Source organism: Streptomyces sp. NPDC053474 (assembly GCF_044544845.1).
Lineage (GTDB): Bacteria > Actinomycetota > Actinomycetes > Streptomycetales > Streptomycetaceae > Streptomyces.
Genome location: NZ_JBITXV010000005.1, coordinates 227,771 through 283,067, shown reverse-complemented (window position 1 = coordinate 283,067; position 55,297 = coordinate 227,771). Strand labels below are relative to the sequence as shown.

The window sequence follows — 55,297 nt, the reverse complement described above, 5'->3', positions numbered from 1 at the left end:
AGTTCGGGGAGGTGGCCGTCCGGGCGGTGGACCTGGCGGGACTCGCCCGCGTCGCCGCGCAGCTGCCGTACCGCCTCCACGAGCAGGAACAGGCCCCGCATGCCGGGGTGCTGGGCGGAGAGGCCGCCGCCGTCGGTGTTGGTCGGCAGCTCGCCGTCCCGCAGCAGTCGGCCCTTCTCCACGAAGGCGCCGCCCTCGCCCTTGGCGCAGAACCCCAGGTCCTCCAGGGTCACCAGGGTCATGTAGGTGAAGGCGTCGTAGATCTGCGCCACGTCGATGTCCGCGGGCCGCACCCCGGCCCGCTCGAACGCGAGGCGCCCGCTCACGGCCGCGGGGGAGACGGTGAAGTCCCGCCACTCGGACATGGTGGTGTGCGACACGTGCTCGCCGGTGCCGAGGACCCAGACGGGCCGGGGCGCGCAGTCGCGCACGAGGTCCTCGGCCGCGAGCAGGACCGCGCAGCCGCCGTCGGAGCGCAGACAGCAGTGCAGCTTGGTGAACGGGTCGGCGATCACGGGCCCGCCGAGCACGTCGTCGACCGTGATCGGCTCCCGGAACATCGCCTCCGGGTTCGTCGCCGCGTTGGCCCGCGCCTGCACCGCCACGGACGCCAGCTGTTCGAGCGTGGTGCCGTACTCGTGCAGGTGGCGCCGGGCCGCCATCGCGTACTTGGCGATCAGCGAGTGCCCGTACGGGACCTCGAACTGGAGCGGGCCGCGCGCGCCGAAGGACAGGTTGCCGGTGCGGCGGCCCGCTCGGACGTCCGCGCGTGCCGTGGAGCCGTACACGAGCAGGACCGCGTTCGCGTGCCCCGCGGCGATCGCGTCCGCCGCGTGCGCGGCCATGACCTCCCAGGTGGCGCCGCCCACGGCGGTGGAGTCCACCCAGCGCGGGCGCAGACCCAGGTACTCCGCGACCTCGACGGGCGCGAGCGTGCCGAGGCCCGCGGAGGCGAGCCCGTCCACGGCGTCCCGGCCGAGCCCGGCGTCGGCGAGCGCCCGGCGCGCGGCCTGGGCGTGCAGGGCGTAGGGCGTGACGTCGTCCAGGCGGCCGCAGTCGGCGAGGGCGACCCCTACGACGGCGACCTTCCTGGTTCCTGTGCGCGAGGGGCTCGACATGAATCTGACGGTATATCAGGTGAGGGGTGGGCGGGAGGGGTCTCCTTGGGGCTTGCGGCTTCGCGGGCCTGGGCATCTGCCCCGCGCGGTCCTAGCATGTCGGCCCGTCGCCGTACATGACGGTTCGTCAGATACGGGTGTGCCGCCCGGGGAGGAGCCCGCCGATGGACGCCACCTGCACCGTGGAGCAGGACGAGATCCGCCGCGCCGTGCGCGAGGTGCTCACCAAGCGCCGGGCCGCCGAGGGCCTCCGCGCCGCCGTGCGCACCCCCGCCGGGTACGACGCCGCGCTCTGGGAGGCCCTCGCCGGGCGGCTCGGGCTTCCCGGGCTCGCGCTGCCCGAGGAGTACGGCGGCGTGGGGTGCGGGCCCGTCGAACTCGCCCTCGCCGGGGAGGAGCTGGGCCGGGCCCTGGTGCCCTCCCCGCTGTTCGCCACGGCCGCGCTCGCCGTGCCGCTGCTGCTGCGCCTCGGCACCGCGCGGCAGCGCACGGCGCTCCTGCCGCGCATCGCCTCGGGCGGGCTGACGGCCACCCTCGCGGTGCCCGGGGCGGTGCTCGGCGCCGCGCTCGGCCTCACCGGGGGCAACGGCGGCGACTGGGCGGGCGGCGGCCGCGCGGGCGGCGTCCAGGCCACCGCCGCCACCGGTACCTGGCGCCTCTACGGCCAGGCCGACCAGGTCCTGGACGGGCACAGCGCCGGGCTGCTGCTCGTCGCCGCGCACACGGGCGGCTTCGCGCGCTCGCGGACCCTGCTGTTCCTCGTACGGGGCGACGCCCCCGGGCTCGTCCGCACCCGGCGGACCACCCTGGACGAGACGCGCGCCCAGGCCCGCGTGGAACTGCGCGACGTACAGGCGGAGTTGCTCGGCGACGGCGACGGCGAGGGCGCCGAGGTGCTCCCGGCCCTCGCGGACGTGGGGGAGCGGGCCGCCGCCGTGCTCGCCGCCGAGGCCGTCGGCGCCGCGGACGAGGCCCTCGCGCGCACCCTCGGCCACGTCCGGGAGCGCGAGCAGTTCGGCCGCCCGATCGGGTCGTTCCAGGCGGTGAAGCACCGCCTCGCGGACGTGTACGTACGGGTGTGCGCGGCGCGGTCGGCGGCGTACTACGCGGCCTGGGCGGCGGGCGCGGCGGATGGGGAGCACGTCGGCGCCCTCGCCGTGGCCGAGCCCGGCGCGGGCCTCGCGCTCGCGTGCGCCCTGGACGCGCTGCGGACGGCGGCGGCCGAGGCCGTCCAGCTGCACGGCGGCACCGGCTTCACCTGGGAACACGACGCGCACCTGTTCTTCAAGCGGGCGTCGGGTGACGAGCTGCTCTTCGGCCCCGCGCACCGGCTGCGGGCGCACGCGGCCGAGCGCGCCGGACTGTTCGCGCTCCACCCCGACGCCGGGCGGGCGCCCGTTCGGGTGGAGCGGGCCGCCGCGGCCGAGGAGGCGGCCCTCTGATGGCCGGGCCCGGCGTCCGTTTCGTACGGAAGGTGTCGGCGACCCGTGCCTTCGCCCGGGTCGCCCCGCACGTGGTGCCCGCCGTCGACCGGGCGGTGCACCGGCTCACGCGGGGAAAGGTGCTGCTCAGCGCGCGCATGCTGCCCGGGCTCGTGCTCACGGCGCGGGGCGCGAGGAGCGGGCTCGCGCGGCGGACACCGCTGGCCTGCCTGCCGCGGCGGGACGGGAGTTGGCTCCTGGTCGGCTCCAACTTCGGCCGGGCCGCGCATCCCGCGTGGACCGCCAACCTGCTGGCCCACCCGGACGCCGAGATCAGCTGGCGCGGGCGGGACGTACCGGTGCGGGCCCGGCTGCTCACGGGCGAGGAGCGGGCCCGGGCGTGGTCCGCGGCCCTGGAGTTCTGGCCGCCGTACGCGGCGTACCAGGAACGGGTGGACCGGGAGATACGGGTCTTCCGCCTGGACCGGCGGGAAGGGAAGGAAAGGTGAGGAAAGGGGCGTAGCCCCGTCCGGCGCGGCCCGGGGGCCGCGCCGGGGTGACAGGACTGTTCGGGGCTGCCGCCGCTACTTCGTGGGCTTCTTGCCGGTGACGCCCATGTGGACCAACGCGGCGAGGTTCGGCTTCAGTTCGGCCTGCTTGACGCCCCAGGTCTGGAAGCCGCGCTGGTGGGAGGCGACCGCGGCGAGCATCGCGACCAGCGAACCGGCAAGGGCCGCCGGGCTCACGTCCTTGTCGACCTTGCCCTTGGACTGGAGCTCCTTGACGGTGTCCGCAAGGGAGTTGTTCACCGAGTTCAGGATCTTCATCCGGATCTTGTAGAAGCGCTTGTCGCCCTCGGCGGCGCCCAGGTCGACGACCCGGAGGATCGCGTCGTTCTTCCGCCAGAAGTCGAGGAAGCCGTCGACGAGGTCCTGCGACGTCTGCCAGCCCGCCTTGCCGACCCAGGAGCGGCCCTCCAGGAGGTGGGTCAACTCCGCGCCCTCGGTGGCCATTTGCTCGGCGATCTCCAGGACGGCGCCTTCGACGTCCGGGAAGTACTGGTAGAACGTCGCCGGTGAAGTGCCCGCCTTCCGGGCGACGTCGATGACCTTCACGTCGCGGTAGGGCGAGGAGCTGAGCATCTCGCTCAGGCAGTCGAGCAGTTTCTGACGTGTCGCCTGACCACGTCGACCGGCCACTCGGCCGTCGACGGTTCGTACCTGTCCTGTCATGCCGTCAGCTTACCGAGGGGTGATCGGAGCGCGATTCGACCGAGTGCAAATGGGGTTGGAGCGGTGGCGCGGGGGCGCTGGAGGGGGACCGGAGTGCGCCGGAGGGCGCCCGGGGGCGGTGGTACGCGCCGTCCGAAAAGAATTGGCCATGTGTTCGATTTCATGGGCTGCGCGGTGCCGGGCCGGGGGTTAGCTTGACTGTGACGGAGGCCATAGGAAGGCCTTCCCGGTGCGCCGACGGGCGAGGGCCACCGGCGGGCGAGAGCTGAGGAAACGGTTCCATGGAATTCGCGGAAGGCGTCCCCTGCTGGGTGGACGCGATGCTGCCCGACGTGGAGGGCGGCAAGCGCTTCTACGGTGAGCTCTTCGGGTGGACCTTCGACTCCGGCGCGGGCCCCGAGCACGGGCGCTACGCCCAGGCGCTGCTCGACGGCGAACCCGTCGCCGCGCTCGCCCCCAAGCCGGACGGCCGCATGCCGACCACCTGGACGGTCTATCTGGCGACGCCCGACGCCGCCACGGCCGCCGCCCGGGTCACGGCCGCGGGCGGGCAGGTGATCACGGAGCCGGTCCCGGTGGGCGCCTACGGCACGATGGGGCTGGTGACCGACCCCGAGGGCGCGGTCTTCGGCCTCTGGCAGGCCGGGGAGCACCGGGGCTTCGGCGCGCTGCGGAAGCCGGGCGCCTACTGCTGGACCGAGGTGCACGTACGCGACAAGAGCGTCGTGGACCCCTTCTACGAGGCCGTCTTCGGCTACGGCGGCCACGACGTCGTGATCGGCGGCGAGGAGTTCCGCACCTGGTCGCCCGAGGGCGCCGAGGCCGGGCCCGACACCGCGGTGGGGGGCCGGGCCGTGATGTCCGGGGCGGTGCCCGCCGAGATGCCCGCGCACTTCCTCAGCTACTTCGCCGTGGCCGACTGCGACGCGACGGCCGCCGCGGCGCGCCGCCTCGGCGGCCGGGTGCGGACCGAGCCGTACGACATCCCGTACGGAAGGGTGGCCGTCCTCGTCGACAACCAAGGGGCGGCATTCGGCATCCTCCAGGACTGAAGTCCCCCATCAGGTCCCGTTACGCGGCTTTTGTACGGAAACATCCCGATGTTGCCCCGGGTTCGCAACCATCGCCCGGGACAGGAAGAATCAGGGTGCGTGCCGCCCGAGCGGCTCGGTGGTGAGACGCTGCACGAGGCCGCCCTACGACGGCGGCCGGGTACGGGGAGGTGGCAGGCAAGTGGTGGACCAGCTGACGCAGCACGATCCGCGGCGGATCGGCCCGTTCGAGGTCCTGGGGCGGCTCGGCGCCGGCGGCATGGGGCTCGTGTATCTCGCGCGCTCCGCGTCCGGGCGCCGCGTGGCGATCAAGACGGTGCGGACGGAGCTCGCCGAGGACCAGCTGTTCCGGGTCCGCTTCACGCGCGAGGTGGAGGCCGCGCGCGCCGTCTCCGGCTTCTACACGGCCGCGGTCGTGGACGCCGACCCGCGCGCCGCCGTGCCCTGGCTCGCCACGGCGTACGTGCCCGCGCCCTCGCTCGAGGAGATAGTGAACGAGCACGGGCCGCTGCCCACCCAGGCCGTGCGCTGGCTCGCCGCCGGGGTCGCCGAGGCCCTGGAGTCCATCCACGGCGCGGGCCTCGTGCACCGCGACCTGAAGCCGTCCAACGTCCTCGTCGTCGAGGACGGCCCGCGCGTCATCGACTTCGGCATCGCCTCCGGCGTCTCCAACACCCGCCTGACCATGACGAACGTCGCGGTCGGCACCCCCGCCTACATGTCGCCCGAGCAGGCGAAGGACTCCCGCAGCGTCACCGGCGCCAGCGACGTCTTCTCGCTCGGCTCCACCCTCGTCTTCGCCGCCACCGGGCACGCGCCGTTCCACGGCGCCAACCCCGTCGAGACCGTCTTCATGCTCCTTCGCGAGGGCCCCGACCTGGAGGGCCTGCCCGACGAGCTGCGGCCCCTCATCGAGTCCTGCATGCAGATGGACGCCGCCCTGCGGCCCACCCCGAACGACCTCCAGGCCCAGCTCGCCCCGCACCTGTTCGCCTCCGAGAGCTCCGGCGACGACAGCGGCACCGCGTCCGCCTGGCTGCCCGAGCGGGCCGTGGCCCTCATCGAGGCCCGGCGCGGCGGCCGCCCGCCCGCGCGCGCCGCCGCCACCACCGGCTCCGCCGGGCGCAACAGCCGCGCCGGGGCCGCCTCCGCGCCCGTGTCCCTGCCGCCCCCGCCGCGGCAGGCGCCCGCCATGCCCGCGCACGCGCCCTCCCAGGCGGCGCCCTCGCACGCCCCCTTCCACGGGGGCGCGCCGGACTTCCACGGGGGCGCGCCCGGGGGTGCGCCCGGCCTCCACGGGGGTGTGCCCGACGGCGGGCCCGTGCGGCTCGCGGGCGCCCAGGTGCCGATCGGGCCCGGGCCCCGGGTCGCCGAGGCCCGCGCCGCCGTCGTGCCGCCGCCCTCCGGGCTCGCCGGGTCCTGGTCGCGCTCCGGTACGCCCGCACCGGCGCAGCCGCGCGCCAACGGGACCGGGGCCGCCGCCGCGCCGACCTCCGCGCCCGCCGGGGCCGGGGCCGCCGCGGGCGGGTCCTGGCGGCCCTGGCGGTTCCGCATGTCCAACGACGTGTGGGGCACCCCCGCCGTCGCCGGGAACCTCGTGTACGTCACCTCCTTCGAGGTCCACGCCCTCGACGTGGGCACCGGGCGGCGCAGCTTCAAGACCCGCGACGTCGCCTGGTCCATGGCCGTGGCCGACGGCCGCGTCCACGCCTCCGACGGCCCCACCCTCTACGCCCTCGACGGCTCCGACGGCTCCGACCTGTGGCGCCTGTCGACCGACGCCTGGGTGTACGCCCTCCAGGCCGACCGGGGCACCGTCGTCACCGCCACGCGCGGCGGCGGCGTCCAGGGCTGGGAGGCCGCCAACGGCGAGAAGCTCTGGGAGATCACCGGCGCCCAGACCGAGTTCGAGACGCCCGAGGCCGCGCCCGTCATCCGCGACGGCACGGTGTACGTCTGGAAGGACGCCCGGCTCCGCGCCGTCGACGCCCGCAGCGGCATCGAGCGCTGGTCCTACCCCATCGGCGACGCCGCGTCCTGCGGCGGCGTGCCCGTCCGCGTGACCCAGGCCGCCGACGGCTTCGTGTACGTGGCCGCGGGCACCCGCGTCCTCGCCCTGGACGTGGCGACCGGCCACGTCCGCTGGCACTTCGAGGCCCCGGCCGTCTTCCTCTCCCCGCCCGCCTTCGCGCCCGGGCCCGCCGTCACCGGCGGCGGCGTCTACCTCGCCGACTACCTGGGCACGGTGTACGCCCTCGACGCCACGGACGGCCGCGACCGCTGGCGCATCGCGACCGAGTCCCGCTCCTCCGTCGAGCCCGTCCTGGTCGCGGACGGCCACGTGCACGTCGGCAGCGGCAAGGGCCTCTACACCCTCGACGCCGTCACCGGCACGCCCAAGTGGCGCTTCCAGGCGGGCGGCGAGGTCGTCGGCTCACCCGTGGTCGCCGACCGCCGCATCCACTTCGGCGCCACGGACCACTTGCTGTACACCCTCAAGGCCGACGACGGCCGCCTCCGCTGGAAGCTCGCCACCGGCGGCGAGATCACGGGGGCGCCCGTGGTGCGGGACGGGGTGGTGTACGCGTGCAGCAAGGACCGCTGCGTGTACGCGCTCGACGCGGAACGAGGCACAGCCACAGCCCGCTGACCCCCGGGCCCCACCCCACGCGCCGCGCTGCGCGCGCCCAGGGCGGTCCCACCCACCCGCCCCCACCCGGCGCTGCCTCAGGCCGGTCCCGAGTGACTGGCGTCGCGGCGGCCCAGCGCGGCCGCGTCGGGTACGACGAGCAGCTTGCCGGTGGTACGCCGAGCCTCCAGATCGCTGTGGGCCTGGGCGGCCTCGGACAGTGCGTAGCGGCCCGTTACGGTGACCTCAAGTGCCTTGGAGCGCACCCACTCGAACACGTCGGCGGCCCGTCGGAGCAGTTCGGCCCGGTCGGCGATGAAGTCCCCGAGGCTGGGCCGGATCAGGGTCAGCGAACCGCCCTGGGCGAGCCGTATCGGATCGAACGGAGGCACGGCGCCACTCGCCGCGCCGAAGAGCACGAGATGGCCGCGGGGGCGCAGGCTGGCGAGGCTCGCGTCGAAGGTGTGCGCGCCGACGCCGTCGAAGACAACCGGCAGTCCCTGGCCGCCGTTGAGCCGCCTCACCTCGGCTGCGAGATCGTCGACCGCGGAGGAAAGGATCACCTCAGCGGCCCCGGCGCGCTTCGCCAGCTCGGCCTTCGCCGTGGTCGACGTCGTGCCGATCACCCTGCCGCCGAGATGGGTGATGAGCTGGGTCAGAAGCAGCCCCATGCCACCAGCGGCCGCGTGCACGAGCACGGTGTCGCCCCCCTGAACCGGGTAGGCGTCCTTGACGAGATAGTGCGCGGTCATGCCTTGGAGGAGCACGGCGGCGGCTGTCTCGAAGCCGATGTCGTCGGGCAGCGGCACCAGCCGGGAGGAGTCCACGACCGCCCGCTCGGCATACGTGCCGGGAATCTCCACCCAACCGACCCGGTCCCCGACCGCGACGTCAGCGACGCCGGGGCCGACTTCGACGACCGTGCCAGCGCCCTCAGAGCCCGGGGTGAAGGGCAGCGGGAGGCTGTACCGGCCTTCGCGGTAGTAGACGTCGAGGAAGTTGACCCCGGATGCGGCGACCTCCACGACCGCCTCGCCCGGACCCGGCCGCGGCAGGTCCACCTCGGCCTCCCGCAGCACCTCGGGACCGCCCACTTCGTACACCTGTATCGCTCGCATGACCCTCCAATAACGGCTCATCCCCCACCACCCCGTTGATGGCGATGAACGGCTCGTTCCCCACCAACCCTGTTGACGGCGATCCGATTCCCGCCAGAGGGGAGCTACCGGCCGGGGAAAAGCTATCGACGGAGGGTCTGGGTGGCGGCGTACCGGGCGGTGGGGCCCAGTTCCTCCTCGATGCGGATGAGTTGGTTGTACTTGGCGGTGCGGTCGGAGCGGGAGAGGGAGCCCGTCTTGATCTGGCCGCACCCCGTCGCCACCGCCAGGTCCGCGATCGTCGTGTCCTCCGTCTCTCCCGAGCGGTGGGACATGACGACGGTGTAGCCCGCCCGGTGGGCGGCGGAGACGGTGGCCAGGGACTCGGTGAGGGTGCCGATCTGGTTGACCTTCACGAGGACGGAGTTGGCGACGCCGGTGGCGATGCCCTCGCGCAGGAGGGTCTCGTTGGTGCAGAAGACGTCGTCGCCGGTGAGCTGGCAGCGCGCCCCGACGCGCGCGGTCAGGTCCCGCCACCCCTCCAGGTCGTCCTCGGCCATCGGGTCCTCGATCGACACGACGGGGTAGGAGCCGATCAACTTGACCAGGTAGTCCGCGTGTTCGGCGGGGGTGCGCCGCACGCCCTCCCCGGCGTAGTCGTAGACGCCGTCGCGGAAGAACTCGGAGGAGGCCGGGTCCATGACGAGGCCGATGTCCGTGCCCGGCCGGTACCCGGTGCGCTCGACGGCGGCGACGACGAAGTCGAGGGCCTCCTCGGCGGTGCGCAGGGCCGGGGCGAAGCCGCCCTCGTCGCCCACGCCCGTGGAGTGCCCGGCGGCGAGGAGGTCGCGGCGCAGGGTGTGGAAGATCTCGGACCCCATGCGGACGGCCTCGGCGAAGCTCTCCGCGCCGATCGGGGCGATCATGAACTCCTGGAAGTCCAGGGGATTGTCGGCGTGCGCGCCGCCGTTGACGATGTTCATCATCGGTACGGGCAGGAGCCGCGCGTCACAGCCGCCGAGGTAGCGGTAGAGCGGCAGGCGGTGGGCGGCGGCCGCGGCCTTGGCGGTGGCCAGGGAGACCCCGAGGACCGCGTTGGCGCCTAGCCGGGACTTGGCGGGGGTGCCGTCCGTGGCGACGAGGGCGGCGTCGAGACCGGCCTGGTCCTCGGCCTCGCGGCCGAGGACGACGGCGGCGAGCTCCGTGTTGACGTGGCGTACCGCCTGGTCGACGCCCTTGCCGTGCCAGCGGTCCGGGTCGCCGTCGCGCAGCTCGACGGCCTCGCGGGCGCCGGTGGAGGCGCCGGAGGGGACCGCGGCCCGGCCGAGGGATCCGTCCGCGAGCTCCACGTCCACTTCGACGGTGGGGTTGCCCCTGCTGTCCAGGACGCGGCGGCCGGTGACGGAGGTGATGGCGGTCATGGGAGTCCTCCCGGTGTCGCATGCGTGGCCGGGGTTCGGCTGCGGCGACGGTGGCGCGGACCCGGCGCACCGCACTCTACAGCAGTGCTGTGCAGTTTTGCTGTTCAGTTCCTCTGTACAGCGAAGCTGTTCAGCTGAGCTGTCCAGCTCCGCTGCGTTAAAGTTCGGTATGCCCCTTCCGGAATCCGCCGCCGTCGCCGCAGAACTGCGTACCGCGATGGGAAAGCTCACGCGGCGCGTGAAGCTCGAGGACCAGATGCCGCACGGCCAGGTGGCCGTCCTCGGCGCCCTCGACCGCAGCGGTGCGATGACGACCAGCGAGCTGGCGGCCGATCAGCGGGTACGCCCGCAGTCCATGGCCCGGGCCGTGGGGCTGCTCATGGAACAAGGGCTGATCACGCGCCGGGCGCATCCGACCGACGGGCGCAAGAGCCTGGTCGAGCTGTCCGCCGCGGGGCGGGCGCTCCTTGAGGAGGAGCGGGGGCGCAGGGCGGACTGGCTCGCCCGGGCGATCGAGGCCGAGCTGACGCCGGAGGAGCGGGAGCTGCTGGCCCGGGGGATCGGCCTGGTCGAGCGGCTCGCGGCCCACTAGGACCTGCCCGACAGGCCTACCGCAGGCGGTAGGCCACGCCTCCGCCCCGGGCCCTCGCGGCGAAGAGCGCCGCCTGCCGCCCAGGCGCCGCGTTGCCCAGGGCGATGAGGTGCGGCGCCTGCGCGAGGGCCTGGGCGCGGGCCGCCTCCTTCGTGGCCCACAGGGCCCGGACCGTGCCCTGGACGGCCTCGGTGGGGTAGGAGGCGAGGGTCGCCGCCGCCCGCAGCGCCGCGGGCAGCAGCCCGTCGCCGGGGCACAGCTCGGAGACGAGCCCCACCTCGTACGCCCGCCGCGCGGACATCCGCTCGGCCGTCCCCATCAGGGCCGTCCGCGCCACCTCCCCGAACGGCATCCGCTGGGCCATGTGCACGGTCTCGTACGCGCTGACCATCCCGTACGTCGTATGCGGGTCGAAGAACGTGGCGTGCTCGGCGGCGAGGGCGAACTCCGCCTCGCCGAGCAGGTAGAACGCCCCGCCGCAGGCCATGCCGTTGACGGCGGCGAGCACCGGTTTCCACAGGTCGTTGGCCTTGGGCCCGACCGTGAGGAGCGGGTCGTCCAGGGAGTACGGCGAGGAGGGCTGGGGCACCTCGGCCGACCGGTCGACGCCGGTGCAGAAGGCCCGGTCACCCGCGCCGGTGAGGACCACGGCCCGCACCGCGTCGTCGTGGCGCAACTCCCGCCAGGCCGCGGTGAGTCCGGCGGCCAGGGGCAGGTCGATCGCGTTGTGCCGCTCGGGCCGGTCCAGGGTCAGGACGGCCACACCGGTCTCCTCGTCCCGCTCGACCCGCAGCCCGGCGCCCGTCACGGCCGCTCCAGGACCCAGCGCGGCACGACGACGCCGCCCTGGTCGGCGAAGACCACCTGGACCCGGGCCCCGACGCGGGGGCGCCCTGCCGCCACGGAGTCCAGGGAGGCCCCCGCTCGCGCGACGAGGTTGCCGACGAGCCGGATGTGCGGGGCCTCGGTCAGCTCCACGACGACCGGGTGGTACGGGGTGAGGGCGGCGTAGGCGGGCAGGAGCGGCGGGTGCGGGACGACGTACGACCAGATACGGCCCTTGCCGCTCATCCGGCGCCAGTCGGTGGCGAAGGACCCGCAGTGCGGACAGCAGGGGCGCGGCGGGAAGCGGAGCGCGCCGCAGCCGTCCGCGGCGCAGGCCTGCACGCGCAGCTCGCCGCGGGCCGCGTACTCCCAGAAGGGGGCGCCGTCGTCGTCGACGACGGGGGTCAGCAGTTCGTTCATGGTCCTCTCCGCTCCTGTGTGGGCACCCGGCCCGGACGGGCCGCTCAGTTCCGCAGCAGTACGGCCGACGTCGGTACGCCCTCGCCCGCCGTGACCAGGCAGGTCTCCGCTCCGGGCACCTGTGCCGTGCTCGCGCCGCGCAGCTGCCGCACGCCTTCCGTGATCAGGTTGAAGCCGTGTACGTACGCCTCGCTGAGGCCGCCGCCCGCCGTGTTGAGGGGGAGGCGGCCGCCGATCTCCAGGGCGCCGCCCTCGGTGAACGCGCCGCCCTCGCCCCGGTCGCAGAAGCCGTAGCCCTCCAGGGAGAGCGGGATGAGGGGCGTGAACGCGTCGTAGATCTGGGCGACGTCGACGTCCTCGGGTCCGAAGTCCGCGTGTTTCCACAGGTGTCGTGCGGCGGTCCAGGCGGGCCCGGAGAGCGGGTCGTCGTTCCAGTAGTTGACCATGCCGTGGTGCTGGGCGGGCAGCCCCTGGGCGACGGAGTGGACGTACACGGGCCGGTGGCGGCAGTCGCGGGCGCGGGCGGCGGAGACGAGGACGCAGGCCAGCGCGCCGTCGGTCTCCAGGCAGTTGTCGAAGAGGCAGAGCGGCTCGCTGATCCAGCGGGAGGTCATATACATGTCACGCGTGAGCGGACGCTCGTACATGATCGCGGCCGGATTCTGGTTGGCCCGATTCCTGCAGGCCAAGGCCACGTTGAAGAGGTGGTCGCGGCTCGCGCCGTACGCGTGCATATAGCGGCGGGCGAGCATCGCTATCTCGTCGACAGGACGAAGCAGCCCGAAGGGCCGGGTCCACTGGGCGGGGGTGGGGAGCTGGACGGCGGTGTTCTTCCAGGGCCTTGGGCCGCTGCCGCGCTTGCGGGAGCGCCAGGCGACGCCGACCGTGGCCTGGCCCGTGGTGATCGCGGCGGCGAGGTGGGCGAGCGTGGCGCAGGAACCGCCGCCGCCGTAGCCGACCTTGCTGAAGAAGGTCACGTCCCCGGCGCCGATGGCCTTGGCCACCTCGACCTCGTCGGTCTCCTCCATGGTGTACGAGGCGAAGGCGTCGACCTCGGCGGGGGCGATGCCCGCGTCGGCGAGCGCGGCGAGGATGGCGCGGCAGGCCAAGGCCTTCTCGCTCTCGGGGAGTTGCCGGGCGAAGGCGGTCTGCCCGATGCCGACGACCGCCGTGGCGTCCTTGAGCGAGGCGGTTCCCTCCAGGCCGCTGGTGCGACGGGTGGGGCGCGGGGGGCTGGCGGTTGTCGCGGGTCCTGTTGAACCATCGGTTGCCCGTGGTTTTCTGGGGGAAGTCATCCGGGTACCTCCACACGCCGAGCGGTGCACCTCGCTGCTGACAGCGCGCCAGGCTACAGCTAATCTGACGGATAGTCAGCTACGTGACGGAGGGGGATGGGTGAGGATGCGCGGTGACCTGGAGTGGGGCAGTGTCCCGGGCCTGGTCCGGGCGGCGGTGCGGCGCTTCGGTGACCGGGAGGCGGTCGTCGAGGGCCGTACGCGGGTGACGTACGACGAGCTCGGGGAGCGCGTCGAGCGGGCCGCCGCCGCGTGTCTGGCGCGCGGGGTGCGGGCCGGGGACCGCGTCGCCGTCTGGGCGCCGAACACCCTCGACTGGATCGTGGCGGCCCTCGGCGCGGTCAGCGCGGGCGCCGTGCTCGTGCCGATCAACACCCGCTTCAAGGGCACGGAGGCGGCGTACGTCCTGCGCCGCTCGCGCGCCCGGCTGCTCTTCGTCACCGGCACGTTCCTCGGCACGTCGTACGTCGCGGCGCTGCGGCGCGCGGCCGGGGAAGGGCCCGGCGAAGGCCCGCTGCCCGGCCTGCCGCACCTGGAGGAGGTGGTCGTGCTCGCCGACGACGCCCCCGCCGACTTCCGCACCTGGAAGGACTTCCTCGCGGGCGGCGACGCGGTGCCGGACGCCGAGGTGCGGGCCCGCGCCGACGCGGTCGAGGGCACCTGGCCCTCCGACATCGTCTACACCTCGGGCACGACGGGCCGCCCCAAGGGCGCGGTGATCACCCACGCGCAGACGCTGCGCTGCTACGAGATCTGGAGCGACCTCGCGGGACTCCGCGAGGGCGACCGCTACTTGATCGTGAACCCCTTCTTCCACACCTTCGGCTACAAGGCCGGGATCATCGCCTGTCTGATGCGGGGCGCCACGATGATCCCGCAGCCGGTGTTCGACGTGGACACCGTCCTCGCGAACGTCGTCGGCGAGGGCGTCACGGTGCTGCCCGGGCCGCCCACCCTGCACCAGGCGCTCCTCGACCACCCCGCCCGCGACAGCCACGACCTGTCCGCGCTCCGGCTCGTGGTGACGGGCGCCGCGGTCGTGCCGCCGCGCCTGGTGGAGCGGCTCCGCACCGACCTCGGCATCTCCACCGTCCTGACCGCGTACGGGCTCTCCGAGGCCAGCGGCATCGTCACGATGTGCCGCAGGGGCGACCCGGAGGAGGTCGTCGCGACGACCTCCGGCCGCGCGATACCCGGCACCGAGGTGCGGGTCGTGTCGGTGGCGGGGGAGACGCTGCCGCCGGGCAGCCCCGGCGAGGTCCTGGTCCGGGGCCACCACGTGATGAGCGGCTACTACGAGGACCCGTCCGAGACCAAGAAGGTCCTGACCGGCGACGGCTGGCTGCGGACCGGCGACGTGGGCGTCCTCGACGAGGACGGCAACCTCCGCATCACGGACCGGATCAAGGACATGTTCATCGTCGGCGGCTTCAACGCCTACCCCGCCGAGATAGAGCAGCTCCTCGGCGTCCACCCCGACGTGGCCGACGTCGCCGTGATCGGGGTCGCCGACGCGCGCCTCGGCGAGGTCGGCAAGGCGTACGTGGTGCGCCGCCCCGGCGCGACGCTCACCGCCGACGACGTGATCGCCTGGTCGCGGCGCGAGATGGCGAACTACAAGGTCCCGAGGCAGGTCGAGTTCGTCACGGACCTGCCGCGCAACGCGAGCGGAAAGGTCCTGAAGGGCGAGCTGCGCCGACGCGGCGCGACCGGCTAGCCGGGGCGCTCAGGCGTCGGTCGCGGCCCGCTCGGCCGCGCTGCGCTCCACGCAGAACTCGTTGCCCTCGATGTCGGCCAGGGTCACCCAGCCGAGCCCGTCCGGCCGCCGGTGGTCGGCGACCAGGGTCGCCCCCAGCTTCAGGAGCCGCTCCACCTCCTCGTCGCGGGACCGCTCCTGCGGCTGGAGGTCGAGGTGCACGCGGTTCTTCACGGTCTTGGCGTCCGGTACGGCGACGAAGAGCAGGTCCGTCCCCTCGGGCGTCCTGAGCAGGGCCTCCGGGTCCCCGGGGGCGTCGTCCTCGGCGAGCGACCCGCCGAGCACCCCGGCCCAGAAGGAGCCGAGCGCGTGGGCGTCGCGGCAGTCGAATGTGATGTGGCGCACCAGTGTGGTCATGCGGCGGACTATGCGACACAGGGCCGGGCCTGTCCACCGATTTCCGCCCCGGGCACCGGGGCCGAGCGGGCGGCTCGGCCCCGGGGGGGCTCAGTTCCTCGGCGAGGTCGGCATCTGGCCGTCACCGGGCGGTGCCGGGAAGTGCCCGTCGCCCTGCGGGGTGACCGGGGAGTGGCTGTCCCCGAGCGGTGCCGCCGGGGTGTGGCTGTCGGCGAAGGCTGTCGTCGAGGCTCCCGCGGAGGCCGCGGCGACCACGGCCAGGGTGACGAGGATCTTTCTGGTGCGAGTCATTCCAACTCCTTGGAGGGGGACAGACTTTCCACAAGTGACTCTAGCCGTACATAAGCCCTATATTCGAACAAATGCCGTTGAATCTTGCAGAGTTGGCGCAATCCGGCTACTCCGGAAACGCCTCGGCCGCGGCGGCTCCCCCTCCGCGCCGCCGCGGCCGATCCCCGTCAGGATGAAAGTCTCAGGCGTCCTTCGCGGGCGGCGCCGGCATGTGGCCGTCACCCTTGGTCGTCGCGCCGCCCTTGGGAGGGACGGGCATGTGACCATCGCCGGTCGGGGCTATCGGTCCGTCCTCAGGCGGTGCGGGCATGTGCCCGTCCCCCATGGGCTTGAGGACCTTCTTCTTCTTGGCGTCGCTCATTTTGTTACTCCAGCTTGGTGCGGGGCTCCGGGACTAGACCGCCCGCTCGGCAACTCCCCCGAGGGTCGCCGAGCGGGCGGTCCAGGGCCGCTCACGATAGCTGTGGGGCCCACGCGACCCGTCTGCCCCCCGACGCGACGGATCGTTGAAATAAGAGTGGCAGCCCGTCATAAACGTTCGATGAACGTGCTCGAAGAAGGCCCTGTGCGGTGCGGAGAAGGCCCTATGCGGCCGCTACCGGACGCAGCAGGACACGCACCTCGTCCGCCTCCGGCGCACTCGTCTGCTCGTGCAGGGCCAGGGCCTTGTTCCAGCAGGCCCGGGCCCGGTCGATCTGGCCGAGGCTGTCGAGCGCCTTGCCGAGCACGGTCAGCACGTTGGCGCGCATCCAGTCGCCGCCGACGCAGCCGGTGGCGAGGGCCTGCTCGGCGTGTTTCGCGGCCTGGGCGGGGTGGCGGGCCGCCAGGTGGATCTGGGCGATGCGGTAGTGCGCCGTGCCCTCCCACAGCCGCTGGCGGTTCTCCGCGAAGACCCGCTGGGCGTCGGTGAGCTGGACGAGGGCCTCCGCGTGCCGACCGGCCTGGTTGAGGCCGATCCCCAGCGCGTACCGGGCGTTGGCGACCCGGAAGCTGATGCCGAGCTCGTCGTAGAGGGCCACGCCTTGGCGGGCGAGCTCGATGGACTGGTCGGTGCGCCCCATCATGGCGAGGACGCGGGACCAGTTGCACAGGGAGCTCGCCTCGCCGTGGCGGTTGCCGTCGAGCCGGAAGGCCTCGATGGCGCGCAGGACGTGCGTCTCGATGGTCTGGAGCACGTGCGGCTCGCTGCCCGCGTGCTGGTTCATGCAGCCGATGGCGATGGCCAGTTCGTTCGCCGCGTTGCCCCGACTCCAGGGGTCACCGGTCGTCTCGGCGAGGTCCGCGGCGCGCTGCAGCTCCACGGCGGCCTGCTCGAAGGATCCCAGCTTGTTGAGGACCTGGCCGAGGGTCACCCGGGCCCGGCCCTCGGCGTGCGGGTCCGCCGAGGCGTGCGCGGCGTCGCGGGCCGCGCGGGTCACCAGCTCGAAGCGGTGCGAGCTCGCCCCCGACTCCGCCAGGTCCTTGGCCGCGAGCAGCAGGTCCACCGCGCGCCGCAGCCCGGCCCGGCCCAAGGACTGCTGGACGCACGCCAGGATGCAGGCCGCCTCCGCGTGCAGCCAGTCCAGGGCCCTGCTGTCGTCCTCGAAGCCCCGTACGGGGTGGTCGACGGACTCCAGATGATCCACTGTCCGGTCACCGGGACGCTCGATCGCGTATACGCGGGCCGCCGAGGCCAGGTAGAAGTCGAGGAGCCGGGAGAGGGCGGCCTCGCGTTCGCTGGGCGGGAGTTCGTCGCGTTCGGCGCAGGCGCGGGCGTAGAGGCGGACGAGGTCGTGGTAGCGGTAGCGGCCGGGGGCCGCGGACTCCAGGAGCGAGGTGTCGACCAGGGACTCCAGGAGGTCCTCGGTGTCCTCGGGCGCGAGGTCGAGCATCGCGGCGGCGGCCGTGAGGGAGATGTCGGGGCCGTCGGCGAGGCCGAGGAGGCGGAAGGCGCGGGCCTGGGCGGGCTCCAGCTGGCCGTAGCCGAGCTCGAACGTGGCCTCGACGGCGAGGTCGCCCGCCTGGAGCTCGTCGAGGCGGCGGCGCTCGTCGGCCAGCTTCGCGGCCAGCGTGGAGACGGTCCAGGTGCGGCGGGCGGCGAGCCGGGAGGCCGCGATGCGGATGGCCAGGGGCAGGAAGCCGCAGGCGGCGACCACGTCGAGGGCCGCATCCCGCTCGGAGGCCACGCGCTCCTCGCCGACGATCTTCGTGAACAGCTGGAGCGCCTCGTCGGGGGACATCACGTCCAGGTCGACGAGGTGGGCCCCGGCCAGGTCCACCATGCGGGTGCGGGAGGTGACCAGGGCGGCGCAGCCCTCCGTGCCGGGAAGCAGCGGGCGGACCTGGGCGGCGTCGCGGGCGTTGTCGAGCAGGACGAGGACGCGGCGGCCGTCCAGGACGGAGCGGAACAGCGCGGCCCGCTCCTCCAGGGTGTCCGGGATGTCGGGGTCGGCCGTGCCGAGGGCGCGCAGGAAGGCGCCGAGGACCGTCTCGGGCTCGGCGACTCTGGGGCCCGCGCCCTGGAGGTCGACGTACAGCTGCCCGTCGGGGAAGTGCGGGCGCGCGGCGTGCGCGACGTGCACGGCGAGGGTGGTCTTGCCGACGCCGCCGATGCCAGCGAGGGCGGACACCGCCATCACGCGGCCCTCGGCCGTGGAGAGGATGTCGCTCAGCTCCTTGACGAAGGAGACGCGGCCGGTGAAGTCCTGCACGGTGGCCGGAAGCTGCGCGGGCCGGATGACGCCCGCGGACGGTTCGGCGGCGGGGGCCGAGGGTTCGGCCAGGGCGGGGTCGGCGGTGAGGATGCGCTGCTGGAGCTCTTGGAGGCCGGGGCGCGGGTCGACGCCGAGCTCGTCGGCGAGCAGGCGGCGGGTGTCCGCGTAGACGGCGAGGGCCTCGGCCTGGCGGCCGGAGCGGTACAGGGCCAGCATCAGGAGTTCGCGCAGGCGCTCGCGCAGCGGGTGCGCGGCGGTGAGGGCGGTGAGTTCGGAGACGGACTCGGCGTGGCAGCCCTGTTCGAGGTCCATGTCGAGGCGGGCCTCGACGAGTTGCAGGCGCCACTCCTCCAGGCGGGTGCGCTGGGCGTCGGCGTACGGGCCAGGCACGTTGGCGAGGGGCTCGCCGTCCCAGAGGGACAGGGCCTTGTTGACGAGGGCGCGGGCCTGGCAGAGGTCGCCCTGGGCGCGGGCCCGTTCGGCCACGGTCCACAGGGTCTCGGCCTCGGCGAGGTCGAGCGCGCCCTCGGCGGCGCGGACGGCGTAGCCGCCGGACTCGCTGACCAGGGCGCCGGGGGGCAGGACCTTGCGCAGCCGGGACGCGTAGGTGCGGATGGCGGCGAGGGCCTGCGACGGGGGCTCCTCGCCCCAGATGGCGTCGATGAGTTCGGACGCGGTGGCCGTGCGGCCGTCGCGGAGCAGCAGCGCGGCGAGCAGCGCGCGCTGCTGCGGCGACCCGGTGGACAGCTGCTGCTCCCCGAGCCAGGCCCGCACGGGCCCCAACACGCTGAACCGTGCGGTTGGCTGAACGTCCCCCTCGGCCCCACCCGAGCTACGGGCGGCACCTACCCCCGCCACGCCTGCGGCACCCGCCGTGCCTGCGGCACCCGCCGTGCCTGCGGCAGCCGGGATGCCTGCGGCGTCCGCTGTGCCTGCGGCGCCCGCCGCCCCCGCGGCAGCCGGGATGCCTGCGGCGCCTGCCATGCCGGGGGCGCCTGCCGCGCCTGCGGCAGCCGGGATGCTTGCAGCGCCTGCTGTGCCGGGGGCACCGGCCGTGCCTGCGGCGCTGGCCGTGCCTACGGCACTCCTCGTGCCTGCGGTGCCTGCGGCAGCCGGGATGCCTGCGGAGCCCGTCGCGCCCGGGGCGCCTACCGTGCCGGGGGCGCCCGCCGCGCCCGGGGCACCCGCCCTGCCCGGGGCACCCGCCGTCCCCACGGCCCCCGCCCGCCCCGACAGCGGCCCCGCCGCCAGCCCCCTCTTGCTGCGGCCGCCGCGCGTGGCCCGGCCCGGGGCAGCGGTGGGGACCGGGGTGCCGTGGTCCGAGGCAGGCGTGGGCTCGGGTGGGCCCGCGCTGGGGGCCGGGGCAGGGGTGGGCTCGGGCGGGCCCGCGCTAGGGTCCGGCTCCTGGCTCGCGCCAAGCGAAGCGCTTCCCGCCGCCGGACGCCGCTGCTCCGGAACTCGCGGTAGACCGTCCATCGCTCCCCCTGCTGCCCTGCCGCACGCAGTTGCCTATGTCTGATCAAATACGCCCAAACTGTGCCCGGCTGTGCCCGATACGGGTCTGCCCAGCCCGTACGACGTACTGCGGTGCACAGTTTGCCTTGTCGAGGGCGAATGCGTCAGCCGTGCGAGACGGCTCTCACAGGGTCGTCGCACCAGTGACCGGTTTCGGACAACTGACGGATCGTCAGATGCGCGCTACCGTGGTCGGCATGGAGACCGTGGAGAACACTGCGGAGAGCACCCAGGGCACCGCCGTCACCAGGCCCCCCTTCCCCCGGATCATCTCGGTGGACGACCACACGGTGGAGCCCCCGCACGTCTGGCGGGACCGGCTGCCGGAGAAGTACCGCGACCGGGGTCCGCGTATCGTCCGCGCCCCCTTGAAGGAAATGTCGTTCTTGGGCGGTAAGTTCGCCCCGGTGATGGGCGCGAAGGGGGACGAAGGCCCCATCGGGGACTGGTGGGTGTACGAGGACCTGCACCGGCCCCTGACCCGCCTCGACACGGCCGTCGGCTACGCGCGCGACGAGATCAAGCTGGAAGTCATCACCTACGAGCAGATGCGCCCGGGCTCCCACAGCGTCCCGGAGCGCCTCGCCGACATGGACGTCAACCACGTCCAGTCCGGCCTGTGCTTCCCCACGTTCCCGCGCTTCTGCGGCCAGACGTTCACCGAGGCCGAGGACCGTGACCTCGGCCTTCACTGTGTGCGCGCGTATAACGACTGGATGGTGGAGGAGTGGTGCGGGCCCGCCGCGCAAGGTCGGCTGATACCGCTCACCCTGGTCCCGCTGTGGGACGCGGAGCTCGCGGCGGCCGAGGTGCGGCGCAACGCGGCCCGGGGCGTGCGGGCCGTGGCGTTCTCGGAGATACCGCCCCACCTGGGGCTTCCCTCGATCCACACCGACTACTGGGACCCGTTCCTCGCGGCCTGCGACGAGACCGGCACGGTCGTCGCCATGCACATCGGGTCGTCCAGCAAGATGCCCTCGACGTCGGCCGACGCGCCGCCCGCCGTCGGCTCGACCATCACGTTCGCGAACTGCTGCTTCTCGATGGTCGACTGGCTGATGAGCGGCAAGTTCGAGCGCTTCCCGCGTCTGCGGGTCATGTACGCCGAGGGACAGATCGGCTGGATTCCGTACATCATGGAGCGCGCGGACGTGGTGTGGGAGGAGAACCGGGCCTGGGGCGGTGTCGCCGACAAGGTCCGCAGGCCGCCCTCCGAGCTGTTCGCCGAGCACGTCTACGGCTGCTTCTTCGACGACGCCTTCGGGCTGCGGAACCTCGACGCGATCGGCGTCGGGAACGTCCTGTACGAGACCGACTACCCGCACTCGGACTCCACCTGGCCGAAGTCCCGCGAGGTCGGCGAGGCACAGATGGAACACCTGCCTCCGGACGTCGTCGAGCGGATCGTACGCGGCAACGCCATCGACCTCCTCGGCCTCACCCCCGACGGCCTGTGGCCGGGGCCCGGGGCCTGACGAGGCTTCTCAGTCCTCCACGGGGAAGCCGGAGGTGTCCAGCGTGAACTTGCGGCCGTCGGAGAGCTTCAGGTCGACGGTCGTCCCGTACGGATACTCGGTCTTCTTGCGGTACCCGGTCGCGTCGGCGCCTTCGTGCAGTGTGCACAGCTTCCTGAACGGGTCGAGGATGAGGTAGGTCTCGATGCCGAAGCGGCTGTACTTCGCGACCTTGGTGACGTAGTCGTTGTCGTCGGACTTCGTGGAGACGACCTCGATGGCGGCGATCACGTCCTGGCAGATGTAGCGCTTGCCGCGGGGCTCGGCGTCCTCATCAAGGATGGTGATGTCGGGAGCTGTCGACGTCTCACCGGGGAAGTCAATGCCTACATCGAAAACGATGGGGGCGCCCTGCAGGATGGTGTGGGCCTGCATGACCACGTTGAGGATCGTGTTCGACTGCGCCGGGCTCTGCGGGGTCATGATCACCTTTCCGTCGATGATCTCGACGACAAAGCCCTCGATGTTGGTCTGTGCTTCCACGTCTCGCCAGAGGCGGTCGAGCACTGTCATCGCCGTCATCCTTCCGTCGCCCGCTGACTGGATCTCCCGCGTGTTCCAGACTAGCGGGGCGGCGTGTATGCACCTCGGGTAATCGCGACCTCGCCATGAGTGACACGGTGGTCAGCCGGGTTCCGGGCTCTTGGGGAGGGGCGGACCGGCCGACCGCCGTCGTCCGGGCGGTTGTCAGTGCCTCGGGGTTCAATCGGGAGCATGGCGATCAGACGTGAGCGGGCCAATGTGGATCCCTTCTCGCACGAGGTGGACGTGCCGGACGCGGAGCGGGTGGTGCGGGGTGGGGACTGGTACGGAAGGGACCTGTCGGGGGAGGAGTACGCGCGCTTCACGTTCTTTGATACGGATCTGACGGAGGCGGTGGCCGAGGGGGCCGTGTTCGACGGGTGCACCTTCGCCGGGGTGAAGTTCAACGCGGCGCGGTTCACCTCGGCGGCCTTCACCAACTGCACCTTCAAGCGCTGCGTGTTCTTCGACACCCGCTTCGAGCAGTGCAAGGCGGTGGGCAGCCTCTTCCAGCAGTGCGCGTTCACGGTCTTCGAGGTGCGCGGCGGGGACTGGTCGTTCGTCGCGCTGCCGGGCGCCGATCTGCGCAAGGCCGTGTTCGACGGGGTGCGGATGCGGGAGGTGGACCTCACGGCGGCCCGCCTGGAGGAGGCCACCGTGACCTGCTGCGACCTGTCGGGCGCGCAGCTGCACAGCACCCAGCTCATGGGCGCCGACCTGCGCGGCAGCGATCTGTCCTCGCTCGACCCGCTGACCGTGGCGATCGGCGGCACGAAGGTCGACCTGGACCAGGCGGGGGTGATCGCCGGGGCGCTCGGCTTCGAGGTGGGCTGAGCCGGGGCGGGCCGGGGGCCGGGTGGACCGGGCGCCGCGCGGGCCGGAGCCGCGCGGGCCGGGTGCCCGTGGCCCTTGTCTGATGGATCGTCAGGTACGACGATATGGGCCGTCGAAGCGGACGGCGTGCCGTCCGTCGGGCCAGGGCAAGGGATGGAGTTCCTATGGCGCCGGTGCCGGACCTCGCGGAAGCCTTTCCTCCGGGTCGTCTCGCCTACGGCATGCAACTGCCCGTGCAGGCGCGCAGCGTGATCTTCGCCGAGCCGTGGGAGGCGGGCGCGGGCGCGGCCGACCTGGTGGCGGTGGCGCGCGCGGCCGACGCCGCGGGGTTCGCGTACGTGGCGTGCTGCGACCACGTGGCCATCCCGCGGCGGCTCGCCGACGCGATGGGCACGACCTGGTACGACCCCGTGGCCACGCTCGCCCACCTCGCGGCGGTCACCGAGCGCGTGCACCTGCTCAGCCACGTCGCCGTGGTGGCCCTGCGCCATCCGCTGCTCACCGCCAAGCAGTACGCGACCCTCGACCACCTCAGCGGCGGCCGGCTGATCCTCGGCGTCGGCGCGGGTCACGTGCCGGAGGAGTTCGCCGCGCTCGGCGTGGACTTCGCGCGCCGCGGGGCGCTGCTCGACGAGACGGTGGACGCGCTCAGGGCCGCCCTCGGCCCGGCCGAGTACCCCGAGCACCACGGCCCCGCCTTCGACTTCGCGGACCTCGGGCAGCGGCCGCGGCCCGCCCGGGAGCGGGTGCCGATCTGGGTCGGGGGCTCCTCGCCCGCCGCCGTGCGCCGGGCCGCGACCCGGGGCGACGGCTGGCTGCCGCAGGGTGACCCGCGCGACCGGCTGCCCGGGAAGATCGCCGAGCTGCGGCGGCTGCGCGAGCGGGCCGGGGTCACGGAGCCGGTCACGGTCGGCGCCCTCACCGAGCCCCTGTACGTGGGCGATCCCTCCTGGCCGGTCGGGCGGCGCACCCTCACCGGCAAGCCGGAGGCCATCGCCGACTCGCTGCGCGCGTACGCGGCGATGGGCGTGCACCAGATCCAGGTGCGGTTCCGCAGCCGGAACCGCGGCGAACTCACCGACCAGATGGCGGCGTTCGGCGCACAGGTCGCGCCGCTCCTCGGCTGAAGGGAACCGGCATGGGCAAGCTCGACGGGCGCGTGGTCATCGTCACCGGCGGGGCGCGCGGCCAGGGGGAGCAGGAGGCGCGGCTCTTCGTCGCCGAGGGGGCGCGGGTCGTCATCGGGGACGTCCTGGACGAGCAGGGGGAGGCGCTTGCCAAGGAGCTGGGGGACGCGGCCCGCTACGTCCGCCTGGACGTGGGGAGCGAGGACGACTGGCGGGCCGCCGTCGAGGCGACCGAGGCCGCCTTCGGCAAGGTCGACGGGCTCGTGAACAACGCGGGCATCCTGCGCTTCAACGAGCTGGTCAACACGCCCCTGGAGGAGTACCAGCGCGTCGTCCAGGTCAACCAGACCGGCGTGTTCCTCGGCATCAGGTCCGTGGCCCCGCGCATCGGCGACGCGGGCGGCGGCACGATCGTGAACACCGCCTCGTACGCGGGGCTCACGGGCATGGCCTACATCGGGGCGTACAGCGCGACCAAGCACGCCATCGTCGGCCTGACCCGGGTCGCCGCGATCGAGCTCGCGGCCCGGGGCATCCGTGTGAACGCCATCTGCCCCGGCGCCATCGACACCCCCATGAGCAACCCCGCCCAGCTGGATCCGGGGGCGGACGCGGAGAAGGCGGCCCGGGGGCTCGACGCGCTGTACAAGAGGCTCGTGCCGCTCGGCCGGGTCGGCAAGGCGCACGAGGTGGCGCGGCTCGCGCTGTTCCTGACCGCCGAGGAGGACTCGGCGTACATCACCGGGCAGCCGTTCGTGATCGACGGGGGCTGGCTGGCCGGGGTCAACGTCTTCTGACGGTTCGTCAGTTCGGCCGGGCACCTCTCTTGACGCTCCCGGTGCCCGGTGGAACAGTCGAGGCACTCGATCTGACGATGCGTCAGAAATGCTTGAGGACGGTGACCGCCTTGGAATTCGGGCTCTTTGTACAGGGATACGTCGGCAAGCGGGCGCAGACCGACCCGCTGGCCGAGCACAAGGCGCTGATGGAGGAGACCGAGTACGTCATCGCGGCGGACAAGGCGGGTTTCAAGTACGCGTGGGCCTCCGAGCACCACTTCCTGGAGGAGTACTCGCACCTCTCGGCCAACGACGTCTTCCTCGGCTATCTGGCGCACGCCACCGAACGCATCCACCTCGGCTCCGGCATCTTCAACCCCCTCGCCCAGGTCAACCACCCGGTGAAGGTCGCCGAGAAGGTGGCCATGCTCGACCACCTCAGCGAGGGCCGCTTCGAGTTCGGCAGCGGGCGCGGCGCCGGGTCGCACGAGATCCTCGGCTTCCTGCCGGGCATCACCGACATGAACCACACCAAGGAGATCTGGGAAGAGACCATCGCCGAGTTCCCCAAGATGTGGCTCCAGGAGGAGTACGAGGGCTTCCACGGCAAGCACTGGTCGCTGCCGCCCCGCAAGGTCTTCCCCAAGCCGTACGGGTCCTCCCACCCCGCCATGTGGTACGCCGCCGGGTCCCCGCCCTCGTACGCCATGGCGGCGAAGAAGGGGCTCGGCGTGCTCGGCTTCAGCGTGCAGAAGGTCTCCGACATGGAGTGGGTCCTGGAGCAGTACAAGACCGCGATCCGGGACGCCGACCCCGTCGGCGGCTTCGTCAACGACAACGTGATGGTGACGTCCACGGCGATCTGCGCGCCCACGCACGAGGAGGCCGTGCGCACGGCCGTGCACAGCGAGCTCAACTACCTCCAGTCCCTGGTCTTCCGCTACCACGACACCTTCCCCCGGCCCGACGGCATTCCCCGGTGGCCCGAGGTGCTTCCCCCCTACACCGAGGAGATCGTCGAGCTGCTCATCGCCGAGGAGCTGATGATCTGCGGGGATCCGGACGAGGTCCTTCGCCAGTGCCAGCGGTGGGAGCGGGCCGGGGCCGACCAGCTGTCCTTCGGGCTGCCCGTGGGGATCTCGGCGGAGGACACGCTGCGGACGATCCGGCTGATCGGGGAGCATGTGATTCCCAAGATCGATACGGATCCTGTGCATCGGACCAGCCGGTTCCGTGCGGGGGCCTAGGCCTCGCGGGTGCGCCCCAGGCCCGCCCCTTCCCGAAACGGGGGCTTCGCCCCCGTGCCCCCTTTTTTTCGCCGCTTCGCGGCTCGTCCTCAAACGCCGGACGGGCTGGATGGGGAAAGGCCTCTCGTGATGTTGGACCATCTCATCAAAGGTGCCACTGTCGTGGACGGTACGGGTGCGTCGGCCCGCGTCGCCGACGTGGGGATCCGGGACGGGCGGATCGCCGTCGTCGCCCCGGGCGTCACCACGGAGAGCCGTACCGTCGAGGACGGCCGTGGGCTCGTGGTCGCGCCCGGGTTTGTGGATCCGCATACGCACTACGACGCGCAGCTGTTCTGGGATCCGTACGCCACGCCGTCGTTGAACCACGGGGTGACGACCGTGGTGGGCGGGAACTGCGGGTTCACGCTGGCGCCGCTGCACCCGGAGCGGCCCGAGGACGCCGACTACACGCGGCGGATGATGTCCAAGGTCGAGGGCATGTCGCTGGTGGCGCTCGAAGAGGGGGCGCCCTGGTCGTGGCGGTCCTTCGGGGAGTATCTGGACGCGCTTGAGGGGCGGATCGCCGTCAACGCCGGGTTCATGGTGGGGCACTGCGCGCTGCGGCGGTTCGTGATGGGGGCCGACGCCGTCGGGGGGCAGCCGACCGCCGGGCAGCTGGAGCGGATGGTCGCGCTGCTGCACGAGGCGATGGCGGCGGGCGCCTGGGGCCTGTCCACGACGCAGTCGTCCACGCACTCGGACGGCGACGGGGCGCCGGTGGCGTCCCGGCACGCGCGGCCGGGGGAGCTGCTCGCGCTCGCGCGGGCGGTTGGCGAGCACGAGGGCACCCAGCTGGAGGCGATCGTCGCCGGGTGCCTGGACCGGTTCAGCGACGCGGAGGTCGACCTGCTCGTGGAGCTGAGCGCGGCCGCGGGGCGCCCCCTGAACTGGAACGTGCTCACCATCGACGCGGCCGTGCCCGAGCGGGTGCCGCGCCAGCTCGTGCCCAGCGAGCGGGCCCGGAAGGAGGGCGGCCGGATCGTCGCCCTGACCATGCCGATCCTCACGCCGATGAACATGTCCCTCGGTACGTTCTGCGCGCTGAACCTCATCCCCGGGTGGGGGGACGTGCTCGGCCTGCCGGTCCCCGAGCGCATCGCGCGGCTGCGGGACCCGGAGGTGCGCGCGGAGCTGCTGCGCCGCGCCACCAGCGAGGAGGCGGGCGTCTTCCGGCGGCTCGCGCACTTCGACCGGTACGTCATCGGCGACACGTACTCCGAGGCCAACGCCGGGCTCGCGGGCCGGGTCGTGGGCGACATCGCGGCCGAGCGCGGCCAGGAGCCCTTCGCCTGCCTGGTCGACATCTGCGCCAACGACCAGCTGCGGACCGTCCTGTGGCCCATGCCGACCGACAACGACCCGGCGTCGTGGGCGCTGCGCGCCGAGACCTGGGAGCACGAGGACGTGCTGCTCGGCGGCTCCGACGCGGGGGCGCACCTGGACCGCATGTGCGGGGCGCCGTACACGACGCGGTTCCTCGGCGACTGTCTGCGCGGCCGCAAGCTGGTCGGTCTGGAGCGGGCGGTGCGGATGCTCACGGACGACCCGGCGCGCCTGTTCGGCCTGCGCGAGCGGGGCCGCATCGCCGAGGGCTACCACGCGGACCTCGTCCTCTTCGACCCGGAGACCATCGCCGCGGGCCCCGCGACGCTCGTGCACGACCTGCCGGGGAACAGCCCGCGCCTGGACTCCGAGGCGCTCGGGGTGCGGGCCGTGTGGGTCAACGGCGTCGAGGCGATCCGGGACGACGCGGTGACGGGCGCGGTGCCGGGCCGGGTCCTGAGGTCGGGCCGGGACACGCGGACGGTGGCCACCAAGTGACGTTCACGGAGAGCCTGTTCATCGGCGGCGAGCCGGTCGACCCCGACGGCGGCCACTACGACGTGATCGACCCGGCCAGCGAGGAGGTCGTGGGTCGCGCGCCCGAGGCGAGTCCCGCGCAGGCGCGACAGGCCGCGGCGGCCGCGCGGGAGGCCTTCGGGCCGTGGTCGCGCACGGCGCCCGAGGAGCGCGCGGCCGTCCTCGACCGGGCCGCGGGGATCATCGAGCGGGACGTCGACGCGCTCGCCGCGCTCGCCCAGGCCGAGACCGGCGCGACGACGGCGACCGCGCGGGGCATGCAGGTCGCGGTGGCCGCGGCGCGCTTCCGGCGCTACGCGAAGGGCGCCCTTGAGCCCGTCGAGTCGGCCCTGGTGCCGCAGGTCAACGAGGCGGGGCCGCTGGGCCGGGCAGCCGCCGTCGGTGCCGTGGCGATCCGCGCGCCCGTCGGCGTCGTCACCTGCGTCACCTCGTACAACAACCCGTGGGCCAACGCGGCGGGCAAGGTCGCCCCGGCCCTGGCGATGGGCAACACCGTCGTCGTGAAACCGGCCCCCCAGGACCCGCTGTCCGTCCACCGCATGGCCGCGGCCCTGGCCGAGGCCGGGGCGCCGCCCGGCGTGGTGAACGTCGTCGGCGGCACCTCCACGGCGGTCGGCGAGGCGGCCGTGGCGGCCCCCGAGGTCGACATGGTGAGCTTCACCGGCTCCACGGCCGTCGGGCGGCGCATCGGCGAGGTGTGCGGCCGGGGCATGAAGCGGCAGCTCATGGAGCTGGGCGGCAAGGGCGCCGCGGTCGTCTTCGCGGACGCGGACCTGGACGCGGCGGTCGCCGGGATCGGCACCACGTTCTCCTTCTACAGCGGCCAGATCTGCACGGCGCCGACCCGGGTGATCGTCCAGCGCGAGGTCTACCGGCCCCTCCTGGAGAAGCTGACCGCGTACGCCTCGCACCTGAAGGTCGGCGACCCGCGGGCGAGGGGCACGGTGGTGGGCCCGGTCATCTCGGCGGCGCACCGGGACCGCGTCGAGGCGTATGTGGAGCTCGGCCGCAAGGAGGGCGCGCGGCTGCTCACGGGCGGCACCCGGCCCCCGGGCCCCGGCTTCTACGTCGCGCCCGCCCTCCTGGCCGACTGCACCCCCGACATGCGCGTGGTCCGGGAGGAGATCTTCGGGCCCGTCGTCGTGGTCGTCCCCTTCGACGGCGACGAGGACACGGCGGTGGCGCTGGCCGACGACAGCGACTACGGCCTGCTCTCCTACGTCTGGTCGGCGGACGTGGCCCGCGCCTTCCGCGTCGCGCGGCGCCTGCGCGCGGGCGGCGTGGGTGTGAACACCGTCGCCCGCAACATGGAGGCCCCCTTCGGCGGCTTCAAGGCCAGCGGGGTGGGCCGCGACTGCGGCTCGTACGCGCTGGCCGCGTACAGCGAGACGCAGTCCGTGCTCTGGTCGGGGTGAGTGCCCGTACGGGACCGGAGGACTAGGTCCGCGGTGGTCCCCGCCCGGTCCCCGGGACGGATACGGCTCGCCATGCGGCCCAACTAGCGTCCCGGGCATGAGAATCGCAGTGATCGGAACCGGAAACGTCGGCCGTGCCCTCGCCACGGCGTGGGCCGCCGCCGGACACGACGTGGTGCTCGGCTCGCGCGACCCCGGGGCCAGGAAGGAGACCGGCGCGGAGCTCGGCCTGCCGCTCGCCGAGGTGCGGGCGGCCGCGGCCGGGGCGGAGGTCGTCGTGAACGCGACGCCGGGCGCGGACTCCGTGGCCCTGCTGCGCGCGTCCGGCGCCGACGTCCTCGACGGCAAGGTGCTCGTCGACATCGCCGTGGGCTACACCGTCGAAGCCCACGGCTTCGTCCTCACCCACCCCGAACTGTCCCTCGGCGAGGAGATGCAGCGGGCCTTCCCGGCCGCCCGCGTCGTCAAGACCCTCTCCACGATGGACTCCACGGCCATGGTCGCGCCGGGCGCCCTGGCCGAGGAGAGCACGGTGTTCCTCTCCGGCGACGACCCCGCCGCCAAGGCCGTCACCGCCGCCCTGCTCACCGACCTCGGCTGGCCCCCCGCCTCCCACCTGGACCTGGGCGGCATCGACACCGCCCGGGCCCAGGAGCACTTCGCCCACCTCTTCGTGGCCCTCGCGGGGGCCCTCGGCACCCACACCTTCAACGTACGAGTGGTGCCCCCGGCCGGGCGGTGATCAGCGGCCCAGGAAGATCGGGTTCGTGAGGGCGCGCATGGGGCCCGGGAGGGGCGGGGTCAGCTGGGGCTTGCGGACCTCGGCGCGTACGTAGGCGGCGTAGGAGGCCGTGGTGCGCCACTCGGCCGAGCCGGTGCCCGTGTCGTCGAGGGGCGGGCCGGTGAACAGGACGCCCTGGTCGGTGACGAAGCGGATGACGCAGCCGGGGGCGCCCTTGACGTCCAGGCGCACCGTCACCGGGTCGTCGGCGGCCACGCGCAGGCGCTCGCCGATGCCCGCGTGGCGGCCCTTGCCGCCGGCCGCGGAGAAGGTCAGCTCGACCTCCTTGGACTCGGCGATGTAGGAGCGGCCCGCGCGGATGCCCTCCTGGATCGCCTCGCGCGTCAGGTCCTCGGCGAGGACGACGGTCTGCGGGCGGCCCACCGGGTCCGGGTCGCGGTGGGCGTCGCTGTTGCCCATCGCGGGCGTCCAGCGGCGCCCGCCGCGCGCGGCCGCCACCAGGGCGTTGTCCCACTCGGAGAGGGCGATCTCGTCCTCGGGCGAGTAGGCGCCGTTCCACACCTCGACCGCGTCCGCCTCGCCGAAGCCGAACTTCCAGTTGCAGCCGACGCAGGTGGCGTGCGGGTGGGCGGGCACCACGAGGCCGCCGGAGCGGCGCACGGCGCGGGCGTAGTGGCCGAAGCGGTTGTCGCGGGCCCGGTAGCGCCAGTCGATGAAGGTGCCGGGCTCGGTGCCGATCGCGAGGACGTGGCCGTTGCGGGTGGTGATCTCCTCGCCGAGCAGGACGAGCAGGTCGTCACCGGCGACGTCGGACCAGTGGGCGTGGGAGGAGTGCGTGTTGTGCTCGGAGGTGTTGATGAAGTCCAGGCCCGCCGCGCGGGCGAGCGCCCCGATCTCGGCGGGGGTGCGGCGGCCGTCGGAGTACCAGGTGTGCAGGTGGCAGTCGCCCCGGTACCAGGCGCGGCCCCGGCCCCGGGCGCGCTCCGGCGGGTACGACGGCTTCGGGGTGGCGCCGGGCGCCCCGTAGGTGAGGGTGATGGTCACCTCGTACGGCAGGCCCTGCGGGGCCACCGTGTACGGGCCGAGCGCGAGGTGCCAGCGGCCCGCGCGCAACGGCCCGGGGATGTAGCCGGGGGTCGCGTCGTCGGCGCGCAGGAAGAACTCCGTGCGGGCGCCGCCCGACCAGCCGCGGAAGCCCCTGCCGCCGAGGTCCGTGCCGCGCTCGTCGAAGACGCCGATGTCCAGGGCGTTGCCGACGGTGCCCGCGGGGACGGGCGGCTTCTCGTAGGTGTAGGCGACGTGGATCTCCCGCACGCCGCGCGGCACGTCCACCGGGAGGTACACGAAGTCCGGTGCGCCGGTGGGCAGCGTGCCCCTGACGGTCTTCGTCTCCTTGCCGGAGCGCCGCTCGGCGGCCCCCGCGTCGTCTGCGAAGCTCACGGTTCCCAACGTAAGGGCCGTGGCGGCGCCCGTCACGAGCAGCGCCCGTCTGTTCAGGTGGCCTTCGTCCTGGCACATGGATGCTCCCCGGAGTCGGTGACGACGGTGACGACGACACATGAGTGGTGCCTGCGACTCTGGTATTGAGCCGTGAACTCCCCTGTAAGGGAAGGGAATCGACAGGTTTCCGGCCGAGGGCGACGCGGCCGATCCGGAATGGGGCCGTCCGCACGCGCGGGCCCGTCCCGGCCTGGCGGAAGTGTCTGTGGGTGTCCCGTGTTGTCGCTCGTATGCTCAAGGACATGACCAACAGCGCACAGCCCCCCGAGGACGGACGTCCCACAGCCAACGCCATGCGGCGGGCCCTGCGGCGGGCCAGGGACGGGGTCGCGCTGGACGCGGCGGAGGCCGCCGTGCTGCTCCAGGCGCGCGGCGACGACCTGGAGGACCTGGCGGCCTCGGCGGCCCGGGTGCGGGACGCGGGCCTGGAGGCGGCCGGGCGCGCGGGGGTCATCACGTACTCGAAGAGCGTGTTCATCCCGCTCACCCGGCTGTGCCGGGACAAGTGTCACTACTGCACGTTCGTCACCGTGCCGGGCAAGCTGCGCCGGGCCGGGCACGGGATGTTCATGTCCCCGGACGAGGTCCTGGACATCGCCCGCAAGGGCGCCGCGCTCGGCTGCAAGGAAGCCCTCATCACCCTCGGCGACAAGCCCGAGGACCGCTGGCCCGAGGCCCGCGAGTGGCTGGACGCGCACGGCTACGACGACACGATCGCGTACGTACGGGCCATATCGATCCGCATCCTGGAGGAGACGGGCCTGCTGCCCCACCTCAACCCCGGGGTGCTCTCGTGGACCGACTTCCAGCGCCTCAAGCCGGTCGCGCCCTCCATGGGCATGATGCTGGAGACCACCGCCGAGCGGCTGTGGTCCGAGCCCGGCGGCCCGCACCACGGCTCGCCCGACAAGGAACCGGCCGTCCGGCTGCGGGTCCTGGAGGACGCGGGCCGCTCCTCCGTGCCCTTCACCAGCGGGCTGCTCATCGGCATCGGCGAGACGTACGAGGAGCGCGCGGACTCGCTGTTCGCGCTGCGCCGCGTGGCCCGGTCGTACCACGGCGTGCAGGAGCTGATCATCCAGAACTTCCGCGCCAAGCCGGACACGGCGATGCGCGGCATGCCGGACGCCGAGATCGACGACCTGGTCGCCACGGTCGCCGTCGCCCGGCACATCATGGGACCCTCCGGCTGCATCCAGGCCCCGCCGAACCTCGTCGACGGCGAGTACGCCCGGCTCATCCGCGCCGGGATCGACGACTGGGGCGGCGTCTCGCCGCTCACCATCGACCACGTCAACCCCGAGCAGCCCTGGCCGCAGATCGAGGCGCTCGCCGAGCGGTCGGCGGCCGAGGGCTTCGCGCTGCGCGAGCGCCTGTGCGTCTACCCCGAGTTCGTGCGGCGCGGCGAGCCGTGGCTGGACCCGCGCCTGCTGCCGCACGTACGGGCGCTCGCCGACCCGGAGACGGGGCTCGCCCTGCCGGACGCCCCGGTCCGCGGCCTGCCCTGGCAGGAGCCCGACGAGGGGTACGTGGCCTCGTCCGGCCGCACCGACCTGCACCGCACCATCGACACGGAAGGCCGCACCGCCGACCGCCGCGACGACTTCGACGAGGTGTACGGCGACTGGGAGGCGCTGCGCGAGCAGGCCGCGCCCGGCATGGTGCCCTCCCGCCTCGACGGCGACGTCCGCTCCGCCCTCGCCACGGCCGCCGACGACCCGACGCGCCTCACCGACGCCGAGGCCCTCGTGCTGCTGCACGCGGACGGGCCCGCCCTGGACGCGCTCTGCTCCGTCGCCGACGACGTCCGCAAGTCCGTGGTCGGCGACGACGTCACGTACATCGTCACGCGGAACATCAACTTCACGAACGTCTGCTACACGGGCTGCCGCTTCTGCGCCTTCGCGCAGCGCCGCACCGACGCCGACGCCTACACCCTGTCCCTGGCGCAGGTCGCCGACCGCGCGGCCCAGGCCTGGGACGTCGGCGCGGTCGAGGTGTGCATGCAGGGCGGCATCCACCCCGACCTGCCCGGCAGCGCCTACTTCGACATCGCCGCGGCCGTGAAGGAGCGCGTGCCCGGCCTGCACGTGCACGCCTTCTCACCGATGGAGGTCGTCAACGGCGCGACCCGCACGGGCCTTTCGATCCGCGAGTGGCTCCAGCGCGCCAAGGAGTCCGGCCTCGACTCCGTCCCCGGTACCGCCGCCGAGATCCTCGACGACGAGGTCCGCTGGATCCTGACCAAGGGCAAGCTCCCGGCGGCGACGTGGATCGAGGTCATCAAGACCGCCCACGAGGTGGGCCTTCGCTCCTCGTCCACGATGATGTACGGCCACGTCGACCAGCCGCGGCACTGGCTCGGGCATCTGCGCACGCTGGCCGGGATCCAGCAGGAGACCGGCGGCTTCACGGAGTTCGTGACGCTGCCCTTCATCCACACGAACGCGCCCGTCTACCTCGCGGGCATCGCCCGGCCCGGCCCCACCACCCGCGACAACCGCGCGGTGACCGCCATGGCGCGGCTCCTGCTCCACCCCCACATCCCCAACATCCAGACCAGCTGGGTGAAGCTCGGCGCGGAGGGGGCCGCGGAGATGCTGCGCTCCGGTGCCAACGATCTGGGCGGCACGCTCATGGAGGAGACCATCTCCCGGATGGCGGGCTCCAGTTACGGCTCGTACCGCTCCGTGAAGGACCTCGTCGCCATCGCGGAGGCCGCGGGTCGGCCAGCGAGGCCGCGCACCACCCTGTACGGGGAGGTCCCCGCCGAGCGAGTCCAGGCGGCCACCGCCTCGGACGGCCATCTGCCGGAGCTGCTGCCGGTCCTGGACGCGTAGCCCTCGCGGGGCGCCGCAGCTTTTCGGCGCTGCGCGCCTCGTCCTCAAACGCCGGACGGGCTGGAAATCCAGCCCCTCCGGCGTTTGAGGAGCGGGGGTCTGGGGGCGGAGCCCCCAGGAATCGGGAAGGGGTGGGTCTGGGGCGCCCCGCGAGGGACGGGCCTAGCGGCCTACGTCCTGGCCGAACGTGGCGTTGGCCTCAGGGGCGCCGAGGGTCTTGGGGGCGAAGGAGACGAGGCCCGTTGTGGTGAGGCCGGTGCGGGTGGCGGGGAAGTGCCAGGCGGCGCCGGAGTCCTTGTACGTGCCGTCCTCACCGCGGGCGGTGACGGTGAGGTCGGCCTTGCCGTCGCCGTTGACGTCGGACAGCAGCACCCGGTTCCCGAAGTAGTCCCGCTTCTCGGAGGCCCCGGGAACGCCCGGCTTGGACTGGTCGAAGGCCTGGGCCCCGGTGCCGCTGAGCCCGGCCTTCGCGCCCTTGAGCAGGACGAAGGACCCGGCGTCGGAGACCTTCGCGGAGCCGCTGCCGATGTCCTCGCCGGGCACGCCGACGGCGATGTCGGCGTAGCCGTCGCCGTTGACGTCGCCCGCGCTGATGTCGGAGCCGAACTGGTCCCCGTCCTCGCCGACGCCGGGCACGCCCGCCGAGTCCTGGGTGATCTTCTTGGTGCGGGTGGCGGAGGGCCCGTTCTTGCTGCCGTAGTCGACGCGGACGGTGCCCTTGTCGCTTTCGTTGTCGTCGTTGCTGGAGCCGTTGTCGCGGGTGACGAAGTCGCCGTAGCCGTCGCCGTCGACGTCCGCGATCGTGCCGCCGAGGGAGGACTTGAGCTTCTGGGTGGTGCCGGTGAGCCCGTTCTTGGTGCCCTTCCAGAAGCGGCTGGGGTAGGCGCTCTCCTCGAAGCCGTGGGCGGTGACGAGGTCGTCGATGCCGTCGCCGTCCATGTCTCCGGGGACGAGATAGCCGGGCCCGAAGGTCTGGCTGGTGTAGATGGGCTCCTGCCGCTGGGGCTTGCCGTCGCGGGTGAAGGGGCCGTAGGAGACGGTCATCCCTTCCTTGTCCTCGTCGTTGTCCGGGTAGTCGGCGCTGACGAGGTCGCGGTGGCCGTCGCCGTCGAAGTCCCCGACGGCGAACCCGGCCGAGGTGGCGGGCAGTTCCTGGGAGGCGCCGGTGAGGCCGTCCTTCGAGCCCCACAGGGCGAGCAGCTTGTCGCTGTACTGGCTGCCCACGACGAGGTCGGTGAACCCGTCCCCGTCCAGGTCCCCGACGGTCACCTGCGTGCCGAGGGTGCCGTCCTTCTCTATCTCGCCCGGCACTCCGGCCGTGCCCCGGTCGATGATCTTGGGGTGCGCCCGGTCGGGCCCGTTCTTCGAGCCGTAGACGACGGCGACGTACCCGGCGTTCGTCTTGCCGCCGACGGTGGCGTACGGCGCGGAGATCGCGAGGTCGGCGTAGCCGTCGTGGTTGAAGTCGGTGACGGGGACGCGGGGCGCCCGCGCGGTGGGCGTGGCGGCGTGGGCCGTGCCGCCGACGGCGAGCGGCAGGGCGGCCGCGGTCGCCGCGACGGCGGTGATGGCTGCGGTGAGGGAGCGTCGCACGGATTCTCCTGAAGCTGTTGGGAGTTGCGTCGGTGCAGTGGGGGGGACCCACGAGGTGAAGGGACGGTTGCACGCCGGTGACGGCGGGGTGCTCCCGCGCGGTCAGCGGCCCACCCACGCGCCGAAGTAGGAGCGCTCGTTGGGGGCGCCCAGGGCGGCGGGGCCGAAGGACGTGCTGCCGGAGGTCGTCAGGCCGGTGCCGGACCCCTTGAGGTACCAGGCGGCGCCCACGTCCTGGGCGGTGGTGTCCTCCTCGGGCGCGGTGACGGTCAGGTCGGCCTTCTTGTCGCCGTTGACGTCGGAGAGCACGCCTCCGGCGCCGAAGCGGTCGCCCGTCTCGGAGACGCCGGGCACGCCCTTGGTGGACTGGGTGAAGGCCTGCGCGCCCTTGCCGCTGAGGCCGCTCTTGGCGCCCTTCAGGAGGACGACTCGGCCCGTGTCGTAGGCCTTCTTGCCGCCGGTGGTGACGTCCTTGCCGGGGATGCCGACGGCGATGTCGGCGTAGCCGTCGCCGTTGACGTCGCCCGCGCTGAGCCGGGCGCCGAAGTGGTCGCCGCGGTGGTAGTCGTCCCCGCCGGTCATGGGCCCGCCCGACTCGCCCGTGCCGGGCACGCCCGGGCTGTCCTGGGTGAGCTTCACGCTGCGGGTGGCGCCGGGCCCGTTCTTGCTGCCGTAGTCGACGCGGACGGTGCCCTTGTCGTCGTACTGCGTGTCGCCGTCGCCGTGGACCTCGCGGGTCACGAAGTCGCCGTACCCGTCGCCGTCGACGTCCGCGACGACGCCGTCCCGGGAGGGGCCGAGCTTCCGCGACGACGTGGCGCTGAGGCCGCTGCGCGTGCCCTTCCAGAAGCGGCTCGGCAGCGGGCCGTCCTCGTCGCCGTCGCTGACGACGAGGTCGTCGACGCCGTCGCCGGTCATGTCACCGGCGACGAGCTTCAGGAGCCCGTGCTCGGCGGGGACGCGCACGCCCTGCTTCTTCACCGGGTCGCCCTGCCGCGTGAAGGGGCCGTAGGAGACGGTCATGACCGCCGGGTCGTTGTCGTGCACCGGGTAGGCCTCGGTCACCAGGTCCTGGTGGCCGTCGCCGTTGAAGTCCCCGGCGGAGACGTATCCGTAGCGGTTGTTGGTCACCTCGGCGGACGCGCCGGTCAGGCCGTTCTTGGAGCCCCACAGCAGGACGGCCTTGGCCTCGGTGTCGCCGACGACGACGAGGTCGGTGTAGCGGTCCCCGTCGAAGTCGCCGACGACCAGCTCGCGGCCGAAGGTCTCGCCCTCGGTGGCCTCGCCGGGCACGCCCGGGGTGTTCCGGTCGATGAGGCGCGTGTGCGCGCGGTCGGGCCCGTTCTTGGACCCGGGTACGACGGCCACGTATCCGGCGTTCTGCTTGCCTCCGGCGGGGCCGTACGAGGCGCTGAACGCGAGGTCGGCGTAGCCGTCGCCGTTGAAGTCGGCCACCGGGGTCTTCGGGGGCCTGGGGGCGGCGTTCGCGGTGCCGGTCGCGGTGAGCGCGAGCGGCGCGGCGAGCGCGGTCGCCGCGACGGCGGCGATGAGGGAGCGGTGCACTGTTTCTCCTGTGAGGTGCGTGAGTGGGGGGGGCGGTGCGTACGGGCGTTAGCGCGCGAGGCGCTCGCCCAGGTGGGCTTCCTTCTCCGGGGCGCCGAGCGCGGCCGGGCCGAAGGAGGAGATCCCGGCCGTCGTCAGGCCGGTGGCGGCGCCCTTGAACACCCAGGCCGCGCCCGAGTCCCGGTACGTGCCGTCCTCCCAGGGCGCGGTGACCGTCAGGTCGGCCTTCTTGTCGCCGTTGACGTCGGACAGCAGGACGCCCGCGCCGAACTTGTCGCCCTTCTCGGACGCGCCGGGCACGCCCGCCGTGGTCTGCGTGAAGGCCTGCGCGCCCGTGCCGCTGAGGCCGCTCTTGGCGCCCTTGAGGAGAACGAAGTTGCCGCTGTCTAGAACGTTCTTTCCAGCGGCGGTGACGTCCTCGCCGGGGACGCCGACGGCGATGTCGGCGTAGCCGTCGCCGTTGACGTCGCCCGCGCTGATCGAGGCGCCGAACTGGTCGCCGCTGTAGTACTCGTCGCCGACGTACCCGCCGGTCTCCCCGACGCCGGGCACGCCCGGGCTGTCCTGCGTGATCTTCGCCGTGCGGGTCGCGGCGGGCCCCTCGGCGCTGCCGTAGTCGACGCGGACGGTGCCCGCCTCGGAGTCGTTGTCCTCGTTGCTGGAGCCGTTGTCGCGGGTGACGAAGTCGCCGTAACCGTCGCCGTCGACGTCCGCGACGGCGCCGCCCACGGAGGCCTTGAGCCCCTTGTACGTGTGGCCGAGACCGGCCTTGGAGCCCTTCCAGAACCGGCTGCCGTACGCCCGGTCCTCGAAGCCGTGGCTGGTGACGAGGTCGTCCACGCCGTCGCCGTCCAGGTCGCCCGCGACGAAGTCGCCGAGCTCGCGGAAGGAGCCGAACCCGATCGAATCCTTCCTGGCCGCCTCGCCGCCGCGCGTGAACGGCCCGTACGAGACGGTCATGCCCGTGTCGTCGCTCTCGGGCGCGGCCTTGTACTCCTGCGTCACCAGGTCGCGGTGGCCGTCGCCGTCGAAGTCGCCGGTGGCCAGCGACCCGGCCGCGCCCGGGAGTTCGGCGGCCGCGTCCCCGAGCCCGGCGGCTGAGCCCCAGAGCACCACGGTGTTACCCGCGCCTGCCCCCACGACCAGGTCCGTGTACCCGTCCCCGTCGAGGTCGGCGGTGGTCAGCTCCCGGCCGAAGGCCCCGTACTCGGCGACCTCGCCGGGCACGCCCGCGCTCGACCTGTCGATGATCTTCCGGTGCGCCTGGTCCGCCCCGTTCTTGGACCCGTACACGACGGCCACGTACCCGGCTTCCTGCTTGGCGCCGACCGTCGCGTGCGCGGCGCCGAGCACGAGGTCGGCGTAGCCGTCCTTGTTGAAGTCGACGACGGGGGCCGTGGCCGCCCTCGCCTGGGGCGCGGCGGACGCGGTGCCGGTGCCGAGCGCCAGCGGCGCGGCGATGGCGGCGGCGGCGATGGCGACGACGAGGGAGCGACGCACTGTTCCTCCTGTGACTGGTGGCCCTTCTAGATCAAGAGCCGACAGACAGGAGACAGCCGAGGTGACGTGAGGGTTGCACGATCCTGAACGAGGAGAAACGGAAGCCCCGGCTCAGCCCGCGTCGCGCGTGCCCGCTCTCGCCTTGCGCTGCCAGGGCAGACGGCGTGGCGGGCGGGCCACGATGTCGCCGCCGGTCGACGTGCCGGAGAGCAGGACGCGCAGACGTATCGGTATCTCCGGGCCGGGGACCGGAGGGAGCTTTATGTCCCCACGGCTCTTGGTGATCCCGTCCGCGTCGACGACGACGCCCGGCGGCACCACCAGCGTCAGATCGCCGCCGACGCGCAGGTCGACCTCGATCTCCAGCGTGCTGTGCGTGATCACCGCCTCGGTGAAGTCCAGCTTCAGGTCCGCGAACATCAGCCGCACCTCCATCCGGCGCGGCACCCGCCACCGCCCCGCGCGCTTGCCGTCCCCGAAGCGCTGGTCGATCCGGAGCACCTCGCGCGGCTGCGGCGGCAGCCCCTCCAGCGGCAGGTCCGCCGTGAGGGCCCGGAGGTCGCCGACGGTCTTCGCCGCGAGCGCCGCCTCTATGCGCTCGTCCAACTCCGCCACCGTCAGTCGGCCGCTGCCCGCCGCGAACCTGAGGATCTCCACCGCCTGGTCCCGGTCCTCGTGCGACACCCGCAGCTCAGGTGCCAGCGCCCCGGTGCTCTCGTCTCCCATGCGTCCAGTGTGCGCGCGGCCCGAACGCCCCGGCAACGCCCGCCAGCGAAGATCAGGGAACACCCTGACGGATCTCAGGGTCCCGCCGCCCTCCTCGCACAACTGTCGCGAAACTGCCCTTTCCGGACCGTTCCCCCGCTGCTTGAATCACCTCTCGCACAGGGGCACACCGGGAGCGCCGCCCGGCACTCCCGAGGGAGCGAGAGAGGGCAACCACCATGAGCATGACCCAGAGCGGCAAGCTGACCATGGACTCGTCCCACTCCACCGAGACCCAGGGCGGGAAGACCGACACCTTCAACCAGGTCACCTTCCCCACCCCGTTCCCCGCCGGGTCGGACGTCGTCGTCCAGGTCACCGTGCAGACCTTCAACGGGCCCGAGACCCCCGGCGTCCGCCTCCACGACGTGACCCGCACCGGCTTCAAGATCCGCTTCAACGAGATCCTCGGCGGCGGCGTGAGCGCGGACGGCAAGCACGTCACGGAGACCGTGGGCTGGACCGCCTACACCGTCTGAGCCCCCACGGCGAAGCCGACGAACGGAGCCCAGGCCGCGCCTGTGACGGCCACCTGGGCTCCGTCCTTGTCCTTGGAGTCCCGGATGTGCACCGTGGCAGGAGCTATCGCCACCTCGACGCACTCGGGCCCGTCGTTGCCGCTGTGGCTGCTCTTACGCCACTCCTGGGCAACCTCGACGCAGTTGGGCCCCTCGTTGCTGCTGTAGCTGCTCTTGCGCCACTCCAGAGCGACCTCGACGCAGTCCGCGTCGTCGTTGCCGCTGTAGCTGCTCTTGAACCAGGCCAGCGCAGAGGTCATGTGCCTTCTCCCAACACTTTCTTGATGAACGCCAGAGACTCCTGAGGCGGGAGTGCTTGGGCCCGGATCATGCCATAGCGCATTTCCAGGGTCTGGACCTCCCGAGGATCACTGATCAGCCGCTCGTACAGCTGGCCCGCAGAGTGCCCCAACGTCTTACCGTTCCGGAGCTTTAGCACGCGGAATGGGCCCATCATCCCTGCGTGATCCTCCTGGTCTGTAGGCATCACCTGGATTTGAACGTGCCTCAACTTGCCGATGTCCAACAGGTGTTCGAGCTGTTGTCGCAGAACCAGTGTGCCCCCGATCGGTCGCCTCAATGTCGCCTCCTCCTGGACGAACGTGAGAAGTGGCCGGGGAACGCGCTCGAAGATGGACTTCCGATCCATGCGTGCCGTGACATGGCGCTCGATCTCGTCCTCCGTGTACGTGGGCCTCCGCATCGCGTACAGCGCCTGTGCGTACTCCGGGGTTTGCAGGAGCCCGTGGATGTGAAGGCTGGCGTAGGCCCCCAACTCGACCGACTCCTCCTCCAGCTTCTTCAGGTCCCGTACCTTCTTCGGATACCGCGCCTCCTCCACGTCCTTCTTCATCGCCGAGATCTTCCCGCCCGCCCCGAGTGCCTCGTCGGCCGCGTCCAGGAACTCCGGTTTCGGGACGCGACGGCCCCGCTCGACCGACGACACCATCTCGTCGCCGTACCCGATGGCCGCGCCCAGCTCCGCCTGGGTCATCCCCGCGTCCTCGCGCCACGCCTTGATCTGGCGGCCCACCGCCTTGAGCACCGCCGTCGCTTCCTCGTCCTCCATGCCGCCACCTCTCCGCGTACGAGCCGGACGGCCCCGAGCGGTACCCGGACAGTCGCTCTGCGTACCGGCTTCTCTCCTGTGCAGCCTAGACACGAGTGGCCACGCTGAGTGATGTGAATGGTGAAGTGACCCAAACCTCCGTCCCTGTACGGCAGTTCTCAAAGCTCCTGCCTGCGACGCGCAAGGGCGCACGGCAGGCGCGTACGCTCACTGAGCGTCAACTTGACGCCTGGGGTGCGCCGTCGTGCGCCGCCCTCCACGTCGTCGCCGAACTCGCCGCGAACGCGGTGCTGCACGGGCACGTGCCCGGCCGGAACTTCCGGCTCGCGCTGCGCCTCGACCCGGCGGGAACGCTCCGCGTCGAGGTGACCGATGCCCGGGGCGACCGGGTCCCGCGCGTCCAGGAACCGGGAGGCTGCGCGGAGTCGGGACGCGGGCTGCTGATCATCGGCGTATACGCGGACCGTTGGGGGGTGGTGGAGGCTCCGGCCGACTGCAAGACGGTGTGGGCGGAGGTCACACCGGACCGCGCTTGACCTCAAGCGCGCTTGACGTACGAGGGTCGCGGCATGACACCCTTTCGCGACCTCGTGCACCCCGCCGCAGGAACGGCCCTGATCAGCGAGTGGATCACCGGTACTCCCGAGCGGACGCGGGCCGCCGCCGACGCCGTGGCCGAGGAGTGGGCGGCGGGGGAGTGGCCGTCCGCACTGCTGTCCCAGCACGTGTTCCGGGCGACGGACGGTACGGGCCTGCTCTTCTACGCCCAGTGGACCAGCGACGAGGCGCACCTGACGTGGGCCCGCGCCCGGCGCGGCGCGCTGGTGAGCCGGGTCGACGGGCTCGTGCCGGGCATCGAGCGGCCGGGGCTCCACCGGGGCCGCCTCCACCGCAGCGTGGTGCACGACGACGGCCGCCTGCCCGGCGCCCTCGCGGTGACCAGGACGACGGCGGGGACGGTGGTGGCGGCACCGGGCCTGCTCGCCGCGCACGTCCATCTCACGAAGGACGGCGAGGAGGCCTTCGTCGTGGAGGAGTGGGCGGACGCGGCCTCCTTCGGCGCGGCCGTCCGCACCGGCGGCCGTACGGCCAAGCGGTACACGCTCCACCACTCCTTCCTCAACGACCACGCCCGCCAGACGGTGTGAGGGGCCCGCCCGCGTGGCGTCGTCAGCGCGGGGTCTGGACCAGGAACGCGGCGCCCCCGGGCTCCGGTGCGAGCAGCAGGGTCAGTTCGTACGGGTGCGGGGTGCCGTCGGGGGTGGTGAGGGTGACGGTGCGGGGGGTGAAGTCGGCGACCGAGCGGCAGGACCACCAGGCGTCGAGTTCGGGGCGTTCGGCGCGCAGCAGGGCGGTCACCTCGCGGCTGCGGGACGCCGGGGGCTCGCGGTCGGCGCGGGTCCGGAAGTGCCGGTAGAGGTCCATGGCCAGCGGCTCCCAGGCGGGCAGGACGCGCTGGTGGGCGGGGTCGGTGGCCAGGAGCAGCAGGAGGTTGCGCCGGTCGGCGGGTACGCGGGCCGGGTCGGGCCAGAGCGCGGCGTACGGCGCGTTCCAGGCGCGCAGGTCGAGGGACGGGGCGAGGAGCGCCGCGGGCGTGGCCAAGGCGTCCAGCATGGGCTGGTGGTCGGGCGGCGGGGCGGGGGCCGACTCGAAGGGGGCGTACCCCGCCAGGGTGAGGGCGTGGCGGTGGGCCGCGGCGTCCAGGCGCAGGGTCCGCGCGACCGCGTCCAGGACCTGCCGCGAGGTGTCGACGCGGCCCTGCTCCAGCCAGGTGTACCAGGCCACCGACACGCCGGAGAGCGCCGCGACCTCCTCCCGGCGCAGGCCGGACGTCCGCCGCCGGGGCGTGCCGGGGAGCCCGACGTCCGCCGGGGCCACGCGCTCGCGGTGCGCCCGCAGGAAGCCGCCGAGCTCGCGGCGCAGCGCGGCCGGGGCCGTGGCCGGGTCCGTCATCCTGTTACCTCCGCTCACCCCATGAACACCCGCCTGGCTGGCGTCCATTCCCGGGGCGAGGGTGGGCGCATGAGCAACGACACCGACCTCACCCCCACCGTCCGGCGCCGCGTCAACGACTCCTCCGGGTTCACCGAACCCCGCACACTCATCCGCGTGTACACGCCGCTTGGCACGCTGGAGTCCGTCACCGGCTTCTACGAGCGGCTGCTCGGCGTGGAGCGGGACATGTGGTTCACGTATCCGGCGAAGCGGCTCGCGCTGGCCGTCGTCGGGAGCTTTCTGCTCGTCGAGGGCGACGAGGAGACGCTCGCGCCGTTCCGGGCCACGGATGGCACGCTGATCATCGACTCGGCCGAGAGCTATCTGGCCCGGCTCGCGGCGGAGGAGGGCGTGGAGATCCTTGACCCGCCGCACCGCGTGCCGACCGGCACGGGGTTCACTGCGCGGCATCCCGATGGCACGGTTGTCGAGTACGTCGAGCATCGGCCTACCCCTGACGGGAACTGAGCGCTTTGCCGCGATTGGCCGTCGATTGTCTGCGGACCGTCGTGGCTGGGCGCGCAGTTCCCCGCGCCCCTTCGGGCGCTGGCCCCTGAACCCACCGTTCCCGTTCGATTACAGTGCTGCGGAGTCGGACGGCGAGGCACGGGAAAGGGGGTTCGGTGAGTGCCGTAGCAGCCACCTCGGTGTGGGGCCGCACCGAACAGCAGGACTTCCGCAGCCGGGTCCGCGGCACGCTGCTCGCGGCCGCCGTCGGTGACGCGCTCGGCGCGCCCGTGGACGGCGCGGACCTGGCGGAGATCCGGGCCGCGCACGGCGCCGAAGGCCTCACCGAACTCGCCCCCGCGCACGGCAGACGCGGCGCCGTCACCGCCGCCACGCAGCTGTCCCTCTTCACCGTGGACGGCCTGATACGCGCCCAGGTGCGGCGCGACACGGGCGCCTGGCACCCGCCGACCGATCTGCACCGGGCGTACCTGCGGTGGGCCGCGACCCAGCGCGACTGGGGGCCCGACGAGCGGCGCAAGGAGGACGGCTGGCTGGCCCGCGAGGAGTGGCTGTACTCGCGGCGGGGGCCCGCCCGCGCCTGCCTCACCGGGCTCGCCGACGACCGCATGGGCACCCTCGACGTGCCCAAGAACCCGGGCGAGCGCGGCCCGGAGGCCGCCGCAAGGTCCGCGCCCTTCGGGCTGCTCGTGGGGTGGGAGCCGCAGCTCGTGCTCCAACTCGCCGTGGAGTGCGCCGTGCAGACCCACGGGCACCCCCACGCCTACCTCGCCGCGGGCGCCCACGCCGTGCTCGTGCACGGCCTGGCCCGTGGGGAGTCCCTCGACGGGGCCGTGCAGCGCGCGCTGTCCCTGCTCGCCGCGCGGCCGGGCCACCAGGCCGTCACCGACGGCCTTCGGCACGCGCTCGGGGCCGTACGGCAGGGCATGCCGAACGCGGCCCGCGTCGAGGAGCTGATCGGCGAGGGCGAGGCGGAGGGCGTCCTCGCCGCCGCCGTGTACTGCGCCCTCGTCGGCGAGGACATCCGCCACGGCCTGCGGCTCGCCGTCAACCACGGCGCGTCCTCCACGGCGGCGGGCGCCCTGTGCGGGGCCCTCCTCGGCGCGCTGCACGGCGAGACCGCGCTGCCCCCCGGCTGGCTCACCGAACTGGAGGGCCGCGCCACCGTCCTGGAGCTGGCCGACGACTTCGCCATGGAAATGACCCAGGGCCCAGCCCTCCACAGCCCAGCGGGAGCGTCCCCGGGCTGGCTGGCCCGCTACCCCAGGGCTTGAGCCCCGTAGGGGCGCGGGGCCCTGTTGATTTGCGGCTCCGCCGCGCGGGCGCGACCAGCCACAACAAGCCCGCAGACAAAGAGACGGCCTAAACCTGCGAGTCCGCCAGGATCTTGAGGGCCCGAGCCTTCAACTCCGCACTGGCCCGCCGCGGGTCGCCCGAGTCGAAGGGCGGGCGGGGGTCATACTCCACCGCCAACTGAATCGCGCGCGCAGTGTCGTCGTCCGTGAGCCGCGCAGCGAGACGCAGAGCCATGTCGATCCCCGCCGAGACCCCGGCCGAGGTGATGAACTTCCCCGACTCCACAAAGCGTTCCGGCACGTACGTGACGTCGTAGGTCTGCTCCAGGTACTCCGCCGACGCCCAGTACGTCGTAGCGCGGCGGCCGTCGAGGAGCCCGGCCGCGGCGAGCACGAGGGAGCCGGTGCACACGGACGTGGTGAAGCGGGTGTGCCGGTTCGTGGCGCGGATCCACTTCAGGAGGGTCTGGTTCCGCATCGCGGCGATGACGCCGCGGTTGCCCGCGCCGGGGACGAGGAGCACGTCGAGGCGGCCCGCCTCGTCGAGGGAGCGCTCGGCGACGACGGCCACGTCACCGGTGTCGGTGCGGACCGGCCCGCGCCGCTCGGCGACCATCGTGACGCTCGCGCCCGGCACGCGGGAGAGCACCTCGGCGGGTCCGGTGGGGTCGAGGAGGCTGTAGCCGTCGTAGAGGAGGACGCCGATGCGCGGGCCCTCGGCGCCGGGCTCGCGGGGCGCGTCGGCGTGGGCGGCGGCGGGCTGGGCGGCCAGGCCCGCGGTGGCGAGGGCGGCGGTGGCCGCGGTGGAACGCAGCAGGGTGCGGCGGGTGGTGGGGTGCGTCATGCCCCGGGAGTCTGCCGCCCGGGCGGCAGTCGGGGGCGGGGCATGTCCGGCATCTTGCGCATCGTGTCCCCGCTGACGCCGTACGCGTCGAGGAAGGCCTGGCGCAGCGTCTGCGCGGAGCCGAAGCCGCAGCGGCGGGCGACGGCGGCCAGCGACAGTTCGCTGGAGCGCACGAGGTGCGCGGCGGCCTCGGTGCGGGCGGCGCGCACCGCGCGGGCCGGGGTGGTGCCGAGGTGCGCGGCGAACAGGCGCGTCAGATGCCGGGTGCTCACGCCCGCGCGGGCGGCGAGCGCGGCGGGCGTGAGGTCCTCCGTGAGGTGCGCGGCGATGTGCGCCGCCAGGTCCCGGACCAGGCGGTCGCCCGGCGGCGGCGCGGCCAGGAACATGCTGATCTGCGCCTGGTCGGCGGGCCGGTGCAGATACGAGACGAGTTCGCGGGCGACCGTGCGGGCCAGGGTCGGGCCGTGGTCGTCCTCGATCAGGGACAGGGTGAGGTCGAGGGCGCTGGTGACGCCCGCCGAGGTGTAGACGTTGCCGTCGCGCACGTACAGCGGGGCGGTGTCGACGGCCACCGCCGGGTGCCGGGCGGCCAGTTCGGCGCCGTAGCCCCAGTGGGTGGTGGCGCGGCGGTGGTCGAGGAGCCCGGCGGCGGCCAGGACGTAGGCGCCCGTGCACACGGAGGCGACCCGGCGGCTCGTGCGCGCGAGCCGCCGGACCTGGGCGACCAGGCGGGCGTCGGCCGCCGCCCGCTCGTACCCGGCCCCGCCCGCCACGAGCAGCGTGTCCAACGGCCCGGCCACGGCCTCCAGGCTCCGCCCGGCCCCGAGGGCGATCCCGGAACTGCTGCGCGCCGGGGCACGACCGACGGTGCCGAGCTCGATCTCGTAGGGCGGCTCGGCCCCATACCGATTCGCGATGTCCAACGCCCCACTGGGGCAGGCGACATCGAGTATCTGCGTGTCGTCATACGCGACGATAAGAACGCGCCTAGCGCTGGCCATAGGGCCATCCCACCACGCGCCCGAAGGGGCGCGGGGAACTGCGCGACCAGCCAGGACGGACCCGCAGACGAAGAGGCACCCGCTAGGGACCCGGCTTAGAAGGCGCGGCCTCAGCCTGCCCCGCCAGGGGAAGGGCGGCGGCGGAGCCGTCGTCGTCCGTGTTGATCCGCGCGATCAGCGCATCGCGCTCAGGCGTGTCCTCCGGCTTGACCCACCCGACGACCACGTACAGGACCAGCGACACAGCCAGAGGTATGGACACCTGGTACTGGAGAGGCACGCCCCCGTCGACGTTCCAGCTGATGGGGTAGTTGACCAGCCAGAAGGCGAGCAGGCCGAGGCCCCAGCTGGTGAGCGCCGCCGTGGGGCCCGAGCGGCGGAAGGCGCGCAGCAGGCCGAGCATCATCGGGATGGCGATGGGGCCCATGAGCCCGGCGACCCACTTGATGACGACGGTGATGATGTCGTCGAAGGTGGGGGAGTTGACCTGGGTGGCCACCGCCATGGACAGGCCGAGGAAGACGACGGTGGTGACGCGGGCCGCGACGAGGCCCGCGCGGTCCGTCCACTGCCGGGCCCTGCGGGACAGGACCGGCGCCACGTCCCGGGTGAAGACGGCCGCGATGGCGTTGGCGTCGGAGGAGCACATGGCCATGGTGTGGGAGAAGAAACCGACGATGACCAGGCCCAACAGGCCGTGCGGAAGGAGCTGTTCCGTCATCAGGGCGTACGCGTCCGACCCGTCGGGCTTCTTCGCGTCGACGAGGAGCGGCGACATCCACATGGGGAAGAACAGGACCAGCGGCCACACCAGCCACAGCACGGCGGACAGCCTCGCGGACCGCGCGGCCTCGCGGGCGTTGGCCGTGGCCATGTAGCGCTGGGCCTGGTTGAGCATGCCGCCGTTGTACTCGAAGAGCTTGATGAAGAGGAAGGCGAGCAGGAACACCGTGCCGTACGGGCCGACCAACGGCTTGGCGTGGCCGTCGAGCTCCGGGCTGTCCCACACCCCGAAGAAGCCGCCGTGGTCGCCGAGCTTCACGACCACGGCCACGAACATCGCGACCCCGGCGAACAGCTGGATGACGAACTGGCCCAGCTCGGTCAGGGCGTCCGCCCACAGGCCGCCGATGGTGCAGTACACGGCGGTGACCGCGCCGGTGATGAGGATGCCCTGGTTCAGGGAGACCCCGGTGAACACGGACAGGAGCGTCGCGATCGCCGCCCACTTCGCGCCCACGTCGACGATCTTCAGGAGCATGCCGGACCAGGCGAGCGCCTGCTGGGTGGGCAGGTTGTAGCGGTTCTTCAGGTACTCGAGCGGGGACGCCACGTGCAGCCGCGAGCGCAGCCGGTTGATGCGCGGCGCGAAGAGGCGGGCGCCGATCGCGATGCCGAGCGCGATGGGGAAGGACCAGGTGACGAAGGACGTGACGCCGTACGTGTAGGCGATTCCGGCGTAGCCGGTGAACATCACCGCGCTGTAGCCGGACATGTGGTGCGAGATGCCGGACAGCCACCACGGCATCTTGCCCCCGGCGGTGAAGAAGTCGCTGACGTTGTCCACGCGCTGGTGGGACCAGACGCCGATCGCGACCATCACGCCGAAGTAGCCGATGAGCACGGCCCAGTCGAGACCGTTCATATCCCCCTCCCGGGGTCCGCCTTGTGAACTCGGTCAACTCCGCTGATCTCGTGGGGACTTCACCCGTGCGGCGCGGGAACGGCCGGGAAGGGCCCGCTCATCGTCGGTTCGGCCGCGCGGCACGGACAACCGCCCGCACAGTCAAGAGGGAGTAAAATCGTTCGAGTTGGCGACCTTCGTTCATATACGTGATCAGGTGGGGGGTGGGGGAACCCCCGGCGGCGGGCCGGGGGCGGGGCCCGGTTCGCGTCCGGGCCCTCAGCGCATCAGCTCCCCCGCGTTCACCAGGAGCGACTGCCCGGTGATGGCCCGCGCCCGGTCCGAGGCGAGGAACACGCACGCCTGCGCCACGTCCCCGTCCGTGGCCAGCTCGGGCAGCGCCATGCGCTCGGTGAGCCGCCGCTTCACCTCGTCCTCGGGAACGCCCTCGGCCCGCGCGGTCAGCGTCACGTACGCCTGGACGGGCGGGCCCCACATCCAGCCGGGCTGCACGGTGTTGACCCGGATCCGGAGCGGGCCGAGCTCGCGCGCCAGGGAGTACATCGCCGAGGTCAGCGCGCCCTTCGACGCCGCGTACGCCGCCTGGCGCACCTGCGAGGGGGCCGCCACCGACGACTGCGTGCCGATCAGGACCACCGAGCCGCCGCGCTCCCTCAGGGCGGGCAGGCACGCGCGGGCCATGCGCAGCGAGCCGAGCAGGTTCACGTCCAGGACGGTCGCCCAGGTGGCGAAGTCCGCGTCCTGGAGTCCGCCGAAGTGGCTGTCGAGCGCCGCGACCTGGACCAGCGCGTCGACGCGGCCGAACCGCTCGACGGCGAGGCCCGCGAGCGCCGCGCACTGGGCCTCGTCGGTGATGTCCGTCGGCCGGTAGGCGGTGCGGGCGCCCTCGGGGTCGAGGAGGGCCGCTGTCTTGGCGAGGTGCGCCTCCGTGCGTGCGCCGAGCACGGCGTTGCCGCCCTCGGCCACGACGGCCGCGGCCACCTCGTGGCCGAGCCCCGCGCCGACGCCGGAGACGATCACGGTCTTTCCCTGGAGCAGCGGCATGCGGGCCTCCCGGCTCTGGCCTTCTGTCTGACGGGGCGTCAGAGTATGGGTCCGCGCGGAAGAAGGGGAGAGGCATGGGCGACGACACCCGGTCCACGAAGGCCCCCGGCGAGGCGTACGCCGCGCTCGCCGCGGTCGGGCCCTACGGCGTGCGCCCGGGGCACGCGCTGATCACCATGGTCGAGCCGCACCCGGGGCACGAGTTCGCGTACAACCGCTGGTACGAGGACGACCACTACTACGCGGGCGCGATGGCGATGCCCTGGATGTACGCGGGCCGACGCTGGGTGGCGACCCGGGAGCTGCAACTCCTGCGCGTGCCCGAGAAGTCCGCCGTCGCGAGCCCGGTGACGGCGGGCTGCTACCTGTCGACGTACTGGATCACCGAGGGGCGCTACGACGAGCACATGGGGTGGACCGTGGCCATCAACAAGCGCCTCAACCGCGACGGCCGCGTCCACCAGGCCCGCACGCACGTCTTCACGGCCTTCCAGGACCACGCGGCGACCGTCTACCGCGACGGCGCCGCCGGGCCGCGCGACCTGCACGCCCTCGACCACCCCTACCAGGGGCTCGTCCTGGAGGTGACCGACGCCGCCGGGCCCGGGGAGCGCGCGGAGCTGGTCGAGTGGCTGTGCGCCCGGCACCTGCCCCGGGCGCTCGCGGGCTCGCCCGCCGCCATGGTCACGCTCTTTCGCCCCACGCCGCTGCCGGGCGACCGGATGACGTACGTGAAGCAGGTCGAGGGCGTGGACACGCGCCTGACACTGCTGTGGTTCCTGGAGTGCGATCCGCGCGCGTGCTGGGCGGAGCGCTTCGCGGCGCGCGAGGCGGAGGTGGCCGCGTCGGGCCTGGGGCGCGTGGAGCTGCTCGCGCCGTTCATTCCTACGGTGCCGGGCACGGACCGCTACGTCGACCAGCTGCGGTAGCGCGCCGGGGCAAGGCCGAGCCCCCTCGGCCGGGACGGCGGACCAGTCGAGAGGGCTCTGCGGGTGGAGCTATGCGGTTGTCTCTGGGATTGCCTTCACTGGCACGTATCACCCGAGGTCGTGAGACCCTTCACGCACCTCGCTCACGAAGGCGTTCCACGAGTCGGCGGGGAAGGCGAGGACCGGGCCGCCCGTGACCTTGGAGTCCCGCACGGAGATCGCGTGCAGAACGGGGGACTTGACCTCGACGCACGCGCCGTTCCCGGTGGAGTAGGACGACTTGGTCCACGAGGGCGACGCGCCTTGCTGGATTGCCATGTTTGCTCCGTTTGTGCAGTTGGTGAATTGCGGTATCCCGCGGGAGAGCGGTATACGCCAACGCCGTTGCTCTGTTGGCGTGAATGACGCTACTCGCCAACATCGAGTGGCGGATGGTTCGTTCACTCAACCGGATGGCATATTCCAGAGGGGTCTTCCGCCCCGACGCGGCAACGGTGTACCGTACGGCGGTTTCGCGGCCGGAGGGCGCCGGAGAAGCCCGGAAGGCTTTCTTCCGCATATCGGCGGGAGATCAGCGGGCGTAGTCCTTGGCGATGTCGGCGATCAACTGCCGGGACTGGTCCACATTGAGCGCCTGGGCCCGCAAGTGCTCGTACATGAGGCTGTACTGCTGCACGTCATGGGCCTTTTCGAGATACAGGTCGCTGGTGACGCCCTCGATGTACACGACGCTGGAATCCGACGCGTCCGGAAACTCCAGGATCGCGTACTGGCCGTTCAGACCGGGGTGCGCGCCCATCTCGAAGGGGATCACCTGCACCGTCACGTGCGGCAGCTGGGACTGCTCGACCAGGTGGTCCAGCTGCTCGCGCATCAGCGCGCGGTTGCCGACGACGCGGCGCAGCGCGGACTCGTCGAGGACGGTCCACAGGCGCAGCGGATTCTCCGGCGCGGCGATGCGCTCCTGGCGGCGCATGCGCACCTGGACCCGTTTCTCGATGTCCGTCGGTGTGGTCTCCGGCAGCGCGCCGGTGATCAGGGCCTCCGCGTACGGCCTGGTCTGGAGCAGTCCGGGGACGACCTGCGGGTCGTAGACGCGCAGCGACGCGGCGTCGGTCTCCAGGCCGATGTACACGCTGTACGGGATGTCACCGAAGGAGTGCCACCAGCCCTGCTGGCGGGAGTCCTTGGCCATCTGCATCAGCGATTCGACGATGCGGTGGTCCTCCACCTCGTACACCCCGCACAGATCGCGGACGTCGCGCTGGCTGATGGAGCGGCGGCCGTTCTCCAGGCGGCTGATCTTCGACTGCGAGACGAGCAGGCGCTCCGCCACCTCCTCCGCCGTCATGCCCTTGAGCTCACGGAGCCGCCGCAGCTCCTGGCCTAGCCGACGGCGCCTGACGGTGGGATTGACGTTGGACGCCACGGGAAGTGCACCTCCGGCGAATATGCCTCTACATTGCGTGTCTGCTGTTGAGCAGAGTGCCACCAAGGGGCAACTCGCCGCTGGGAAACAGCAGATACGGCGGCTCTGTGGGGGTGCCGACGCCCCGCGGCGTCGTGTGTGCTTCTCAACGGGCGTGTCACGTGCGGTGGTTGCGGCCGTGCGGGGCCCGGGCGCCGATGTGACCGGCGCCCGGCCCCGCACGGACCGGCGGCTCCCGAACCGGGTCTTGGGGGACTGCGGCGCGGTGCGGGGTGCACCTGGCGGTGCGGTGTGCACCTCATGGTGCGGTGTGCACCTCACGGTGCGGGTGCGCCTTACGGTGCTGAGGCGCGGGGTGCGTCACACGGTGCGGGTGACGCGGTGCCGCGTGCGTGTGCGCGCCGGGTGGGCGCGCGTGCCGCGGGTGCTGCCTGTGCTGGGTGCTGCGGTGCTGGGCGCCGCGGCCGGTGCGGGCCGTGCGCTCGCGGTGCCGGACCCGGTGCCGGTGCCGGTGTCGGCGGCCGTACCGGTCCCGGTGTGTGCTCGTGCTGTGCCGCGGCCGTGCCGCCCGGGGATCGGCTCCCCGTGCGTGGCCGCTCGATCAGTGGGCCACCGCGCGGGCCATGGCTCCCGCACCCCGGCGCGGCTGCATCGGCACCCTGCCGGGTTCCGTCGCCGCCCTCGCCGTCGTGCGTGCGGGCGGCCGTGCGCCCTGCGGTTGTCCCTGCCCCGCCGTCGCGGGGCTGCGGCGGGGCTGCGCCGCCACGCCGTTCTGGACGTCCATCACGGCGTGTGCCACGAGGCCGCCCATGGGGTCGTGCCGGATCAGGTCCCGCAGCCGGGAGCGGGACGATCGTCCCTCGTTGCCCGGATACAGGTGCTTGCCGAGGCCGACCGCGTGGGCCAGCGCGGCGAGCGCCGCGGTCCGTGGGTCCGGCGGTACGCCGGTGCGGATCGCCGAGTCCAGCCGGGACCTGATCTCCCGGCTGATGGCCGTGTCCGTCGCCTGGTAGCGAGTCGTCGGCAGCACTCCGCACATCTGGCCCGCCACGGCATGCACCATGCCGCACCGCTCCAGGTGCGAGAGGTAGGTCTGGCGCAGCCCCAGGCGGGGCCCGCCGATCCAGTGGACCGCCCGGACCGGGCTGCCGCGCCTGCGCAGCAGCTCCAGTGCGGAGTCCAGAGTCGGATCTCCCGTCGGCCGTGGCATCACCACGGCGATACGATCCCCGTCAGGGGCTATCCGTCCGGCCAGCGCCAGCTCCACTAGCTGTGCTCCGGCCAGACCGAGGTCGAGCGACTGCGGCTGCGCTGTGGTACCCGTGGCCGGGTCCAGAGCGAGCAGCAGAAGCTCCTCCGGAATTGTTCTGCGGCTCCTGCCCATCCATGCCTCCCCGCGTGGATGAATGACAGGGTGACCCCTCTCACATTGGTCTGTCGAGAGCGCGTGGGCGGTACGTACGGGAACCAGTAGGTATGTCGTTCTCGTCTACCACGGGGGTTAAGCCCTCACACAGGACACTGGTACATGGTTCGGACAGTGGGTCCGGGCCTCGGTCGGTGTGGCGACGCACGGCGAGTACGGCGAGTACGAGGAGGAATCGGTGGCGGGCGAGTACCCCGACAGTTCGAAGACGGTTTCTGGCGGGGGCGCCTCTGAGGACGACGCGGCCGCCTCGCCCCCCACGCCCCCCTCGGCCGGTGCGGCCAACGGGGACGCGCGCCTGCGGAACGCGGTGGCGGCGTGGGTCGCCACGGCGGCCGAGGGCGGCGAGGGCGAGAGCGGTTCACCGGCCGGAGGTGACGTTTCCGCTGAGGCGTCCGACACGGTGGGCGAGGGCGCCGCCGACGCCGTGGACCGGGCCTCGGGCGAGGGCGTGGCGGAGCCGGGCTCCGGTGACGCGCCGAAGTCCGACACGGCCACGGCTGTGTTCCGGACCGACCGGCCGCGGGTCGAGACCTCTGGCGACGGCGGCGCCGACGCGGGTGAGCCTCCCGCCGACAAGGCGACGGCGGTGTTCAAGACCGTGCCGTCGTGGGCGAAGAAGGACGAGGCCGAGGACGCCGCCGCGGCCACCGAGCCGGGCGACGCGAAGCCGGGTGAGGGCAAGGCGGCTGCCGCCGACCCGCGTACCTCGCGCGACGCCGAGTCCGGCGAAGCCAGGTCCGGCGAAGCCGACAAGAGCGGCGCGGCCGAGCCGGGCACCGCCAAGCCGGATGCCGCCGGGTCCGGCGACGCCAAGGCGGGCGGTGCCAGGTCCGGCGACGCCAAGGCGGGCGGCGCCAAGTCCGGCGTCTCCCAGCCGGAGGGCGGCAGGCCGGAAGGCGGCAGGCCCGAAGGCGCCGAGCCGGAAGGCTCCAAGTCCGGCGTCTCCCAGCCGGAGGGCGGCAAGCCGGAAGGCGGCAGGCCCGAAGGTGGCAGGCCGGAAAGCACCAGGCCGGAAGGCGGCAGGCCGGAAGGCTCCAAGCCCGGCGTCTCCAAGCCGGAAGGCGGCAAGCCCGAAGGCGGCAGGCCGGAAGGCTCCAAGCCCGGCGACTCCAAGCCCGAAGGCGGCAAGCCGGAAGGTGGTGAGCCCGTTGATCAGGCCACCGCCGTCTTCAAGGCCGTCAAGCCCACCGGCACCGGTACTCGTGGGGTCGACCAGCCCACCACCATGCTCAAGCTCGGCGACGCGAAGCCCAAGCCCAAGCCCGAGTCCGAGTCCGAGTCCGAGCGGACCAGTAAGTTCGTCGCGCTGAAGCCGCTCGACGAGCCGCGTGCCGCGCCCGAGCGGAAGGCACCGCCGCAGGGCGAGCCCAAGGCCCCGGCCGCCCCGGCCCCCGCGCAGGAGGCCGCCCCGGCCCCCGCGGAGCGGACCACCCAGCAGCCGTTGCCGCCCAAGCCGCCGCTCGACCTGCTCGCCGAGCTGACGAACACGCCGCCGCCCCCGGAGACCCCGGCCCGCACCCTCGTACGGCGGTTCAAGATCTGGACGCCCCTCGTGCTGCTCCTGGCGATTGTGTTTGCAGTCGTACAGGCCGTACGCCCGCTCCCGGACGGGAAGCTCAGCATGACCGCCAAGGAGACGTTCTCCTTCGGCGGCGGCAAGCCCTCGATCCCTTGGCCCGCCGACGGCCAGGCGGCCATGGACGTCGACGGCATCGGCACCTTCGGCACCTCGGGCAAGCCGAAGCCCGTGCCGATCGCGAGCATCGCGAAGGTGATGACGACGTATCTGATCCTGCGCGACCACCCCATCAAGAAGGGGACGGAGGGCAAGACGCTCACCGTCGACGCCCAGGCGCAGCGCCACTACGAGAAGGGCAAGCCGGAGAACGAGTCCGTGGTCAAGGTGACCGAGGGCCAGAAGATCTCCCAGTACGAGGCCCTCCAGGCCGTCATGCTGCCGTCCGCCAACAACGTCGCGCGGATGCTCGCGCGCTGGGACAGCGGCGGTGACGAGAAGAAGTTCGTGGCCAAGATGAACGAGACGGCCAAGGAACTCGGCATGAAGAACACCCAC

At 73.0% G+C, this 55,297-nt stretch carries 48 protein-coding genes and 1 pseudogene (2 of these 49 cut by a window edge); 22 read left to right on the top strand and 27 right to left on the bottom strand.

Going from position 1 to position 55,297, the window contains the following annotated elements:
• Positions 1 to 1,118, bottom strand: the 5' portion of a protein-coding gene (locus ACIG3E_RS14095) for a thiolase C-terminal domain-containing protein (protein WP_399615349.1). 67 nt of this gene lie to the left of the window's left edge; the window shows 1,118 of its 1,185 coding nt (coding positions 1–1,118); it begins with the start codon at positions 1,116 to 1,118; its stop codon lies off the left edge, out of view.
• A gap of 164 nt (positions 1,119 to 1,282) precedes the next feature.
• Here ACIG3E_RS14095 and ACIG3E_RS14090 point away from each other — a divergent pair, with 164 nt between their 5' ends.
• Together ACIG3E_RS14090 and ACIG3E_RS14085 are read left to right on the top strand one after the other, a co-directional pair.
• Positions 1,283 to 2,560 (top strand): acyl-CoA dehydrogenase family protein, encoded by a 1,278-nt coding sequence (locus ACIG3E_RS14090; RefSeq protein WP_399615347.1) that lies wholly within the window; start codon positions 1,283 to 1,285, stop codon positions 2,558 to 2,560.
• Positions 2,560 to 3,048, top strand: coding sequence for a nitroreductase family deazaflavin-dependent oxidoreductase (locus ACIG3E_RS14085; protein ID WP_399615345.1), 489 nt, complete (start codon positions 2,560 to 2,562; stop codon positions 3,046 to 3,048). The genes ACIG3E_RS14090 and ACIG3E_RS14085 overlap by 1 nt, the downstream gene beginning before the upstream one ends.
• A gap of 75 nt (positions 3,049 to 3,123) precedes the next feature.
• On the opposite strand, the gene ACIG3E_RS14080 is transcribed toward ACIG3E_RS14085, so the two are convergent.
• The gene (locus ACIG3E_RS14080) at positions 3,124 to 3,771 is read right to left on the bottom strand and encodes a TetR family transcriptional regulator (RefSeq protein ID WP_138960308.1); all 648 of its coding nucleotides are present in this window, start codon (positions 3,769 to 3,771) and stop codon (positions 3,124 to 3,126) included.
• Positions 3,772 to 4,052: 281 nt separating this feature from the next.
• Here ACIG3E_RS14080 and ACIG3E_RS14075 point away from each other — a divergent pair, with 281 nt between their 5' ends.
• Both ACIG3E_RS14075 and ACIG3E_RS14070 read left to right on the top strand, forming a co-directional pair.
• The gene (locus tag ACIG3E_RS14075) at positions 4,053 to 4,823 is read left to right on the top strand and encodes a VOC family protein (RefSeq protein ID WP_399615343.1); all 771 of its coding nucleotides are present in this window, start codon (positions 4,053 to 4,055) and stop codon (positions 4,821 to 4,823) included.
• Between the two features lie 181 nt (positions 4,824 to 5,004).
• On the top strand, positions 5,005 to 7,473 hold the full coding sequence (locus tag ACIG3E_RS14070) for a PQQ-binding-like beta-propeller repeat protein (RefSeq protein WP_399615341.1): 2,469 nt from the start codon (positions 5,005 to 5,007) through the stop codon (positions 7,471 to 7,473).
• Positions 7,474 to 7,550: 77 nt separating this feature from the next.
• Here the strand turns inward: ACIG3E_RS14070 and ACIG3E_RS14065 are convergent, their stop codons facing one another.
• Positions 7,551 to 8,570, bottom strand: coding sequence for a quinone oxidoreductase family protein (locus ACIG3E_RS14065; protein WP_399615339.1), 1,020 nt, complete (start codon positions 8,568 to 8,570; stop codon positions 7,551 to 7,553).
• Between the two features lie 122 nt (positions 8,571 to 8,692).
• Positions 8,693 to 9,970 carry a phosphopyruvate hydratase gene (eno, locus tag ACIG3E_RS14060; RefSeq protein WP_399615337.1) on the bottom strand — a complete coding sequence of 426 codons (1,278 nt, stop codon included), beginning with the start codon at positions 9,968 to 9,970 and terminating at the stop codon, positions 8,693 to 8,695.
• Between the two features lie 169 nt (positions 9,971 to 10,139).
• Between eno and ACIG3E_RS14055 the strand changes: the two genes are divergently transcribed.
• The gene (locus ACIG3E_RS14055) at positions 10,140 to 10,562 is read left to right on the top strand and encodes a MarR family winged helix-turn-helix transcriptional regulator (protein ID WP_399615335.1); all 423 of its coding nucleotides are present in this window, start codon (positions 10,140 to 10,142) and stop codon (positions 10,560 to 10,562) included.
• A 16-nt stretch (positions 10,563 to 10,578) separates the two neighbouring features.
• On the opposite strand, the gene ACIG3E_RS14050 is transcribed toward ACIG3E_RS14055, so the two are convergent.
• The 3 genes from ACIG3E_RS14050 to ACIG3E_RS14040 are packed head-to-tail and all read right to left on the bottom strand — an operon-like array spanning position 10,579 to position 13,102.
• Positions 10,579 to 11,370 carry an enoyl-CoA hydratase/isomerase family protein gene (locus tag ACIG3E_RS14050; protein WP_399615333.1) on the bottom strand — a complete coding sequence of 264 codons (792 nt, stop codon included), beginning with the start codon at positions 11,368 to 11,370 and terminating at the stop codon, positions 10,579 to 10,581.
• Positions 11,367 to 11,798: a Zn-ribbon domain-containing OB-fold protein gene (locus ACIG3E_RS14045; protein WP_399615808.1), complete on the bottom strand. Its 432-nt coding sequence runs from the start codon at positions 11,796 to 11,798 to the stop codon at positions 11,367 to 11,369. Before ACIG3E_RS14045 ends, ACIG3E_RS14050 begins: the two co-directional genes overlap by 4 nt.
• A gap of 53 nt (positions 11,799 to 11,851) precedes the next feature.
• A complete protein-coding gene (locus ACIG3E_RS14040; RefSeq protein WP_399615331.1) occupies positions 11,852 to 13,102 on the bottom strand; it encodes a lipid-transfer protein in 1,251 nt (416 codons plus the stop codon).
• A 106-nt stretch (positions 13,103 to 13,208) separates the two neighbouring features.
• Between ACIG3E_RS14040 and ACIG3E_RS14035 the strand changes: the two genes are divergently transcribed.
• Positions 13,209 to 14,819 (top strand): FadD3 family acyl-CoA ligase, encoded by a 1,611-nt coding sequence (locus ACIG3E_RS14035; protein ID WP_399615806.1) that lies wholly within the window; start codon positions 13,209 to 13,211, stop codon positions 14,817 to 14,819.
• Between the two features lie 9 nt (positions 14,820 to 14,828).
• Here the strand turns inward: ACIG3E_RS14035 and ACIG3E_RS14030 are convergent, their stop codons facing one another.
• The 4 genes from ACIG3E_RS14030 to ACIG3E_RS14015 all read right to left on the bottom strand — a co-directional run bounded on the left by ACIG3E_RS14030 (position 14,829) and on the right by ACIG3E_RS14015 (position 18,985).
• Positions 14,829 to 15,215: a VOC family protein gene (locus ACIG3E_RS14030; RefSeq protein ID WP_399615329.1), complete on the bottom strand. Its 387-nt coding sequence runs from the start codon at positions 15,213 to 15,215 to the stop codon at positions 14,829 to 14,831.
• 90 nt (positions 15,216 to 15,305) lie between these two features.
• Positions 15,306 to 15,506, bottom strand: a complete 201-nt coding sequence (locus ACIG3E_RS14025; RefSeq protein ID WP_399615327.1) for a hypothetical protein — start codon at positions 15,504 to 15,506, stop codon at positions 15,306 to 15,308.
• A gap of 181 nt (positions 15,507 to 15,687) precedes the next feature.
• Complete coding sequence (locus ACIG3E_RS14020) at positions 15,688 to 15,867, bottom strand: hypothetical protein (RefSeq protein ID WP_399615325.1); 180 nt, start codon at positions 15,865 to 15,867, stop codon at positions 15,688 to 15,690.
• Between the two features lie 223 nt (positions 15,868 to 16,090).
• Complete coding sequence (locus tag ACIG3E_RS14015; protein WP_399615323.1) at positions 16,091 to 18,985, bottom strand: BTAD domain-containing putative transcriptional regulator; 2,895 nt, start codon at positions 18,983 to 18,985, stop codon at positions 16,091 to 16,093.
• A gap of 926 nt (positions 18,986 to 19,911) precedes the next feature.
• Between ACIG3E_RS14015 and ACIG3E_RS14010 the strand changes: the two genes are divergently transcribed.
• Positions 19,912 to 21,189, top strand: a complete 1,278-nt coding sequence (locus ACIG3E_RS14010) for an amidohydrolase family protein (protein WP_399615804.1) — start codon at positions 19,912 to 19,914, stop codon at positions 21,187 to 21,189.
• Positions 21,190 to 21,198: 9 nt separating this feature from the next.
• Here ACIG3E_RS14010 and ACIG3E_RS14005 read toward each other — a convergent pair whose 3' ends face one another.
• A complete protein-coding gene (locus ACIG3E_RS14005; RefSeq protein WP_399615321.1) occupies positions 21,199 to 21,741 on the bottom strand; it encodes a Uma2 family endonuclease in 543 nt (180 codons plus the stop codon).
• A gap of 201 nt (positions 21,742 to 21,942) precedes the next feature.
• Here ACIG3E_RS14005 and ACIG3E_RS14000 point away from each other — a divergent pair, with 201 nt between their 5' ends.
• The 7 genes and pseudogenes from ACIG3E_RS14000 to ACIG3E_RS13970 all read left to right on the top strand — a co-directional run.
• Positions 21,943 to 22,584 carry a pentapeptide repeat-containing protein gene (locus ACIG3E_RS14000; RefSeq protein ID WP_399615319.1) on the top strand — a complete coding sequence of 214 codons (642 nt, stop codon included), beginning with the start codon at positions 21,943 to 21,945 and terminating at the stop codon, positions 22,582 to 22,584.
• Between the two features lie 164 nt (positions 22,585 to 22,748).
• Entirely contained in the window at positions 22,749 to 23,711 is a 963-nt protein-coding gene (locus ACIG3E_RS13995) for a TIGR03619 family F420-dependent LLM class oxidoreductase (protein ID WP_399615317.1), read from the top strand.
• 11 nt (positions 23,712 to 23,722) lie between these two features.
• Positions 23,723 to 24,508 (top strand): SDR family NAD(P)-dependent oxidoreductase, encoded by a 786-nt coding sequence (locus tag ACIG3E_RS13990; protein ID WP_399615315.1) that lies wholly within the window; start codon positions 23,723 to 23,725, stop codon positions 24,506 to 24,508.
• A gap of 110 nt (positions 24,509 to 24,618) precedes the next feature.
• Complete coding sequence (locus tag ACIG3E_RS13985) at positions 24,619 to 25,737, top strand: LLM class flavin-dependent oxidoreductase (RefSeq protein ID WP_399615802.1); 1,119 nt, start codon at positions 24,619 to 24,621, stop codon at positions 25,735 to 25,737.
• 129 nt (positions 25,738 to 25,866) lie between these two features.
• Positions 25,867 to 27,600: an amidohydrolase family protein gene (locus ACIG3E_RS13980; protein ID WP_399615313.1), complete on the top strand. Its 1,734-nt coding sequence runs from the start codon at positions 25,867 to 25,869 to the stop codon at positions 27,598 to 27,600.
• Positions 27,597 to 29,054, top strand: a complete 1,458-nt coding sequence (locus ACIG3E_RS13975; protein ID WP_399615312.1) for an aldehyde dehydrogenase family protein — start codon at positions 27,597 to 27,599, stop codon at positions 29,052 to 29,054. Before ACIG3E_RS13980 ends, ACIG3E_RS13975 begins: the two co-directional genes overlap by 4 nt.
• A 94-nt stretch (positions 29,055 to 29,148) precedes the next feature.
• Positions 29,149 to 29,796: pseudogene (locus ACIG3E_RS13970) on the top strand (NADPH-dependent F420 reductase); the annotation flags it as partial.
• On the opposite strand, the gene ACIG3E_RS13965 reads toward ACIG3E_RS13970, so the two are convergent.
• Positions 29,797 to 31,314, bottom strand: coding sequence for a CehA/McbA family metallohydrolase (locus ACIG3E_RS13965; protein ID WP_399615310.1), 1,518 nt, complete (start codon positions 31,312 to 31,314; stop codon positions 29,797 to 29,799).
• A 224-nt stretch (positions 31,315 to 31,538) separates the two neighbouring features.
• On the opposite strand from ACIG3E_RS13965, the gene ACIG3E_RS13960 reads away from it, so the two are divergent.
• Positions 31,539 to 34,136 (top strand): bifunctional FO biosynthesis protein CofGH, encoded by a 2,598-nt coding sequence (locus tag ACIG3E_RS13960; RefSeq protein ID WP_399615308.1) that lies wholly within the window; start codon positions 31,539 to 31,541, stop codon positions 34,134 to 34,136.
• A 162-nt stretch (positions 34,137 to 34,298) separates the two neighbouring features.
• Here the strand turns inward: ACIG3E_RS13960 and ACIG3E_RS13955 are convergent, their stop codons facing one another.
• From ACIG3E_RS13955 to ACIG3E_RS13940, 4 genes are all read right to left on the bottom strand, one after another.
• Positions 34,299 to 35,729: an FG-GAP-like repeat-containing protein gene (locus ACIG3E_RS13955; RefSeq protein ID WP_399615306.1), complete on the bottom strand. Its 1,431-nt coding sequence runs from the start codon at positions 35,727 to 35,729 to the stop codon at positions 34,299 to 34,301.
• A 102-nt stretch (positions 35,730 to 35,831) separates the two neighbouring features.
• Positions 35,832 to 37,292, bottom strand: coding sequence for an FG-GAP-like repeat-containing protein (locus ACIG3E_RS13950; protein ID WP_399615304.1), 1,461 nt, complete (start codon positions 37,290 to 37,292; stop codon positions 35,832 to 35,834).
• A 48-nt stretch (positions 37,293 to 37,340) separates the two neighbouring features.
• The gene (locus ACIG3E_RS13945) at positions 37,341 to 38,792 is read right to left on the bottom strand and encodes an FG-GAP and VCBS repeat-containing protein (RefSeq protein ID WP_399615302.1); all 1,452 of its coding nucleotides are present in this window, start codon (positions 38,790 to 38,792) and stop codon (positions 37,341 to 37,343) included.
• Positions 38,793 to 38,903: 111 nt separating this feature from the next.
• Complete coding sequence (locus ACIG3E_RS13940) at positions 38,904 to 39,518, bottom strand: DUF1707 domain-containing protein (protein ID WP_399615300.1); 615 nt, start codon at positions 39,516 to 39,518, stop codon at positions 38,904 to 38,906.
• 218 nt (positions 39,519 to 39,736) lie between these two features.
• On the opposite strand from ACIG3E_RS13940, the gene ACIG3E_RS13935 reads away from it, so the two are divergent.
• Positions 39,737 to 40,036 carry a hypothetical protein gene (locus ACIG3E_RS13935; protein ID WP_399615298.1) on the top strand — a complete coding sequence of 100 codons (300 nt, stop codon included), beginning with the start codon at positions 39,737 to 39,739 and terminating at the stop codon, positions 40,034 to 40,036.
• Here ACIG3E_RS13935 and ACIG3E_RS13930 read toward each other — a convergent pair.
• Positions 40,024 to 40,335 (bottom strand): DUF397 domain-containing protein, encoded by a 312-nt coding sequence (locus ACIG3E_RS13930; protein WP_399615296.1) that lies wholly within the window; start codon positions 40,333 to 40,335, stop codon positions 40,024 to 40,026. The genes ACIG3E_RS13935 and ACIG3E_RS13930 overlap by 13 nt on opposite strands.
• Positions 40,332 to 41,144, bottom strand: a complete 813-nt coding sequence (locus ACIG3E_RS13925) for a helix-turn-helix domain-containing protein (RefSeq protein ID WP_399615294.1) — start codon at positions 41,142 to 41,144, stop codon at positions 40,332 to 40,334. The genes ACIG3E_RS13930 and ACIG3E_RS13925 overlap by 4 nt, the downstream gene beginning before the upstream one ends.
• 113 nt (positions 41,145 to 41,257) lie before the next feature.
• Between ACIG3E_RS13925 and ACIG3E_RS13920 the strand changes: the two genes are divergently transcribed.
• Together ACIG3E_RS13920 and ACIG3E_RS13915 are read left to right on the top strand one after the other, a co-directional pair.
• Positions 41,258 to 41,680: an ATP-binding protein gene (locus ACIG3E_RS13920; protein ID WP_399615293.1), complete on the top strand. Its 423-nt coding sequence runs from the start codon at positions 41,258 to 41,260 to the stop codon at positions 41,678 to 41,680.
• Between the two features lie 33 nt (positions 41,681 to 41,713).
• Positions 41,714 to 42,292 carry an antibiotic biosynthesis monooxygenase gene (locus tag ACIG3E_RS13915; RefSeq protein WP_399615291.1) on the top strand — a complete coding sequence of 193 codons (579 nt, stop codon included), beginning with the start codon at positions 41,714 to 41,716 and terminating at the stop codon, positions 42,290 to 42,292.
• 22 nt (positions 42,293 to 42,314) lie between these two features.
• Here the strand turns inward: ACIG3E_RS13915 and ACIG3E_RS13910 are convergent, their stop codons facing one another.
• Entirely contained in the window at positions 42,315 to 43,097 is a 783-nt protein-coding gene (locus ACIG3E_RS13910; protein ID WP_399615289.1) for a helix-turn-helix domain-containing protein, read from the bottom strand.
• A 69-nt stretch (positions 43,098 to 43,166) separates the two neighbouring features.
• On the opposite strand from ACIG3E_RS13910, the gene ACIG3E_RS13905 reads away from it, so the two are divergent.
• Together ACIG3E_RS13905 and ACIG3E_RS13900 are read left to right on the top strand one after the other, a co-directional pair.
• Complete coding sequence (locus tag ACIG3E_RS13905) at positions 43,167 to 43,607, top strand: VOC family protein (RefSeq protein ID WP_399615287.1); 441 nt, start codon at positions 43,167 to 43,169, stop codon at positions 43,605 to 43,607.
• 155 nt (positions 43,608 to 43,762) lie between these two features.
• Positions 43,763 to 44,881 (top strand): ADP-ribosylglycohydrolase family protein, encoded by a 1,119-nt coding sequence (locus ACIG3E_RS13900; protein ID WP_399615285.1) that lies wholly within the window; start codon positions 43,763 to 43,765, stop codon positions 44,879 to 44,881.
• Positions 44,882 to 44,969: 88 nt separating this feature from the next.
• Here ACIG3E_RS13900 and ACIG3E_RS13895 read toward each other — a convergent pair whose 3' ends face one another.
• From ACIG3E_RS13895 to ACIG3E_RS13880, 4 genes are all read right to left on the bottom strand, one after another.
• Positions 44,970 to 45,746, bottom strand: a complete 777-nt coding sequence (locus tag ACIG3E_RS13895; RefSeq protein ID WP_399615283.1) for a DJ-1/PfpI family protein — start codon at positions 45,744 to 45,746, stop codon at positions 44,970 to 44,972.
• Positions 45,743 to 46,747, bottom strand: a complete 1,005-nt coding sequence (locus tag ACIG3E_RS13890; RefSeq protein WP_399615281.1) for a GlxA family transcriptional regulator — start codon at positions 46,745 to 46,747, stop codon at positions 45,743 to 45,745. Before ACIG3E_RS13890 ends, ACIG3E_RS13895 begins: the two co-directional genes overlap by 4 nt.
• An 82-nt stretch (positions 46,748 to 46,829) precedes the next feature.
• Entirely contained in the window at positions 46,830 to 48,392 is a 1,563-nt protein-coding gene (locus ACIG3E_RS13885; RefSeq protein WP_399615279.1) for a sodium:solute symporter family protein, read from the bottom strand.
• A gap of 258 nt (positions 48,393 to 48,650) precedes the next feature.
• Entirely contained in the window at positions 48,651 to 49,436 is a 786-nt protein-coding gene (locus ACIG3E_RS13880; RefSeq protein WP_399615278.1) for an SDR family oxidoreductase, read from the bottom strand.
• A gap of 74 nt (positions 49,437 to 49,510) precedes the next feature.
• On the opposite strand from ACIG3E_RS13880, the gene ACIG3E_RS13875 reads away from it, so the two are divergent.
• Complete coding sequence (locus ACIG3E_RS13875) at positions 49,511 to 50,365, top strand: hypothetical protein (RefSeq protein WP_399615276.1); 855 nt, start codon at positions 49,511 to 49,513, stop codon at positions 50,363 to 50,365.
• Positions 50,366 to 50,473: 108 nt separating this feature from the next.
• Here ACIG3E_RS13875 and ACIG3E_RS13870 read toward each other — a convergent pair whose 3' ends face one another.
• The 3 genes from ACIG3E_RS13870 to ACIG3E_RS13860 all read right to left on the bottom strand — a co-directional run bounded on the left by ACIG3E_RS13870 (position 50,474) and on the right by ACIG3E_RS13860 (position 53,178).
• Positions 50,474 to 50,683, bottom strand: a complete 210-nt coding sequence (locus ACIG3E_RS13870; protein ID WP_138960271.1) for a DUF397 domain-containing protein — start codon at positions 50,681 to 50,683, stop codon at positions 50,474 to 50,476.
• A 253-nt stretch (positions 50,684 to 50,936) separates the two neighbouring features.
• Positions 50,937 to 51,794, bottom strand: a complete 858-nt coding sequence (locus ACIG3E_RS13865) for a helix-turn-helix domain-containing protein (RefSeq protein ID WP_399615273.1) — start codon at positions 51,792 to 51,794, stop codon at positions 50,937 to 50,939.
• A gap of 601 nt (positions 51,795 to 52,395) precedes the next feature.
• Entirely contained in the window at positions 52,396 to 53,178 is a 783-nt protein-coding gene (locus ACIG3E_RS13860; protein ID WP_366791606.1) for a GPP34 family phosphoprotein, read from the bottom strand.
• 178 nt (positions 53,179 to 53,356) lie between these two features.
• Here ACIG3E_RS13860 and ACIG3E_RS13855 point away from each other — a divergent pair, with 178 nt between their 5' ends.
• Positions 53,357 to 55,297 carry the 5' portion of a D-alanyl-D-alanine carboxypeptidase gene (locus ACIG3E_RS13855; RefSeq protein ID WP_399615271.1) on the top strand. It continues 666 nt past the right edge of the window, so the window shows 1,941 of its 2,607 coding nt (coding positions 1–1,941); the start codon lies at positions 53,357 to 53,359; its stop codon lies beyond the right edge, outside the window.

Excerpts from the sequence above, each read along its gene's own strand:
- ACIG3E_RS14080 (WP_138960308.1), bottom strand. The coding sequence starts at position 3,771 with ATGACAGGACAGGTACGAACCGTCGACGGCCGAGTGGCCGGTCGACGT.
- ACIG3E_RS13890 (WP_399615281.1), bottom strand. The coding sequence starts at position 46,747 with ATGGCCAGCGCTAGGCGCGTTCTTATCGTCGCGTATGACGACACGCAG.
- ACIG3E_RS13910 (WP_399615289.1), bottom strand. The coding sequence starts at position 43,097 with ATGACGGACCCGGCCACGGCCCCGGCCGCGCTGCGCCGCGAGCTCGGC.
- ACIG3E_RS13905 (WP_399615287.1), top strand. The coding sequence starts at position 43,167 with ATGAGCAACGACACCGACCTCACCCCCACCGTCCGGCGCCGCGTCAAC.
- ACIG3E_RS13875 (WP_399615276.1), top strand. The coding sequence starts at position 49,511 with ATGGGCGACGACACCCGGTCCACGAAGGCCCCCGGCGAGGCGTACGCC.
- ACIG3E_RS13935 (WP_399615298.1), top strand. The coding sequence starts at position 39,737 with ATGAGCATGACCCAGAGCGGCAAGCTGACCATGGACTCGTCCCACTCC.
- ACIG3E_RS14085 (WP_399615345.1), top strand. The coding sequence starts at position 2,560 with ATGGCCGGGCCCGGCGTCCGTTTCGTACGGAAGGTGTCGGCGACCCGT.
- ACIG3E_RS14000 (WP_399615319.1), top strand. The coding sequence starts at position 21,943 with ATGGCGATCAGACGTGAGCGGGCCAATGTGGATCCCTTCTCGCACGAG.
- ACIG3E_RS14020 (WP_399615325.1), bottom strand. The coding sequence starts at position 15,867 with ATGAGCGACGCCAAGAAGAAGAAGGTCCTCAAGCCCATGGGGGACGGG.
- ACIG3E_RS13895 (WP_399615283.1), bottom strand. The coding sequence starts at position 45,746 with ATGACGCACCCCACCACCCGCCGCACCCTGCTGCGTTCCACCGCGGCC.
- eno (WP_399615337.1), bottom strand. The coding sequence starts at position 9,970 with ATGACCGCCATCACCTCCGTCACCGGCCGCCGCGTCCTGGACAGCAGG.
- ACIG3E_RS14040 (WP_399615331.1), bottom strand. The coding sequence starts at position 13,102 with ATGACTTCCCCCAGAAAACCACGGGCAACCGATGGTTCAACAGGACCC.
- ACIG3E_RS14010 (WP_399615804.1), top strand. The coding sequence starts at position 19,912 with ATGGAGACCGTGGAGAACACTGCGGAGAGCACCCAGGGCACCGCCGTC.
- ACIG3E_RS14065 (WP_399615339.1), bottom strand. The coding sequence starts at position 8,570 with ATGCGAGCGATACAGGTGTACGAAGTGGGCGGTCCCGAGGTGCTGCGG.
- ACIG3E_RS13885 (WP_399615279.1), bottom strand. The coding sequence starts at position 48,392 with ATGAACGGTCTCGACTGGGCCGTGCTCATCGGCTACTTCGGCGTGATG.
- ACIG3E_RS13880 (WP_399615278.1), bottom strand. The coding sequence starts at position 49,436 with ATGCCGCTGCTCCAGGGAAAGACCGTGATCGTCTCCGGCGTCGGCGCG.
- ACIG3E_RS14055 (WP_399615335.1), top strand. The coding sequence starts at position 10,140 with ATGCCCCTTCCGGAATCCGCCGCCGTCGCCGCAGAACTGCGTACCGCG.
- ACIG3E_RS13960 (WP_399615308.1), top strand. The coding sequence starts at position 31,539 with ATGACCAACAGCGCACAGCCCCCCGAGGACGGACGTCCCACAGCCAAC.
- ACIG3E_RS14025 (WP_399615327.1), bottom strand. The coding sequence starts at position 15,506 with ATGACTCGCACCAGAAAGATCCTCGTCACCCTGGCCGTGGTCGCCGCG.
- ACIG3E_RS14075 (WP_399615343.1), top strand. The coding sequence starts at position 4,053 with ATGGAATTCGCGGAAGGCGTCCCCTGCTGGGTGGACGCGATGCTGCCC.
- ACIG3E_RS13940 (WP_399615300.1), bottom strand. The coding sequence starts at position 39,518 with ATGGGAGACGAGAGCACCGGGGCGCTGGCACCTGAGCTGCGGGTGTCG.
- ACIG3E_RS13965 (WP_399615310.1), bottom strand. The coding sequence starts at position 31,314 with ATGTGCCAGGACGAAGGCCACCTGAACAGACGGGCGCTGCTCGTGACG.
- ACIG3E_RS14030 (WP_399615329.1), bottom strand. The coding sequence starts at position 15,215 with ATGACCACACTGGTGCGCCACATCACATTCGACTGCCGCGACGCCCAC.
- ACIG3E_RS13995 (WP_399615317.1), top strand. The coding sequence starts at position 22,749 with ATGGCGCCGGTGCCGGACCTCGCGGAAGCCTTTCCTCCGGGTCGTCTC.
- ACIG3E_RS14005 (WP_399615321.1), bottom strand. The coding sequence starts at position 21,741 with ATGACAGTGCTCGACCGCCTCTGGCGAGACGTGGAAGCACAGACCAAC.
- ACIG3E_RS13980 (WP_399615313.1), top strand. The coding sequence starts at position 25,867 with ATGTTGGACCATCTCATCAAAGGTGCCACTGTCGTGGACGGTACGGGT.
- ACIG3E_RS13930 (WP_399615296.1), bottom strand. The coding sequence starts at position 40,335 with ATGACCTCTGCGCTGGCCTGGTTCAAGAGCAGCTACAGCGGCAACGAC.
- ACIG3E_RS13990 (WP_399615315.1), top strand. The coding sequence starts at position 23,723 with ATGGGCAAGCTCGACGGGCGCGTGGTCATCGTCACCGGCGGGGCGCGC.
- ACIG3E_RS14035 (WP_399615806.1), top strand. The coding sequence starts at position 13,209 with ATGCGCGGTGACCTGGAGTGGGGCAGTGTCCCGGGCCTGGTCCGGGCG.
- ACIG3E_RS14090 (WP_399615347.1), top strand. The coding sequence starts at position 1,283 with ATGGACGCCACCTGCACCGTGGAGCAGGACGAGATCCGCCGCGCCGTG.
- ACIG3E_RS13860 (WP_366791606.1), bottom strand. The coding sequence starts at position 53,178 with ATGGGCAGGAGCCGCAGAACAATTCCGGAGGAGCTTCTGCTGCTCGCT.
- ACIG3E_RS13915 (WP_399615291.1), top strand. The coding sequence starts at position 41,714 with ATGACACCCTTTCGCGACCTCGTGCACCCCGCCGCAGGAACGGCCCTG.
- ACIG3E_RS13870 (WP_138960271.1), bottom strand. The coding sequence starts at position 50,683 with ATGGCAATCCAGCAAGGCGCGTCGCCCTCGTGGACCAAGTCGTCCTAC.
- ACIG3E_RS13925 (WP_399615294.1), bottom strand. The coding sequence starts at position 41,144 with ATGGAGGACGAGGAAGCGACGGCGGTGCTCAAGGCGGTGGGCCGCCAG.